Source organism: Ruminococcus sp. RTP21359st1_H3_RTP21359_211015 (assembly GCF_040909065.1).
In the GTDB taxonomy this organism is placed as follows: Bacteria; Bacillota; Clostridia; order Oscillospirales; family Ruminococcaceae; genus Hominimerdicola; species Hominimerdicola aceti.
Genome location: NZ_JBDGDD010000004.1, coordinates 57,672 through 115,342 on the forward strand (window position 1 = coordinate 57,672; position 57,671 = coordinate 115,342).

The 57,671-nt window shown below is 44.4% G+C and carries 47 protein-coding genes, 3 tRNA genes, 1 riboswitch and 1 other annotated feature (2 of these 52 cut by a window edge); of the genes, 11 read left to right on the top strand and 39 right to left on the bottom strand.

The annotated features are described in order from the left end of the window. The 3 genes from AB5Z01_RS02750 to AB5Z01_RS02760 all read right to left on the bottom strand — a co-directional run. Nucleotides 1–197 carry the 5' end (the start) of a hypothetical protein gene (locus tag AB5Z01_RS02750; RefSeq protein WP_022287400.1) on the bottom strand. 208 nt of this gene lie to the left of the window's left edge, so the window shows 197 of its 405 coding nt (coding positions 1–197); it begins with the start codon at nt 195–197; its stop codon lies beyond the left edge, outside the window. Between the two features lie 96 nt (nt 198–293). Then, nucleotides 294–1,625 (bottom strand): glucose-6-phosphate isomerase, encoded by a 1,332-nt coding sequence (locus tag AB5Z01_RS02755; RefSeq protein ID WP_195220134.1) that lies wholly within the window; start codon nt 1,623–1,625, stop codon nt 294–296. 154 nt (nt 1,626–1,779) lie between these two features. Beyond that, a complete protein-coding gene (locus AB5Z01_RS02760; RefSeq protein ID WP_287215691.1) occupies nt 1,780–2,988 on the bottom strand; it encodes a D-alanyl-D-alanine carboxypeptidase family protein in 1,209 nt (402 codons plus the stop codon). A 220-nt stretch (nt 2,989–3,208) separates the two neighbouring features. Between AB5Z01_RS02760 and AB5Z01_RS02765 the strand changes: the two genes are divergently transcribed. Beyond that, complete coding sequence (locus AB5Z01_RS02765; RefSeq protein WP_117903725.1) at nt 3,209–4,927, top strand: phospho-sugar mutase; 1,719 nt, start codon at nt 3,209–3,211, stop codon at nt 4,925–4,927. A 666-nt stretch (nt 4,928–5,593) separates the two neighbouring features. Here the strand turns inward: AB5Z01_RS02765 and AB5Z01_RS02770 are convergent. After that, nucleotides 5,594–6,409, bottom strand: a complete 816-nt coding sequence (locus AB5Z01_RS02770) for an Mrp/NBP35 family ATP-binding protein (protein WP_041337156.1) — start codon at nt 6,407–6,409, stop codon at nt 5,594–5,596. Between the two features lie 249 nt (nt 6,410–6,658). On the opposite strand from AB5Z01_RS02770, the gene AB5Z01_RS02775 reads away from it, so the two are divergent. Further along, nucleotides 6,659–7,006 (top strand): type II toxin-antitoxin system PemK/MazF family toxin, encoded by a 348-nt coding sequence (locus AB5Z01_RS02775; protein WP_022287405.1) that lies wholly within the window; start codon nt 6,659–6,661, stop codon nt 7,004–7,006. Between the two features lie 180 nt (nt 7,007–7,186). Here AB5Z01_RS02775 and AB5Z01_RS02780 read toward each other — a convergent pair whose 3' ends face one another. Together AB5Z01_RS02780 and AB5Z01_RS02785 are read right to left on the bottom strand one after the other, a co-directional pair. Next, entirely contained in the window at nt 7,187–7,936 is a 750-nt protein-coding gene (locus AB5Z01_RS02780) for a putative ABC transporter permease (RefSeq protein WP_051706846.1), read from the bottom strand. Next, a complete protein-coding gene (locus AB5Z01_RS02785; protein ID WP_368365316.1) occupies nt 7,936–9,189 on the bottom strand; it encodes a DUF975 family protein in 1,254 nt (417 codons plus the stop codon). The genes AB5Z01_RS02780 and AB5Z01_RS02785 overlap by 1 nt, the downstream gene beginning before the upstream one ends. Before the next feature lie 255 nt (nt 9,190–9,444). Here AB5Z01_RS02785 and AB5Z01_RS02790 point away from each other — a divergent pair, with 255 nt between their 5' ends. From AB5Z01_RS02790 to AB5Z01_RS02800, 3 genes are all read left to right on the top strand, one after another. Further along, on the top strand, nt 9,445–10,461 hold the full coding sequence (locus tag AB5Z01_RS02790) for a stage V sporulation protein AD (protein WP_041337155.1): 1,017 nt from the start codon (nt 9,445–9,447) through the stop codon (nt 10,459–10,461). Beyond that, nucleotides 10,461–10,817, top strand: a complete 357-nt coding sequence (gene spoVAE / locus AB5Z01_RS02795) for a stage V sporulation protein AE (protein ID WP_041337154.1) — start codon at nt 10,461–10,463, stop codon at nt 10,815–10,817. Before AB5Z01_RS02790 ends, spoVAE begins: the two co-directional genes overlap by 1 nt. A gap of 65 nt (nt 10,818–10,882) precedes the next feature. Further along, complete coding sequence (locus AB5Z01_RS02800) at nt 10,883–11,701, top strand: AraC family transcriptional regulator (protein WP_051706839.1); 819 nt, start codon at nt 10,883–10,885, stop codon at nt 11,699–11,701. A 254-nt stretch (nt 11,702–11,955) separates the two neighbouring features. On the opposite strand, the gene AB5Z01_RS02805 is transcribed toward AB5Z01_RS02800, so the two are convergent. The 16 genes from AB5Z01_RS02805 to AB5Z01_RS02880 all read right to left on the bottom strand — a co-directional run bounded on the left by AB5Z01_RS02805 (nt 11,956) and on the right by AB5Z01_RS02880 (nt 31,845). Continuing rightward, nucleotides 11,956–13,161, bottom strand: a complete 1,206-nt coding sequence (locus tag AB5Z01_RS02805; protein ID WP_041337153.1) for an LL-diaminopimelate aminotransferase — start codon at nt 13,159–13,161, stop codon at nt 11,956–11,958. Between the two features lie 130 nt (nt 13,162–13,291). Beyond that, nucleotides 13,292–17,347 (bottom strand): carbamoyl-phosphate synthase large subunit, encoded by a 4,056-nt coding sequence (gene carB, locus AB5Z01_RS02810; protein ID WP_368365317.1) that lies wholly within the window; start codon nt 17,345–17,347, stop codon nt 13,292–13,294. Between the two features lie 321 nt (nt 17,348–17,668). Beyond that, a complete protein-coding gene (locus AB5Z01_RS02815) occupies nt 17,669–18,751 on the bottom strand; it encodes a carbamoyl phosphate synthase small subunit (RefSeq protein ID WP_287216192.1) in 1,083 nt (360 codons plus the stop codon). 145 nt (nt 18,752–18,896) lie between these two features. Further along, nucleotides 18,897–19,394 (bottom strand): DUF2798 domain-containing protein, encoded by a 498-nt coding sequence (locus AB5Z01_RS02820; RefSeq protein ID WP_287216186.1) that lies wholly within the window; start codon nt 19,392–19,394, stop codon nt 18,897–18,899. Between the two features lie 321 nt (nt 19,395–19,715). After that, nucleotides 19,716–20,459 (bottom strand): pyruvate formate-lyase-activating protein, encoded by a 744-nt coding sequence (gene pflA, locus AB5Z01_RS02825; protein WP_117878014.1) that lies wholly within the window; start codon nt 20,457–20,459, stop codon nt 19,716–19,718. Nucleotides 20,460–20,715: 256 nt separating this feature from the next. Beyond that, nucleotides 20,716–20,967 carry an autonomous glycyl radical cofactor GrcA3 gene (gene grcA3, locus AB5Z01_RS02830; protein WP_022287416.1) on the bottom strand — a complete coding sequence of 84 codons (252 nt, stop codon included), beginning with the start codon at nt 20,965–20,967 and terminating at the stop codon, nt 20,716–20,718. A gap of 75 nt (nt 20,968–21,042) precedes the next feature. Beyond that, nucleotides 21,043–21,270: a hypothetical protein gene (locus AB5Z01_RS02835; RefSeq protein ID WP_022287417.1), complete on the bottom strand. Its 228-nt coding sequence runs from the start codon at nt 21,268–21,270 to the stop codon at nt 21,043–21,045. After that, entirely contained in the window at nt 21,260–23,338 is a 2,079-nt protein-coding gene (gene pflB / locus AB5Z01_RS02840; RefSeq protein WP_041337148.1) for a formate C-acetyltransferase, read from the bottom strand. Before pflB ends, AB5Z01_RS02835 begins: the two co-directional genes overlap by 11 nt. Nucleotides 23,339–23,820: 482 nt before the next feature. Then, nucleotides 23,821–25,239, bottom strand: a complete 1,419-nt coding sequence (gene pyk / locus AB5Z01_RS02845) for a pyruvate kinase (protein ID WP_195388147.1) — start codon at nt 25,237–25,239, stop codon at nt 23,821–23,823. Nucleotides 25,240–25,439: 200 nt separating this feature from the next. After that, on the bottom strand, nt 25,440–26,081 hold the full coding sequence (gene thiE, locus AB5Z01_RS02850) for a thiamine phosphate synthase (protein WP_287216185.1): 642 nt from the start codon (nt 26,079–26,081) through the stop codon (nt 25,440–25,442). A 22-nt stretch (nt 26,082–26,103) separates the two neighbouring features. Beyond that, entirely contained in the window at nt 26,104–26,574 is a 471-nt protein-coding gene (locus tag AB5Z01_RS02855) for an N-acetyltransferase (RefSeq protein ID WP_041337144.1), read from the bottom strand. Nucleotides 26,575–26,714: 140 nt separating this feature from the next. Then, nucleotides 26,715–27,533, bottom strand: a complete 819-nt coding sequence (gene thiM / locus AB5Z01_RS02860) for a hydroxyethylthiazole kinase (protein WP_278340126.1) — start codon at nt 27,531–27,533, stop codon at nt 26,715–26,717. Beyond that, nucleotides 27,533–28,054, bottom strand: coding sequence for an energy coupling factor transporter S component ThiW (thiW, locus tag AB5Z01_RS02865; protein WP_117923019.1), 522 nt, complete (start codon nt 28,052–28,054; stop codon nt 27,533–27,535). The genes thiM and thiW overlap by 1 nt, the downstream gene beginning before the upstream one ends. A gap of 321 nt (nt 28,055–28,375) precedes the next feature. After that, complete coding sequence (gene thiC / locus AB5Z01_RS02870) at nt 28,376–29,689, bottom strand: phosphomethylpyrimidine synthase ThiC (protein ID WP_041337142.1); 1,314 nt, start codon at nt 29,687–29,689, stop codon at nt 28,376–28,378. Next, nucleotides 29,686–30,489 carry a bifunctional hydroxymethylpyrimidine kinase/phosphomethylpyrimidine kinase gene (gene thiD, locus AB5Z01_RS02875; protein WP_302511115.1) on the bottom strand — a complete coding sequence of 268 codons (804 nt, stop codon included), beginning with the start codon at nt 30,487–30,489 and terminating at the stop codon, nt 29,686–29,688. The genes thiC and thiD overlap by 4 nt, the downstream gene beginning before the upstream one ends. 60 nt (nt 30,490–30,549) lie before the next feature. Next, a riboswitch (TPP riboswitch) is annotated at nt 30,550–30,655 on the bottom strand. Between the two features lie 200 nt (nt 30,656–30,855). Continuing rightward, complete coding sequence (locus AB5Z01_RS02880; RefSeq protein ID WP_195220118.1) at nt 30,856–31,845, bottom strand: C40 family peptidase; 990 nt, start codon at nt 31,843–31,845, stop codon at nt 30,856–30,858. 649 nt (nt 31,846–32,494) lie between these two features. Here AB5Z01_RS02880 and AB5Z01_RS02885 point away from each other — a divergent pair. Further along, on the top strand, nt 32,495–33,658 hold the full coding sequence (locus AB5Z01_RS02885; protein WP_287215228.1) for a leucine-rich repeat domain-containing protein: 1,164 nt from the start codon (nt 32,495–32,497) through the stop codon (nt 33,656–33,658). 197 nt (nt 33,659–33,855) lie between these two features. Here AB5Z01_RS02885 and AB5Z01_RS02890 read toward each other — a convergent pair. The 9 genes from AB5Z01_RS02890 to AB5Z01_RS02930 all read right to left on the bottom strand — a co-directional run bounded on the left by AB5Z01_RS02890 (nt 33,856) and on the right by AB5Z01_RS02930 (nt 40,882). Beyond that, nucleotides 33,856–33,933 (bottom strand) — tRNA-His (locus AB5Z01_RS02890). 54 nt (nt 33,934–33,987) lie between these two features. Then, a tRNA-Arg gene (locus AB5Z01_RS02895) sits at nt 33,988–34,064 on the bottom strand. 49 nt (nt 34,065–34,113) lie between these two features. Beyond that, nucleotides 34,114–34,187: transfer RNA gene (locus AB5Z01_RS02900), tRNA-Gly, on the bottom strand. A gap of 139 nt (nt 34,188–34,326) precedes the next feature. After that, nucleotides 34,327–35,067, bottom strand: a complete 741-nt coding sequence (locus AB5Z01_RS02905) for a TVP38/TMEM64 family protein (RefSeq protein WP_287215227.1) — start codon at nt 35,065–35,067, stop codon at nt 34,327–34,329. Nucleotides 35,068–35,080: 13 nt separating this feature from the next. After that, nucleotides 35,081–35,623: a hypothetical protein gene (locus tag AB5Z01_RS02910; RefSeq protein ID WP_117856620.1), complete on the bottom strand. Its 543-nt coding sequence runs from the start codon at nt 35,621–35,623 to the stop codon at nt 35,081–35,083. Between the two features lie 6 nt (nt 35,624–35,629). Next, nucleotides 35,630–36,253: a DnaJ domain-containing protein gene (locus AB5Z01_RS02915; RefSeq protein WP_022287430.1), complete on the bottom strand. Its 624-nt coding sequence runs from the start codon at nt 36,251–36,253 to the stop codon at nt 35,630–35,632. Continuing rightward, nucleotides 36,250–37,149, bottom strand: a complete 900-nt coding sequence (locus AB5Z01_RS02920; protein ID WP_287215225.1) for a DUF5685 family protein — start codon at nt 37,147–37,149, stop codon at nt 36,250–36,252. Before AB5Z01_RS02920 ends, AB5Z01_RS02915 begins: the two co-directional genes overlap by 4 nt. 234 nt (nt 37,150–37,383) lie before the next feature. Further along, a complete protein-coding gene (locus tag AB5Z01_RS02925; protein WP_118053238.1) occupies nt 37,384–39,150 on the bottom strand; it encodes an ABC transporter ATP-binding protein in 1,767 nt (588 codons plus the stop codon). Further along, nucleotides 39,143–40,882 carry an ABC transporter ATP-binding protein gene (locus AB5Z01_RS02930; RefSeq protein ID WP_287215224.1) on the bottom strand — a complete coding sequence of 580 codons (1,740 nt, stop codon included), beginning with the start codon at nt 40,880–40,882 and terminating at the stop codon, nt 39,143–39,145. The genes AB5Z01_RS02925 and AB5Z01_RS02930 overlap by 8 nt, the downstream gene beginning before the upstream one ends. A gap of 286 nt (nt 40,883–41,168) precedes the next feature. Continuing rightward, nucleotides 41,169–41,407, top strand: a binding site (T-box leader). Between the two features lie 64 nt (nt 41,408–41,471). Here AB5Z01_RS02930 and tyrS point away from each other — a divergent pair. From tyrS to AB5Z01_RS02950, 4 genes are all read left to right on the top strand, one after another. Continuing rightward, nucleotides 41,472–42,689, top strand: coding sequence for a tyrosine--tRNA ligase (gene tyrS / locus AB5Z01_RS02935; RefSeq protein WP_117856625.1), 1,218 nt, complete (start codon nt 41,472–41,474; stop codon nt 42,687–42,689). Nucleotides 42,690–42,889: 200 nt separating this feature from the next. Further along, nucleotides 42,890–43,618, top strand: coding sequence for a polyphosphate polymerase domain-containing protein (locus AB5Z01_RS02940; protein WP_046439948.1), 729 nt, complete (start codon nt 42,890–42,892; stop codon nt 43,616–43,618). Beyond that, on the top strand, nt 43,611–44,315 hold the full coding sequence (locus AB5Z01_RS02945; protein ID WP_242994518.1) for a DUF4956 domain-containing protein: 705 nt from the start codon (nt 43,611–43,613) through the stop codon (nt 44,313–44,315). Before AB5Z01_RS02940 ends, AB5Z01_RS02945 begins: the two co-directional genes overlap by 8 nt. Before the next feature lie 98 nt (nt 44,316–44,413). Further along, nucleotides 44,414–46,345 (top strand): carbohydrate-binding domain-containing protein, encoded by a 1,932-nt coding sequence (locus AB5Z01_RS02950; protein ID WP_287215222.1) that lies wholly within the window; start codon nt 44,414–44,416, stop codon nt 46,343–46,345. A 332-nt stretch (nt 46,346–46,677) separates the two neighbouring features. Here the strand turns inward: AB5Z01_RS02950 and gap are convergent, their stop codons facing one another. Continuing rightward, nucleotides 46,678–47,715, bottom strand: a complete 1,038-nt coding sequence (gap, locus tag AB5Z01_RS02955; RefSeq protein WP_022287438.1) for a type I glyceraldehyde-3-phosphate dehydrogenase — start codon at nt 47,713–47,715, stop codon at nt 46,678–46,680. A 289-nt stretch (nt 47,716–48,004) separates the two neighbouring features. Here gap and AB5Z01_RS02960 point away from each other — a divergent pair, with 289 nt between their 5' ends. Next, complete coding sequence (locus AB5Z01_RS02960) at nt 48,005–49,087, top strand: HAMP domain-containing sensor histidine kinase (RefSeq protein WP_287215221.1); 1,083 nt, start codon at nt 48,005–48,007, stop codon at nt 49,085–49,087. Between the two features lie 91 nt (nt 49,088–49,178). On the opposite strand, the gene gpmI is transcribed toward AB5Z01_RS02960, so the two are convergent. The 7 genes from gpmI to AB5Z01_RS02995 all read right to left on the bottom strand — a co-directional run. Beyond that, nucleotides 49,179–50,702: a 2,3-bisphosphoglycerate-independent phosphoglycerate mutase gene (gene gpmI / locus AB5Z01_RS02965; RefSeq protein ID WP_022287440.1), complete on the bottom strand. Its 1,524-nt coding sequence runs from the start codon at nt 50,700–50,702 to the stop codon at nt 49,179–49,181. A gap of 116 nt (nt 50,703–50,818) precedes the next feature. Continuing rightward, complete coding sequence (gene tpiA, locus AB5Z01_RS02970; protein ID WP_278461590.1) at nt 50,819–51,595, bottom strand: triose-phosphate isomerase; 777 nt, start codon at nt 51,593–51,595, stop codon at nt 50,819–50,821. Nucleotides 51,596–51,725: 130 nt separating this feature from the next. Then, entirely contained in the window at nt 51,726–52,247 is a 522-nt protein-coding gene (locus AB5Z01_RS02975; protein ID WP_287215219.1) for a DUF3592 domain-containing protein, read from the bottom strand. A 78-nt stretch (nt 52,248–52,325) separates the two neighbouring features. Beyond that, nucleotides 52,326–53,549 carry a phosphoglycerate kinase gene (gene pgk / locus AB5Z01_RS02980; RefSeq protein WP_138338638.1) on the bottom strand — a complete coding sequence of 408 codons (1,224 nt, stop codon included), beginning with the start codon at nt 53,547–53,549 and terminating at the stop codon, nt 52,326–52,328. 138 nt (nt 53,550–53,687) lie between these two features. After that, nucleotides 53,688–55,955 carry an ATP-dependent Clp protease ATP-binding subunit gene (locus AB5Z01_RS02985; RefSeq protein ID WP_287215218.1) on the bottom strand — a complete coding sequence of 756 codons (2,268 nt, stop codon included), beginning with the start codon at nt 55,953–55,955 and terminating at the stop codon, nt 53,688–53,690. Nucleotides 55,956–55,995: 40 nt separating this feature from the next. Next, complete coding sequence (locus tag AB5Z01_RS02990; RefSeq protein WP_287215217.1) at nt 55,996–56,874, bottom strand: CvpA family protein; 879 nt, start codon at nt 56,872–56,874, stop codon at nt 55,996–55,998. A gap of 16 nt (nt 56,875–56,890) precedes the next feature. Continuing rightward, nucleotides 56,891–57,671, bottom strand: the end of a protein-coding gene (locus AB5Z01_RS02995) for a DUF5711 family protein (RefSeq protein ID WP_287215216.1). 860 nt of this gene lie beyond the right edge of the window; the window shows 781 of its 1,641 coding nt (coding positions 861–1,641); its start codon lies beyond the right edge, outside the window; its stop codon occupies nt 56,891–56,893.

Genomic DNA, 57,671 nt, shown 5'->3' on the forward strand with positions numbered 1-57,671 from the left:
TAGAAGCTGTCAAAGCTGTTGATACCGTATTCTTCAGCGTCAGCCAATCTTACATTATGAGGAAGGTCATAGGTAAGCTGCATACCTCTTTCGATGCAAACAACGTTGCCTGTAGCATTTTCAGCAGCCTTCTTGATAGAATCAACAAGTATCTTAGTCTTGCCTGTGCCCTTTTTACCTGGAATCAAATTAATCATATAAACTCTCCGTTCCGCTTATTAAAGCATTTATTTTAAGAGCAGACCCCCGAAGGGGAAACGCTCAAAATTTCCTTTTGTTCTGCCTTTAGGATATTAGCCCAGCTTAGCCTCGAGTTCAGCCTTCTGTGACTCATAACCCGGCTTGCCGAGAAGAGCGAACATATTCTTCTTGTAGCTCTCAACGCCCGGCTGATTGAATGGGTTTACACCAAGCATATAACCTGAGATAGCACAAGCCTTCTCAAAGAAGTAGATCATCTCGCCAAGGTTTTCCTCATCGAGCTTATCAACATCTATAACGATATTAGGAACGCCGCCCTCGGTGTGAGCAAGGATAGTACCCTGATATGCCTTTTCATTTACAACTGACATATTCTGATTTGTGAGGAAGTTAAGTCCGTCAAGATTATCCTTGTCAGGCTCCAAGAACAGGTCGCTCTTTGGTGTCTTGATGTGCATAACTGTCTCAAACATAAGTTTTGAGCCGTCCTGAATGAACTGACCAAGTGAGTGCAGGTCTGTAGAGAAAGTAGCGGCAGATGGGAATATACCCTTATCGTCCTTGCCCTCGCTCTCGCCGAACAACTGCTTGAACCACTCGCCCATCATTGTGAATGAAGGGTCATATGAAACGAGCATCTCAACGCTCTTGCCTTTTCTGTAGAGAATGTTTCTAAGTGCTGCATACTTATAGCAATCGTTGTTATCATCAGCAGAATACTTCTTCATACCCTCTCTTGCGCCAGCCATGAGCTTGTCGATATCACAGCCTGCTGCTGCGATAGGGAGAAGGCCAACTGCTGTGAGAACTGAAAATCTTCCGCCAACGTCATCAGGAACAACGAATGTCTCATAGCCCTCTTCGTCAGAAAGCTGCTTAAGAGTACCCTTAGCCTTGTCAGTTGTGGCGAAAATTCTTGTCTTAGCCTCTTCCTTGCCATACTTATCTTCAAGAAGCTTCTTGAAAATTCTGAAAGCAAGTGCAGGCTCAGTTGTTGTGCCCGACTTTGAAATTACGTTTACGCAGATATCTCTGTCCTCGCAAATTGAAAGCACCTCGTTGAGGTAAGCCGAGCTGATATTATTTCCGACAAAATAGATGTCAGGAGTATCCTTTTTAAGATTGTTGTAGAATGGCGACTTGAGCAGCTCGATTGCAGCTCTTGCACCAAGATAAGAACCGCCGATACCGATAACGATGAGAACATCGCACTTTTCCTTTATTCTTGCGGCAGCAGCCTTGATCCTTGCAAATTCTTCCTTATCATAATCCTCAGGGAGTGTTACCCAGCCGAGAAAATCATTTCCCAGACCGTTTCTGTTCACCAGAGTGTTATGAGCTGCAGTTACCTGCGCAGCCATACCCTCGTATTCATGTTCACTTACAAAACCCTCAAGATACTTTGTGTTAAGCTTTAATGACATTATCCTTCATTTCCTTTCCTTACCTATCGGAGAGCGTGATACCATAAAACACGTTCCTCCGCTAATACTAGATAAATTATACTATATTTTTGTGAACATTTCAAGAGTTTTATAAAGCGAAATCATCTTTTGTGCATTTTAAACAAATATAATATTACATACTCAGCAAATTGTACACAAGCTTTTTTATGCCGCAGATAAAATTCATTTTCTTCACCTCTTTGCAGGCGACTATCTTTCCCTCTAATATCACCTCGCCGCCCATGGTGTATCTTATTTTTCCCGCAGTTTCGCCATTTTTCACAGGTGCGTCAAGCTTCTCCTCTGCCGTAAAATCGCACTCCACCATACGATATGTTCCCCTCGGTATAACTATAGGATAAAGCCCCTTGGGAGCAAGCTCCACAGAAAGCTCCTCTCCTCCGCACACCACAGTTTCCTTTACCATATCCTCAGGAAGTTCAGGGGTGTATATCTCATATGTATCGAACGCCAGGTTCAGAAGTTTCTTCGCCTCAGCATTCATATCCTCCTGCGAATCACAGCCGTTAAGCACTACGCATACTGACATATCCCCTTTTTCAGCCGTTGCCGCAATACAGCTCCCAGCCTTTTCACTTCCCCACGCTTTCATGCCTGTTACGCCCTTGTAAGTACGCACTAGCCTATTAAGATTTACAAGCTCCGCCTTGCCGTCTCTCACAGTGTCAAGCCAGCAGGTAAGGTAAGGAGTGAGATTTTTGTATTTTGCAAGTTCCGAACAAAGCAAAGCCGTGTCCTTTGCTGTTGTAACATTGCCCTCTCCCATGCCGGTACAATCAGTGTAAACAGTACCATTCATGCCAAGCATTTTCGCACGGCTGTTCATAAGTTCCACCGCCTTGTCTGCCGAGCCTGCCACCTTTTCCGCAAGCGCTGCACAGCCGTCGTTTGCATTGCCTGCAGACACTGATTTTATAAGCTCCTCCACAGATATCTTCTCTCCCTTGTCAAGCCATATCTGACTGCCCTGCTGAGAGTTGGCATACTCCGACACCACTGACGTGTCGCTCATGGAAAGCTCACCGCTGTCTATCTTTTCTGCTGTGAGCAAAAGCACCATGAGCTTCGCATAGTGACCGCACTCACACTGCTCCTGCGGCTCTTTTTCAAAAAGCACCCTGCCTGTGGTCATCTCCGTCACCACTGCAGACCTAGCCGTTAGCCCCTCTATAATATCGCTCACCGCCACAGTGTCCGCAGGCACAAAGTCCTCCGCTGACAGCGCACCTGCTTTTTCTTTTCCCTCCGCCAACGAACACACCATAAACACTGCCACCGCTGCACATAACACTGCCGAGCATATTTTCCTTAATATTTTCACATTTTCCACCTCTCACATATACTATTTTTATATTTATATTCACCCTGTCCCGAAATTAGCATTATGCCCCGAAATGTTTCCGGAAACTCATTTGTAAATAGTTGCAGGAATTTGTTAAATAACTGTTACAACTCTTGAAATAAATATGGGAGTGTGCTATAATGTATTCCATAGAAATGTGTATTTTATAAGCGAAATATTTATATGAGGTGATTTAACAATGACAGAAATGGAACTTTACAAGCTTTGGTGTGAAAAGGCTGTTGACGATCCTGATCTCCAGACAGAGCTTAAATCTATCGAGGGCGACGAGGCTGCGATCCAGGACAGATTTTACAGAGATCTTGAATTTGGCACAGGCGGACTCAGAGGAGTTATCGGTGCAGGCGCATACAGACTTAATGTTTACACTATCAGACGTGCAACACAGGGTCTTGCAGACTATGTAAACGGCGCATTTGAAAACGGCAGCGTAGCTATCGCATATGACAGCCGTATCAAGTCTGACAAGTTCGCAAAGGAGGCTGCTGCGGTTCTGGCTGCAAACGGCATAAAGGTATACATCTATTCAGAGCTTATGCCGACTCCAATGCTTTCTTGGGCTGTAAGAGAGCTTAAATGTCAGGCAGGTATCGTTATAACTGCATCACACAATCCTGCGAAGTACAATGGTTACAAGGTTTACGGCGAGGACGGCTGTCAGATCACACTCGATGTTGCAAACACAGTTATCGGCAAGATCAACGCAGTTGAGATGTTCGGCGGCGCAAAGGTGATCGACTTTGAGGACGGTATCAAGTCAGGCAAAATCGAATATATCAAGCAGGAAGTTATCGACAAGTATCTTGACAAGGTAGCACAGCAGGGTGTACATACTGACCTCGTGGCAGACAGCGGACTCAAGGTTGTATACACACCGCTCAACGGTACAGGAAACAAGCCTGTAAGAGCTATCCTTAAGAAGATAGGCATAAAGGAAGTAACAGTAGTACCTGAGCAGGAAAATCCTGACGGAAACTTCCCTACCTGCCCATTCCCTAACCCTGAGATAAAGGAAGCCCTTGCAAAGGGACTTGAGCTTTGCAAGACAGTAAAGCCTGATCTTCTTCTTGCAACAGACCCAGACTGTGACAGAGTTGGTATCGCAGTACCTGACCCTGACGGAAACTATGTTCTGTTCAGCGGAAACGAAGTAGGTGCAATGCTTCTCAAATACATTTGTCAGGAAAGAACAGCTCTTGGCACAATGCCAAAGAACCCTGTAGCTGTTAAGACTATCGTAACAACAGACATCTGCAAGAAGATAGCAGCAGAGTACAATGTAGAGCTTAGAGAAGTTCTCACAGGCTTCAAGTTTATCGGCGAGCAGATCGGTTTCCTTGAGAAAGAGGGACAGGACGACAGATATATCTTCGGATTTGAAGAGAGCTATGGTTATCTTGCAGGCTCATATGTAAGAGATAAGGACGCAGTAGTAGGCTCAATGCTCATTTGTGAAATGGCAGCATTCTACAGAACAAAGGGCATCTCACTGCTTCAGGCAAGAGAAGATATGTACAAGAAGTACGGCAACTATCTCCACAGCCAGAAGTCATTCCAGTGCGAGGGTGCAAGCGGAATGGAGAGAATGAAGGAAATCATGACTGATCTAAGAGCTAATCCACCTAAGGCTATTGGCGGACTCAAGGTAGTAGACATAGCAGATTATCTTGCATCTGAGGAAACAAACCTTGAAACAGGCGCAAAGACAGTTCTTACACTTCCAAAGTCAGATGTTATCGCATTCAAGCTTGAGCAGGGTGCAAGTGTAATAATCAGACCTTCCGGCACAGAGCCAAAGATCAAGGCATACTACACAACTATCGGCGACACAAGAGCTGATGCAGAAGCACAGGAAGAGAAGCTTATTGAAGATTTCAAGGGCATTCTTGGTTTCTAATAATTACTGAATATAGCGAAAGCAGGCGAGTCAGTTTTCTGACTTGCCTGCTTTTTTATTTGCGATATCCACACAATGCTTTGCGTTTCACAAACCATGTAGGGGAGCAGCGCAATTTCTGCAAGCAGAAATGCGACGTCCCGCTTCTCGTTTGCCTGTCCAATTCTACGTTATCCGCACAACGTTCGGCATAATTTTTCAAAACACTGTACGGCACAACATTTCCGCACACGGCACGTCTACACAAATTCATGAATAATCAAACCTTACCGCTTCGAGCGGGCTGTCGAGGACGCCAGCCCCTACAGAGTTTCAGGCAAATTCGCTGTGCCGCAAAATCGCTACGCTCTTTGCGGATTTTACGTTGTGCTATTGGATAGAAAAAGCGGTGCAGAGTTTTTTTACTCCGACACCGCTTTGATTTTGCTTTTAGTTTGTTTTTCTTCTATTGCTTTTCTGCACCGCTTTTGTAGGCTTGCGCCTATTGAGGCTCTGCCTCAAACTCCGACAGGGCTTTGCCCTGTACCCACAATGGGTTTCACCCCTTGACCCTGACCAGGGGCGTGCCCCTGGACCTTTTGCTCGCTTCGCTCGGTGTTGACTTTTACTTTATGCTTGTGATTTACTCGGTTTGGCTATGCCATTCCTCACTCCTCACTCCTCACTTTAACCGAGAAGTTTATCCGCAATGGAATCCAGCCAGCCGCCCTCGACTTCTTCTATCTCACCGTTATCACAAGCTTTCGCAAACTTCGGGTCTATAGGCATTTTCGCCACAGCGTCGATACCAAACTTCACTGCCGCTTCGTCCACATGGCTCTCACCATAGATATTATGCTTCTTTCCACAATCAGGACACTCAAAATATGACATATTCTCCACTATTCCAAGCACCGGTACTTTCATCATATCCGCCATATGCACCGCTTTCTCGACTATCATGGAAACCAATTCCTGTGGCGATGTGACGATAACTATGCCGTCAACCTTAATGGATTGAAAAACTGTCAGCGGCACATCACCTGTTCCTGGTGGCATATCTATAAACATCACGTCAACGTCGTTCCATGCCACATCTGTCCAAAACTGCTTCACTGCGCCTGCAATAACAGGGCCACGCCATACAACAGGGTCAGTTTCATTTTCAAGAAGCAGATTAAGGCTCATTATCTCAATACCGGTCTTGCTCACCGCAGGGATAATGCCATACATATTGGTATTAGCTCTCTCGTGGATATTAAACGCTGTCGGTATAGACGGGCCTGTTATGTCAGCGTCCAGCACAGCGGTCTTAAAACCACGTCTTTGTGCCGTTACTGCAAGCATACTCGTTACCAAAGACTTGCCTACGCCACCCTTTCCACTCATTACTGCATATACCTTTTTCACAGAGCTCGCAGCATTAAGCTCCTCTTTCAAGCTCTTTTTATCAGAGCATTTTGAAGCACAGTTTTCGCAATCATGTGTGCAGCCTTCGCTCATAGAATCATTCCTTTCAAGGCATTTACGCCTTTATTTACTATGTTAAGTATATCACTTTGACCGTGAAAAGTCAACCAATACTGACTTTTCACCCAAAGCACTGCTGCCGCATAAAATAAAACAGCCCTGCACCTTGTAACAAAATAGATACTTTGGTATAATACCCCGATAATAAGGCAATAATAGGAACAAGCAGGAGCAAAAGCCTGCAAATCAAGGCGAAAGCCCATAGAATAGGAGTGTTTACAAGTGACTGTACACAGGGGCGATATATATTATGCAGATCTCAGCCCAGTGGTAGGCTCAGAGCAAGGCGGTATGCGACCGGTGCTGATAGTACAAAATGACATAGGCAATAAGCATTCACCCACAGTGATAGCAGCGGCAATAACGAGCCGCCTTGATAAAGCGAAACTGCCGACACATATAGAAGTTGGCGGCGGCACCTGCGGACTAGCGAAAGATTCCGTGGTATTGTTGGAACAGATCCGTACATTGGACAAGAAAAGGCTAAAGGAGAAAATGGGAACACTTGACGTAAGCTCCATGTCCGCAGTAAATTCGGCATTATCAATAAGCTTTGGATTAAAACTCTAATTAAATGAGGAATGAGGAGTGAGGACTGAGGAATGGCATAGCCAAACCGAGTAAATCACAAGCACTAAATAAAGAACAAAAGATAAAGCGGTGTCGGAGTGAAAACTCTGCACCGCTTTTCTATCCCCAAAAAATCCGTAGGGACGGTCAAAAACCGCCCTTCTAAAAATCATATCAAACCTATCCGAGAATATCAGAGTGTAGCAATAATAATTCCTCACTCCTAACTCCTAGCTCCTCACTAACCACGACCCTGTGAAAAGGCAGATTGTAAGCCGCATAATCAGTTATGCCCTTGCCCTGATTAGGATTAGCCTTTGAGTAAACAGCGTCACAACAGAATAATACAACAAGTATCACGCACGCCGCAAACCTTGCCTTGAATGGTATCTTCTTCAAAAGATCATCAAAAAACGGTGCCATGATGTATATTCCTGCACAGCCTGCAAAGCCAAATATCAACGCTCCCTCAAGACATATCCTGCCATTGATGTTGCAGAAATATCCCGTGTAATCCCAATATTTCATGTGCTTGAACGTTTCAAGATACCAGCTCGTTACGTATTCGACCACCGAGCATAACCCCACAACAAGGAAAAAAGTCGCCACATGGTGGTCTATGAACCGCTTCAGCAGTATGATACCGCACACACCGCCAAAACCATATATAGGAAGCCATGGACCAAACATGGTTCCTCGATTGACGAAAACTCCGTCCTCAACGATGTGTATGCCCACTTCCCATATCCAGCCTATAAATGCGAATATGAAAAACAGCAGTATATACGTCATTAGTGTATAGTTTCTGTGATAGTCACGGTGAACTATAGTCTTGTTGGCAAATCGGCTGAAATGCGCCTTTCTGTCTACCGCAAGACCGGGGTATTGCTCAAATTCCCGCAGATCGTCAAGCGTCAGCGTTCTCTCCATTATTCACCGCCCCCATTCTCATTATTTTCAGGCACTTTTACCGTGCATATCGGTATGCTTCTAACAATGTCAGGATTTTCGCCCTTTTGTGCAGCTTCCTCAGCCATAAGCTCTTCCAGAAGGTCAAGGTCAAGCAGCTTGTCATTAAGCTCCTCATAGCCCTCTATCTTGTTCTTGATAGCCTCACGCCTTAGCTGTAAATACACCTCTGCGTCTATCGCAGTTGTGTATGGGTTAGACCAGAATACTCCCACCGCACCGAACGATATGCTCGAAAGCAGTGTCCAGCCTATCATAGAAAGATCCACCTTGAAAAGCTGCCACTTGTATCCCCTAGTCATGGCAATAGAAAGCTTTATTGCCTTTCTCGTCTTGATGTTAGGGTTTTCCGCACATATGAACGGTACCATTGAATAGGCATAATGTTTTATAGGATATCCCACGATAGTAAACGCCCATAAGGTCTGATATATGCTGGTTACAAACATAGTCCTTGCGGGGTGAAGCGTTCTCTCGCGGAAAAGAAAGCCTAGTCTGCCTATCTTCGTTTTCTTGTATGTGTGATTTTCAAGGAAAAATCTTCTCTCACATACCCAAAGCACATTCACTATGAATATGGTGAACATCAACTGGAAAATAAAATACACAAATGAAACTATAGTATCCCATGTGGATTTTTTTCCTAAAACATTCATTATCGCCGTAAGCAATGAAAACTGATAGGAATTAGAGCTTGTTGCACTGTCAAAATAAACCGAAGCAGAGGCTGTAAAATTATTGAGCCTGTCATTAAGATAGGTCTGTGCCTTTTTCTTTGCATTTCGGCTAAAAGAAAAAGCGTCTGCCAGTGCTTCCAGATTAGAAGTGTCGTTTGATGAACCAAAGAACGTGACTTCCTTTGAATTTAGCCCGTCAACTCCGTATTTTTTATAAGCGTCCAACCACTTTTTTACAGCGTCAGGATTATCTATCTGCCACTTGTCACTGACCTGTTCTGCCGTAAGACCATTTTTAACCATATCCTCAATGATCTCTTCCTTATCTTCGGCGTCATATTTAAGATCAGCAACGTGAGAATTATCATAGCTTGACACATTCTGCGTGGTCGAGCCATATTCTCCTGCAATAAATACCATTATGAAGCACACTGCTATGCAGGCGATATAATTTCGCTTCACCCTGCCTTTAGCCGACTGCTTTATTTTTTTTCGGTCAAGCTTTATGACCACCGGCTTATCTTCATTTTTCTTCATCTAAAACTATGCCCCCGACGGGACATATCCTCCCTTCACACATACCACTTAACAAAACACTACATAATCAACAATAAATCGACTATTTAATTATATCTTTTTTTTGTGAATATGTCAACGATTTTGAGATCAAAACAAGTTTATTTTAAGATAGTTTTAAGTTTACGTTTAAAACGCCAAACTTTTTTTGCATATTTTCATCTGCAATGTAGAAAATAACATCAAATGACGATATTCATCAATAGGAGTGATAAAATGAAAGCCACTAAGCTTATGAAAACCTCACCCTCTGTCATCTCTTTCGCAGCCATAGGCGGCAAAAAAGAAAACGAAGGACCTTTGGGCGATTATTTTGACAAAATAAATGACGATCCCTATTTATCCACAGATAGCTTTGAAAAGGGCGAAAGTCAGCTTCAAAAGCAGGCAGTGCTTCACGCTTTGGATAAAGCCGCCCTCTCCCCCGAGGATATAGACGTGCTTTTCGGCGGTGATCTGCTAAATCAGTGTGTCGGCACTACCTATGGCGTAAGAGCCTTTGAAATGCCCTTTCTCGGCATTTACGGAGCCTGCTCCACCATGGCGGAGGGACTTCTCCTCGCCTCTCTTTTCGTTGACAACGACCTGGCAAAAAAAGCAATGGCGGTCACATCCTCCCACTTCTGCACCGCTGAAAGACAGTACCGCTTTCCCCTCAACTACGGTGGACAGCGTACTCCCACATCTCAGTGGACAGCCACAGCCTCAGGCTCATTGGTGGTTGCCCCCTCGGACAAGCCCCCCTACATCAGGGGCTGTACTATCGGAAAAATAGTTGACTTGGGCGTGAGCGACGCCAACAACATGGGTGCAGCCATGGCACCTGCAGCCTTTTCCACCATAAGCACATTTTTCACCGACACAGGCATGACCCCCTCCGACTTCGATTATATCGTCACAGGCGACCTTGGCAAAGTTGGAAGCCGTATTCTCTGTGAGCTTTTCGAGCGTGAAAATATAAATATCCGTGACAATCATAAAGATTGCGGTATGATGCTCTACGACTTTGACGAGCAGGATATCCACGCAGGGGGAAGCGGCTGCGGGTGTGCAGGAAGCGTTCTGTGCGGCTATTTTCTCCCGAAGCTCCGTGCAGGTGAAATAAAAAATATCCTCTTTGCTGCCACGGGTGCGCTAATGTCACCAACAGTAAATCAGCAAGGAGAATCTATCCCCTCTATCTCACATCTCGTGTGGTTGTCAGGGGAAAAAGATATGAAAGGAGCAAACTAATGGACTATCTATGGGCTTTTCTTATAGGAGGTCTTTTTTGTGCCATAGGACAGGTGCTTATGGACTTCACAAAACTGACCCCCGCACGAATACTGGTGGCATACGTCACAGGCGGCGTGCTTCTGGGTGCGCTGGGACTTTATAAGCCACTTATAGACCTCTCAGGCTGTGGCGCAACTGTACCTCTCACGGGCTTCGGCTATCTTCTCTATAACGGTGTCCGTGAACAGATAGATAAAATAGGCTTCCTAGGCATTTTCACAGGGGGACTTACCGCCTCCGCCGCAGGCATAACTGCAGCCATGACATTCGCCTTTATCTTTTCGCTTTTCTTTAAAAGCTCAGCAAAAGAATAGTTTTATCTTGACAAACCCCAAACCCAGTGGTATTATAAAGATATGTATATTGGGGGTGCAGAATAATGTATAAACAGATATATCCCGTCATAGGCGACGAAAAAAACCTGCCCTTTTATGTGGTAGGTCTGGGACTTGAAAGCTGGCAGTTTCCAATAAAACGTGCAGATGGCTATGAGTACCCACAAATATTTTTGTCACGCTCAGGGGAGGGCGAGGTCATAATAAACGGAGAAACCACAAAAATACCGCCCGATACTGTTTTCTATATCCCCCCATTCTGTCCACATGAGTATCATGCCCTAAGCGATGCGTGGTATCTGGATTGGATAGCCTTTTCCGGCTCACAGGTCATTCCCCTCTTGGAGCAGTGGAAGCTTAATAAGTTCACCGCCATTCAAGGGGTAGATATGGACAGATTACGCCGTATCATAACACGCATCTATTATACTCTGAAAAGTGATAAGCTTTATGGCAATCATTACGCTTCAGCACAGCTTTACGACTTTCTTATAGAATATCGTAAAATAGCTGATAACAGGCTTTCGTCATTTTATACCGCACAATCTGTTGCCTTGGCAGACGTATTGCAGTATATTGAAGAGCATTATCCGGAGCAAATAAAGCTTAACGAGCTTGCAAAAATCGCAGGAGTATCCGAGCAGCACTTATGCAGACTTTTTAAGAAAAATTTTCAGCTCAGACCTATGGAGTATCTTGCGCAAGTAAGGGTACAGCACGCAAAGGATCTGCTTGTGTATTCCAACAAGACCATAGGCGAGATATCAGATGAAACCGGCTTTCAGGACGGATCTTATTTCTCTGTGGTATTCAAGCGGTATGAAAATATGACTCCGGGAGAGTATCGGAGAATAAAGGTGTAGGCTAAGTGAGGAGTGAGGAATGGCATAGCCAAACCTAGCAAAGAGCCACTACCAAGTAGAAGAAACACAAACTAAAGCAAATAACAAAGCGGTGTCGGAGTAAAAAACTCTGCACCGCTTTTACTATCTCATTTTGCGGCGGTAGAATTTGCGAACAAAAAAGAGCGGTCAAAACCGCCCTTTTAAAATCATATAAAACCTATCCGAGAATATCAGAGTAAAAGCAAGAATAATTCCTCACTCCTCACTCCTCACTACTTAGAAAGCAGCTTCTTTATTCTCTCCATAGCCTCAACAGTTCTGTCCTTGTCACCAAAAGCAGTAAGTCTGAACCAGCCTTCGCCGTTCTTGCCAAAACCTGCGCCAGGTGTGCCAACAACATTTGCGTTCTCAAGAAGATAATCAAAGAACTCCCATGAGCCCATGTTGTTAGGGCATTTCAGCCAAATGTATGGCGAGTTCTTGCCGCCTGTGTACTTGATACCAAGCTCGTCAAGTGTGGAAGCCATTACCTTTGCGTTGTTCTGATAGTATTCAATGTTTGCTCTTGTCTGTTTCTGACCCTCCTCAGTGAATACAGCCGCAGCAGCACACTGAACAGGATATGATACACCATTGAACTTTGAGCCTTCACGTCTGCCCCAAAGCTGAGCGATAGATACTTCGCTGCCGTCAGATGCCTTAACAACAAGCTCGTGTGGGATAACTGTATATCCGCATCTCATACCGGTAAAGCCGGCAGTCTTTGAAAGTGAGCACATCTCGATAGCACATTCCTTTGCACCCTCAACAGCAAAAATACTTCTTGGTACGTCCTTTTCTGTAATGAATGCCTCGTATGCAGAATCGTAAATGATGATAGCGTTGTTCTTCTTTGCATAGTCTATCCAAACTTTAAGCTGCTCCTTAGTGTAAACAGAACCTGTTGGATTGTTAGGTGAGCAAAGATAAATAATGTCGCACTTTACGTTCTCGTCAGGCATAGCCGCAAAGTTGTTCTCCTCGTTTGAATCAGCATAAATTACCTTTCTGCCGTTCATAAGGTTTGTGTCAACATAAACAGGATATGCAGGGTCTGTGATAAGCACTACATTGTCGTCACCGAAAATGTCAACAATGTTTCCGCAGTCAGACTTTGCACCGTCGTTTATCCTGATGTCGTCAGCAGGAATGTCAACACCGAAGCTCTTGTAGTAGCCTGCAACAGCCTCTTTCAGGAAGTCATATCCTGCACCGCTGTCCTCATAGCCCTTGAATGTTTCCTTGACGCCCATTTCGTCAGCGCCCTTTTTCATTGCCTCAACAACGCACTTTGCGATAGGCTGAGTAACGTCGCCGATACCCATTCTGATGATGTCAGCCTCAGGGTGTGCCTCAGTGAAGGCCTTTACCTTCTTGGCAATGTTTATAAAAAGATAGTTCTTTTCCAGCTTGAGAAAATTTTCGTTGATACTTGGCATAATTCCAACTCCTTTTCATTTTTGCGACCCGAAGTTTCACGGGTCAAACTTATAAAACGCACACAGCCGCAAAGCACATTCAAAACGCTCTGCGGCTGCCGCTTTTTTAACGCAGTGTCCGCTGCGAAATTTACATTACGATGTGACCTGAGAATACTGTTACAGCGTCGCCTGTAAGATATACAGCCTCGTCTGTGTATCTTATCTTAAGAGTGCCTCCCTTAAGTATAACAGATATTTCCTCGTCCTTTTTGCAGAATCCGTTAAGAACAGCCGCAACTGCTGCTGCACAAGCACCGGTGCCGCAAGCCCAAGTTTCGCCGGAGCCTCTCTCCCATACTCTCATCTTGAGTGTGTGGTCATCGATCACCTTGATGAACTCAGCGTTCACTCTCTCAGGGAATATCTTGTCATGCTCGAACTCAGGACCTACCTTGTCAATGTCAAGGCTGTCAACATTGTTCATGAATACAACAGCGTGTGGGTTGCCCATTGAAACGCAGGTGATGTTGTAGTCATTTCCTGCAATGTTCACCTTTCTGTCAACTACCCTGCCGTTCTCGTCAGGCTCAAGGTCAACAGGAACAAGGTGAGGAGCAAGAATAGCCTTGCCCATGTTTACAGTCGCACCGCTAACCTCACCGTAGTGACGGATAAGTGAAACTGTCATGATTCCCGAAAGTGTTTCGATAGTCATTTCGTCCTTGTCAACAATGCCGTTATCTCTCATGAACTTAGCAACGCATCTGATACCGTTTCCGCACATCTTGCCCTCAGAACCGTCAAGATTGAACATTCTCATCTTAGCGTCTGCGACCTTTGAACGGCAGATAAGGATAACACCGTCGCCGCCGATACCGAAGTGTCTGTCAGACAGATTGAGTGCCAGACCCTCAGGATTGTCTATTCTCTGGTCAAAGCAGTTGAAGTAGATGTAGTCATTGCCGCAGCCCTGCATCTTTGTGAACTCAAATGTCTGCTTTTCAGTTCTCATGTTGTTGATATCAACTATCTCAGTAGTTGACTCAGTGTATTTACTTCTGATAGATGCCGCAATAGCGTTTGCAGTGTCGATAGAAGTCAGACAAGGAATGTTCCACTCAACTGTCTTTCTTCTTATCTTAACAGAATCTCTTGTAGGTATTCTTCCCTTTGAAGAAGTGGAGATAACATAAGCTATCTTTCCGCTCTCGATAAGTGTAAGAGTGTTGTTGTCCTCGTTCTCGTGTATCTTTGCCACTACCTCAGCGTCAATGCCGTGCTCGTGAAGCACCTTAGCAGTGCCGTTTGTAGCGTATATCTTAAATCCAAGATCAGCGAACATCTTAGCCGTCTGTGGTATCTCGCCCTTGTCAGAATCTCTGACAGTGATGAATACTCCGCCCTTCTTGCCAAGCTTGTAGCCAGCAGCAGTAAGGCCCTTATACAGTGACTCTTCAAGAGAATTAGAAACTGCAAGTACCTCACCTGTTGACTTCATCTCAGGTCCAAGGTGGTTGTCAACGCCGATAAGCTTCTCGAATGAGAATACAGGAACTTTAACGGCAACATATGGTGAATTTCTGTAAAGACCAGTGCCGTAGCCCATGTCTTTCAGCTTCTCGCCAAGCATACACTTAGTTGCAAGGTCTACCATAGGAACGCCCGTTACCTTAGAGATATAAGGGATAGTTCTTGAAGAACGTGGGTTTACCTCGATAACATATATCTCGTCATGGTATGCAATATACTGAATGTTTACAAGACCCTTTGTGTTAAGAGCGATAGCAAGCTTCTTTGAGCACTCGATAATTCTGTTTATCAGGCTATCAGAAACGTTCCATGCAGGATAAACCGCAATAGAGTCGCCTGAGTGGATACCTGTTCTCTCGATATGCTCCATGATACCAGGGATAAGGATATCCTCGCCGTCACAGATAGCGTCTATCTCAAGCTCAGTACCCATAAGGTACTTGTCTATAAGTACAGGGTTCTCTATTCCCTGGTCGAGAATGATAGCCATGTATTCCTTGATATCGTCATCGTTGAATGCGATTATCATGTTCTGTCCGCCGAGAACGTAAGACGGTCTCATAAGAACAGGATAGTGTATCTTATTTGCAACTTCAAGAGCCTCGTCACAAGTCATGACAGTGAAGCCCTGCGGTCTTTTTATCTTAAGCTGTTCAAGCAGTTCGTCAAATCTCTCTCTGTCCTCAGCAGCGTCGATAGCGTCAGGAGGAGTACCCAGAATGTTTACACCATGTTCAGCCATGTGCTTTGTGAGCTTGATAGCAGTCTGTCCGCCGAATGCCACAACAACGCCAACAGGCTTTTCAACTCTGATGATGTTCATAACGTCCTCGTCAGTAAGAGGCTCGAAATAAAGTCTGTCAGCAGTATCAAAGTCAGTTGAAACAGTTTCAGGGTTGTTGTTTACGATAACAACGTCATAGCCCTTTTCTTTCAAAGCCCATACGCAGTGAACTGACGCATAGTCGAACTCGATACCCTGACCTATTCTGATAGGACCTGAACCGAATACTATAACAGTCTTTCTGTCATGACCCCTGTTTGCAATGAACTCGCTTGCCTCGTCCTCGTTGTCATATGTTGAGTAGAAGTAAGGTGTCATAGCCGCAAACTCAGCCGCACAGGTATCAACCATTTTAAATACAGCATGAACAGGCTTTTCTATCTTCTTGCCTGTTATCTTCTCGATGACCTTATCAGTATAGCCTATCTTCTTAGCTTCAAGATAAGTTTCCTCATTGAAGTCATTCTTGAGCGTCTTTTCCATGTCGATAAGCTTGCAAAGCTTGTAGAGGAACCACTCGTCTATCTTAGTGATGCTGTGTATCTCATCAACAGAAACTCCACGTCTGAGAGCCTCGTATACAACGAAAAGTCTTTCGTCTGTGCAGTCAGAAAGTCTGTCATGGATAGTCTTGTCATCAAGGTCAAGCATCTTAGGTGAGATAAGGCAGTCATGACCTATCTCAGCTCCTCTTACAGCCTTCATTATAGCCTGCTCAAAAGTAGAGCCGATAGCCATAACTTCACCTGTAGCCTTCATCTGTGTACCAAGCTCACGCTTAGCATAAACGAACTTGTCGAAAGGCCACTTAGGGAGCTTAACAACAACATAGTCAAGGGCAGGCTCAAAGCAAGCATAGGTCTTGCCTGTTACAGCATTCTTTATCTCGTCAAGAGTATATCCGATAGCTATCTGAGCTGCGACCTTAGCGATAGGATAACCTGTCGCCTTAGAAGCAAGTGCGGAAGAACGTGAAACTCTAGGGTTTACCTCGATAACAGCATACTCGAAGCTATCAGGGTTAAGAGCGAACTGACAGTTACAGCCACCCTCTACTTTAAGAGTATCGATTATCTTCAAAGCTGCGGAACGGAGCATCTGATATTCCTTATCAGCCAGCGTAACAGCAGGAGCGATAACGATAGAGTCGCCTGTGTGAACACCAACAGGATCAAAGTTCTCCATTGAGCAAACAGTGATAACGTTGCCCTTAGCATCTCTCATTACCTCGAACTCGATCTCTTTCCAGCCTGCGATACATTTCTCAACAAGCACCTGAGTGATAGGTGAAAGATAAAGACCGTTTCTTGTGATCTCTTTCAGTTCTTCTTCATCATTAACTATACCGCCGCCTGTACCGCCAAGTGTAAAAGCAGGTCTGATGATAAGAGGATAACCGATACCAGGCTGATTAGCGAAGTCTACAGCGTCCTCAACAGTATTAACGACCTTAGACGGGATACATGGCTGACCGATAGACTCCATAGTGTCCTTGAACATCTGTCTGTCCTCAGCCTTGTCGATAGTTTCAGGGTTAGCACCAAGAAGCTTTACATTATACTTGTCAAGGAATCCCTCCTTAGCAAGCTGCATAGAAAGCGTAAGACCCGTCTGACCGCCAAGGGTAGAAAGCAGGCTGTCAGGGCGTTCTTTTTTGATAACTCTCTTAACAGTTTCAAGATTAAGCGGCTCAATGTATATCTTGTCAGCCATAGCATTGTCCGTCATGATAGTAGCAGGGTTAGAGTTTATAAGAATAACCTCCAGACCCTCCTGCTTGAGCGCACGGCAAGCCTGTGTACCTGCATAGTCAAACTCAGCAGCCTGACCTATAACGATAGGACCCGAGCCGATAACGAGAACTCGTTTTATATCTTTATTTAAAGGCACTTAAATTCAATCCTTTCTGAAAAGTTTAGAGAAACGCTGAAAGTGAGGAGTGAGGAGTGAGGAGTTATCCCTTCTCACACTCTCGAAAACCGCACCCAGCAGCCCTCTGTGTTAAAGCTTAACGACCTCAGTAAAACATAATGTAGGGGCGAACAGCGTTCGCCCGTTCACTATCACGACCGCCCCATATAAAAGCCGCTCGAATAATGAACACTACAATAGTCATATCAAACACATTCCGTCAGCCACGGGCGAACACTGTTCGCCCCTACTGTTGCAGAAACTGAGATCAATAATTTCTATACTTCAAAAAATCAGAGCTTATTTCTTGTTAGTGTCAATGAGCGCAATAAACTCATCAAACAAGAAATCAGTATCATGCGGACCACCACAAGCCTCTGGGTGGAACTGTACAGAAAATGCAGGCTCGTTGAGATATCTGATACCCTCACAAGTGCCGTCATTGGCATTTACATAAAGCGCCTTTGCTTCACCCTCAGGGAGCGAATCGTTCTCTACTGCATATCCATGGTTCTGTGATGTTATGTAAACTCTGCCTGTTTCAGTGTTCTCAGCAGGCTGGTTCGCACCTCTGTGACCATACTTCAGCTTGTGTGTCATCGCACCATGTGCAAGTGCCAAAAGCTGATGGCCCAAACAAATTCCAAAAGTAGGTATCTTCATCTCAGAAAGCTTTTTAAGCTCCTCGATTATCTCCACATTCTCCGCAGGATCTCCAGGTCCATTTGAAAGCATTATGCCGTCAGGTGCAAGCTCCTTTATCCTCTCTGCCTTTGTGTATGCAGGAACAACAGTTACCTCGCAGCCTCTCTTGACAAGCTCTCTTCCAATGTTGTGCTTTGCACCAAAATCGTAAAGCACTACCTTTCTCTTGACCTCGCCCTCAGGCTCGAATGTTTTCTCCTCCGAGCAGGTCGTGTTCTTTACAGCCTCAACTATCGTGTAGTTCTTCAGATCTGTCAGTCCGAAACTTGAACCCTCAGGAACGATCTTTCCGTTCATAACACCCGACTCACGAACTATCTTTGTGAGCTGACGAGTGTCGATACCGTAAAGACCTACGATGTTATGCTGCTTTAAAAAAGTGTCAAGATCACCCTCACAACGGAAGTTGCTAGGCTCTTGACACCAATCTCTAACAATATAAGCTTTAACATGAGGACATTCACTTTCAAAATCCTCAGGAATAACGCCATAGTTACCAATTAACGGAAATGTCTGAACAACTATCTGTCCGTAGTAACTAGGGTCAGTAAGTGTTTCGAGATAGCCTGTCATAGCCGTAGTAAAAACAATTTCGCCAATAGCTTCGCCAGCTGCGCCGAAACTTTTACCCTCGAAAATAGTACCGTTCTCCAAAATCAGATACGCCTTCTGCACTATAAGCTCCTCCTTTTTCACGCAAATTTTTACGATTACTATTATAACACAACCGCCTGCCTTTGTAAAGGCTTTTAACACTTTTTTTAGTTTTTATTTTTCAGTGTAAAATAAAAAACGAGCAGACTGAAGTCCACTCGTAAAAACCTTATTCCGCAGCTGCAGATACAGCCCCGCTTCTCTGTTCACGTTCTCTGAAAATAAGTCCGAAGACGAATCTAACTATCGGACCTGCAAAGAAAAGCTGCCAGCAAAGAGCCATAGGAAAGTTCATAGCCGTTGTTTCTAACCATACCGCAATAACTTCCCTGCCTGCGTCCTTAAAAAGCAGCGTAGCCGCAAGGCTCATGAGTGGGCACATAAAAATAACAGAGATAACAGATATGGCAAGCACAAGATGAAAAGGATTATCCTTTCTCACATCAACAATGCTGAAAGCCTTTTTCTTTGCTATCTTTCCCACAGCAAAAAAGTCAAGAACAAAAGCTATCGGAGCCATTATCACAAGCTCGTGAAACGCCTTGAGAAATACGGCATTTGACATTCCGCCCATGTTGAGTGCAATGTTGTAGCATATCATGGCATATACCATCACAAACACCATCAGCACCGTAAAAACTATCTCCTGAAACAAATTCTTTGGCATAAAAAAATCCTCCTTATGATATCAAACCTACAGCCCTTTCGCAGACGCTGTGTTGTTCGTTATCATTCAGAGAATGTGCGTTTCCAATATAAACCTGTCCTGACAATATTCTATTGCTGTATTTCTTACTCATTCATTTTACCATATTTTAAGCCTGCCGTCAATTATCCAAATATGCAGAATATTTTCAAAAACTTGTCGAGAAAAATATATACTTTTACACAAAAAAACAGGCAGACCAAAGCCTGCCCGTATTAAAATGACCCAATATAATCTGTAGGGGCGAACAGCGTTCGCCCGCTTTTACGGCTTATGCAAAGCCTATTTTCTCTTTTTCAACGCCGCTTTAAGCCCTCTCATGATAACATCTCTCGCCTTAACAGCGTCCTCCTTGTCAAGAGGCGGCGTGTCACCAAGAGGATAATCTATACCGAGCTGCTCATACTTTACCTTGCCCATAGTGTGGTAAGGCAGAACGTCAAGCGCTTTCAAAGTCTTGAGCTGTGAGATAAACTCGCCCAGCCTGAAAAGGTATTCTTCCTTGTCCGTGATACCCGGCACAACAACATGACGTATCCATATAGGCACACCATGCTCCGACAAAAACTTCGCAAACGCAAGAATGTTGTCATTGTAATGCCCAGTAAGCTTCTTGTGTTCCTCACGGTCAATATGCTTGATATCCAGCATAACAAGGTCAGTGCATTTGCAAAGCCTTTCAAACTTTTCCGTGCTGTCAGGCGTAAAAGTGATGCCCGAGCTGTCAAGACAAGTGTGTATCCCCTTTTCCTTAGCCTTTTCAAAAAGCTCCGTCACAAAGTCTATTTGTACCAGAGGCTCACCGCCCGTGCAGGTAATTCCGCCGTTTTTCATGAACTCTTTTACCGAGTCATATTCCGCCAGCAGACTTTCAACCGTCCTCTTTGTACCAGTGCCTATCTTCCAAGTATCAGGATTGTGGCAGTAAAGACATCTCATAGGACAACCCTGAAAGAAAATAACAAACCTTATCCCCGGTCCGTCCACCGTACCAAAGCTTTCCGTAGAATGTATAAATCCCTCCATGGGATATCCCTCCTTTTTTATTTCGCATGAACGCACGCCCGTTCAGCCTGCACAAACCATTCTGTAGGGGACGGCGCCCTCGACGTCCCGTTTCTGCTCGCTCACAAATTTATATCACCGCACACCTATCCACAAAAAGTAACAAACGAGCGGCAGCTCCCCTCCACATAAAACAAGAAGTTCCATGTAAGACGACGCCGACCGCCCGTGTGCATATTATCCGCAAAGAAACTCATTCTATGCGGCAAAGCTCAAATTAAAGGCTCTTGTGGAACGTTCTTGAAATAACGTCGTCCTGCTGCTCCTTAGTAAGCTTTACGAAGTTTACAGCGTAGCCTGAAACTCTGATAGTGAGCTGTGGATACTTCTCAGGGTGAGCCTGAGCGTCCAGAAGAGTTTCTCTGTTAAGTACATTTACATTAAGGTGATGACCGCCTTTTTCAGCATATCCGTCAAGAAGTCCGATAAGGTTGTCTACCTGTGCCTCTGTTGGTTCAAAGTTTGCCATAGTATTACATTCCTTTCTTAGTATTTATGGAAAACAAGCGGAAAACGAACCTCCGCCGTTTTCTAAAATAGGGAGTTAATCTTCATCTCTGTCAACAGCGTCCTCTTCTGTAGGCTGACAGCAAGCCGTCTTGCCGTCACCGCCACAATCGGAAGTGCTGTAAGTTTTAACGTTCAGACCTTCTTCAGTTTCGTCAATGTCTATCGTAAGATGACCCTGACCGCCCATCATAAGTCTGTCAATGACGTCAACAAGCTCGTTTACCTGAGCCTCGTCCTCGTCCTTTTTAACATTAAACCCCATCTTCGTTAAGCTCCTTAGCTATGCTTTCGATATCAAGGTCGCCCATGAATACCTTGTCGTCCTTGCCAAGAGCGTCAGGAATGATAGAGAATGTGTTTGAGATACCGTCCTGAGCGTGTCTGAATGGCAGCTTAGCAACAGAAGAAAGTGATGCAGATGCGCCGTGAGTATCTCTGCCGTGCATTGGGTTAGCACCAGGAGCAAGAGGCACACCGATCTTTCTTCCGTCAGGTGTAGAACCAGTCTTCTTACCATAAACAACGTTAGATGTGATAGTAAGGATAGACATTGTAGGAACACCATCTCTGTATGTGTGGTGCTTTCTGATCTTGTCCATGAATGTTCTAACGAGGTCAACTGCGATCTTGTCAACTCTCTCGTCATTGTTGCCATACTTAGGAAAATCGCCCTCAACTTCGTAGTCAGTTACGATTCCGTCCTCATCTCTGATGCACTTTACCTTAGCGTACTTGATAGCAGAAAGTGAGTCAGCAACAACTGACAGACCTGCGATACCAGTAGCGAAGTATCTCTTAACATCTCTGTCATGAAGAGCCATCTGAACTCTCTCATAAGAATACTTATCGTGCATATAGTGGATAACGTTCAATGTATTTACATACAGACCAGCCAGCCACTCCATCATATCGTCATACTTAGCCATTACATCATCATAATCGAGGTAATCGCCTGTAACAGGACGATACTTAGGACCTACCTGTATCTTAAGTCTTTCGTCAACACCGCCGTTGATAGCATAAAGCAAGCACTTAGCAAGGTTAGCTCTTGCACCGAAGAACTGCATTTCCTTACCGATCCTCATTGAAGATACACAGCAAGCGATAGCGTAGTCGTCACCGTGTGTAACTCTCATAAGGTCGTCGTTCTCGTACTGGATAGCAGAAGTCTTGATAGAAGTCTTAGCACAGAACTTCTTGAAGTTTAAAGGAAGCTTTGTGCTCCACAGAACTGTCATGTTTGGCTCTGGTGCAGGACCAAGGTTCTCAAGTGTGTGGAGATATCTGAATGAAGTCTTTGTTACCATTGGAACGCCGTCGATAGAAACGCCGCCGATAGACTCTGTTACCCAAGTTGGGTCGCCTGAGAACAGTGAGTTATACTCAGGTGTTCTTGCGAACTTAACAAGTCTGAGCTTCATGATGAAGTGGTCAACAAGCTCCTGAGCCTCCTGCTCTGTGAGGATACCTCTGTCCATATCTCTCTTGATGTATATATCAATAAATGTAGAAGTTCTGCCAAGTGACATTGCAGCACCATTCTGCTCCTTAACAGCAGCAAGATAGCCGAAGTACAGCCACTGGATAGCTTCCTTAGCGTTCTTAGCAGGACGTGATATATCGTAGCCGTAGATCTCGCCAAGCTTCTTGAGTTCGCCAAGGGCTCTGATCTGCTCAGAAAGCTCTTCTCTGAGTCTTATGTTCTTAGAAGTCATTCTTACCAGTGAAGTAGCAAGCTGATCCTTCTTGTCCTCAACGAGATAGTCTATACCATAAAGAGCAACTCTTCTGTAGTCGCCTATGATTCTTCCTCTGCCGTAAGCGTCTGGAAGACCTGTGATGATAGCAGCGTGTCTGGCAAGCTTCATCTCAGGTGTGTAAGCGTCAAAAACGCCCTGATTGTGAGTTTTTCTATATTCAGTAAAGATCTTTACAACTTCAGGATCAACTGTGTAGCCGTTCTGCTCGCAAGCATTCATAGCCATTCTGATACCGCCGAAAGGCTGAAGAGAACGCTTGAAAGGCTTGTCAGTCTGGAAACCAACGATCTTTTCAAGATCCTTGTTAAGGTAACCAGGGCCGTGTGAGGTGATAGTAGAAACGATCTTAGTGTCCATATCGAGAACACCGCCGGCTTCTCTCTCCTTCTTTGAAAGCTCCATTACCTGTTCCCAGAGCTTAGTAGTTGCTTCTGTAGGGCCTGTAAGGAAGCTGTCGTCACCGTCATATGGTGTGAAGTTCTTCTGGATAAAATCACGAAGATTGATAGAAGTGTTTGACCATCTGCCGGGCTTAAAGCCTTCCCATTCGTCATAAAACTGTCTTTCCATTTTATACTCTCCTGACATAAGATTTCGGGCAGCACATATTACCTCAATATTCAGTATTGCATACCTATTAATAATACTACCGCTCGTATGTTAAAATAATAACATACTTCAAAATCAAAGTCAAGTCACATTCAGAAATATTACTCTTACGCCATACTTCTTTCATATGTTAGAATTGGTTACCCAATTCACGGAAAATTATTTGAATAAAAAAAGTGATCGCCTCCAAAAAGCTCAAACATTTTTCGCAACAAAAGCGGTGCAGAGCATTCCGCTCCGACACCGCTTTGTAATTGATTTTTTTGCAATTGTTCTATTGCTTTTCTGCACCGCTTAGTAGGCTTGTTCCTATTAAGGCTCTGCCTCAAGCTCCGACAGAGCTTTGCCCTGTACCTTTTGCTCGCTTCACTCGTGTGTGCTTTTACTTTGTGTTGGTGATTTGCTCGGTATGGCGCTGCCATTCCTCACTCCTCACTTAAAAACTACGCTCTCTCGACTTTGAGCAGATTTGTCGTTCCGCTCATTCCAAGCGGTACTCCTGCTGTAATAACGACAAGGTCGCCCTTCTTCAGATAGCCAAGCTCCACAGAACGCTCCAGAGCGTGTCTGATGAGTTCGTCAGTGTTTGTTTTCTCTTCGATAACGCCTGCTCTGATACCCCATGAAAGGCTGAGCTGATGATATGTTGTATCGTCAGTTGTAAGTGCGATTATAGGACAGTTCGGACGGAATTTTGAAAGCGTTCTTGCTGTTGTTCCGCCCTTTGTTACTGTCAGGATCGCTACAGCATTAAGGTCATGGGCAGTTGTAACAGTAGCGTGTGAGATAGCGTCAGTGATAGATGAATTTCTCTCGTCTACTCTTTTCTTGAAACGTGAGATATAGTCGATATCCTTTTCGGTCGTTTCTGCGATAAGGCTCATGGTCTTGACAGCCTCAACAGGATATTTACCTGCGGCAGTTTCCCCTGAAAGCATTATAGCAGACGAGCCGTCATAAATAGCGTTTGCAACGTCGGTTATCTCGGCTCTTGTAGGACGTGCGTTTGTTATCATAGACTCCAGCATCTGAGTTGCTGTGATAACGTTCTTGCCTGCGTTGTAGGCTTTTCTGATAAGCTCTTTCTGGATAGCAGGTATCTGCTCGAAAGGTATCTCAACGCCCATATCTCCTCTTGCTACCATTATTCCGTCAGCAGCGTCAAGGATCTCGTCAATATTGGCAACACCCTGAGCGTTTTCTATCTTAGCGATAATTCTAGGATTGAACCAGCCAAGGCTCTGGGTAAATTTTCTAAGATAAATAACGTCAGCGCCTGTTCTTACGAATGAAGCTGCGATATAGTCAAATCCCATTTTTGCGCCAAATTCAAGGTCAGACATATCAGCGTCAGAGATATAAGGCATAGAAAGGTTTACGTCAGGTACGTTGATACCCTTGTGGTCGGAAACAACTCCGCCGTGGATAACTTCGCAGACGATATCGGTGCTGTCAACTCTCAGTGCTTTCAGCTCGATGTTTCCGTCATTGATAAGTATTCTAGTGCCTACAGAAACGTCCTTTGGAAGCTGTGGGAATGTGATAGAGCAGATAGTTTCGTCACCCTCCACTTCTCTTGTGGTAAGTGTGAATGTATCGCCGTCCTTGATTGTAACAGGCTTGTGATCCTTAAAGTTTTTAAGTCTTACCTCAGGTCCTTTTGTATCAAGAAGAGTTGCAATATTAACGCCAAGTTCTTCCCTTAGCTTGCATACAGTTTCAAAACGAGCCTTATGAACACTGTGGTCAGAGTGTGAGAAATTGAATCTCGCAACGTCCATGCCGTTTTTCATAAGCTCACGCATAATGTTTTCGTCATCTGTGGAAGGTCCGATAGTGCATACGATCTTAGTTTTTTTCATTTTTACTCTCCTAACATACATTACTATTTCAACGCATTAGCGTTTTAATCCAAAAAAACAAAGCTTTTTCATTTATTATAACCGATTTTAACTTAATCGTCAATAGCACAATGTATAATTTGTGTAAAATCGAAAAACAAAATCATACATTTTTCAAAACAAAAAAAACGGACGGTCTTAATAACCGCCCGTTCAACATCTTATCTTCCGAAACAATCCTCGCAAAGCTCACGAAGATCCTTTGCCGCCTTTTCAATATCAGGCTGAGAAACCACCGCAGAAACTACCGCAGCGCCGTCAATACCCATACCCTTAAAGTTCGGCACAGTTTTTTGATTAACTCCGCCTATTATTACGATAGGGATATCCACAGCGGCTCTTATCTCCGCAAGTTGTTCCTTTGTGACAGCTCTTGCGTCTGTCTTTGTGTTGGTGGCATACATTGCACCAACGCCAAGGTAATCTGCACCGTCTGCCTGTGCTTTTTTAGCTTCTTCAAGAGTTGCCGCAGAAATACCTATTATCTTGTCCTCACCAAGGATTTTTCTTGCAACTGCACATGGCATATCGCCCTGTCCCAGATGAACGCCTGCACAATCAACAGCCTGTGCAATATCAAGTCTGTCGTTGATGATAAGCGGCACATTGTATTTGTCCGTTATCTTTCTTACTCTAACTGCAAGCTCATAGAACTCTCTTGAAGTGCAGTCCTTTTCTCTTAGCTGGATAACTGTACAGCCGCCTTTTACGCCCTCCTCTACCGACTGCTCGATAGTCTCGCATGACATAAGTCCACGGTCAGTGCAGAGATAAAGCGTGTAGTCAATTTTCGATTTATCCATTTTTTTACCCTCTTATCTTTTATCATAAAATAACTTCCATACCTGTCTTGTATGGCTTCAGCCCTGCTTTTTCGTAAAATTTTCTTGCCGATGGATTACACTCCCACACGTTGAGCGTAACATTATAACAGCCCTGCTCCTTAGCGAATTTCTTCACTGCCTCGTAAAGTACCGAGCCGATATGCTGACCTCTGCAATTTTCATCAACGCACAGATCGTCGATATACAAAGTCTTTATATCCGTGAGAACATTGTCGCCCTTATGCTCCTGAAACACACAAAAAGCGTAGCCCTTCATCACATCATTTTCATCAACTGCGGCAAATATAGGCTTAGTTTTATCCTTGAGCATATCTTTAAGCTCGTTATCAGTATACTTTTTTGCACCCTCTTTAAAAAGGTCAGGTCTGCCCTGCTGATGAACTCTCTCTACCTGATAGAGCAAGCTGTTCATTTGCGGTATATCCTTTTCACAAGCAAATCTTACGGTCATTTTTCATTCTCCTTTGTATGAAAAAGTATAATATGCAATGCAAACGGACGAACACTGTTCGCCCCCGCAAGCAACATCACCACATAAAATTTAGTGGCATCACATTGATATGATACCACTAAATCTGAAATATTGCAATACTAAACTTCTTCTATCTTAGCCTTAGCCGCAAATACCTGACTATTCATTTTGCTGATTGCGTCAATGATAGAAATATGGAAGCTTCCTGAGCCCATCTCTCCAGCATTTTCATATGCGAACTCGCCTGCTATGCCCATGCTTGCAATGCCTGTTACAGCGGCGGTATACATATCGTCGCAAGCACCTGCGAATGAGCCTACAAGTCCTGTTGTCATACAGCCTGTGCCTGTTACCTTTGAAAGATATGGGTGACCGTTTGATATCCTTGCGACTCTTTTTCCGTCTGTTATAGTATCCACCGCACCTGTGATAGCTGCAACGCAGTTATACTTTGCGGCTGTTTTTTTCGCAACGGAAACAGGGTCGTTTTTCTCGTCAGCTTCCGAGGTGTCAACACCCTTTGTGGAAACTTCTAGTCCTGCAAGATATGACATTTCAGAAAGATTTCCTCTGAGTATGCTTATTTTCACATTTTCAAGTATACGCTTTGCAGTTTCATTTCTGAAATTTGATGCGCCTGCTCCAACCGGGTCAAAAACCACAGGAACGCCAAGCTCGTTGGCTTTCTTTCCAGCAGCTACCATTGACTCGACCGTTCTTGCATTGAGAGTACCCATGTTTATAACGAGAGCCTTTGAGATAGAAGTTATATCTGCTGCTTCTGCAATATCGTCTGCCATGATAGGTGAAGCGCCAATGGCGAGAATGCAGTTTGCAACGTCATTTACAGTAACATAATTTGTGATACAATGCACCAAAGGGCATATATCTCTTACCTTGTCTGCTGCTTTCGCACAGCTTTCAATTATAGAGCCCATTATGCTCTTACCTCCTTTGAGAAGCCAAGGAAATTATCAAATACTTTCGCCTTTTTAAGAGCTGTAACGATAACGATAGCAAGAACTGTACCGCCTGCACAGCTTACAAAGAAAGGCAGGATATAAACTGTTATTGCTGCGGCTGGTGCGCCAACGAGAAATCTTGCAACAGGGTATGCAAGGAGTCCGCCGAGGACTGACGTGCCGAAAAGCTCGCCGACATAAGCGGCAGGGAGCTTCTTTATGTACTTATAGAGCATACCTGCAACGAATGCGCCAACCATTGAGCCTGGGAACGCAAGGAGAGAGCCAAGTTCTAGAAGATTTCTGAGAAGTGCGGCTGTGAAGCCAACGCCCACTGCCCATGCAGGTCCAAGGAAAACTGCACCGATTATGTTTACAAGGTGCTGAACAGGTGCGCACTTTGAAGCGCCGATAGGGAACGAAACAAGCGAACCTACCACTGCAAGGGCTACCAATACTGCTGCGAATACCAATTTGTGAATGTTTGTCTTTTTCATTTTTATTCCTCCATATCGTATCGCACCGCCGAACGAAAAAGAGCAAGTTATCCAGCGGCGCACAGACCGTGGCTATGCTATCCGCTCACGATCTGACGTAAATTATTTTCGGTCGGTGCTCCATTGCACCCTCTCACCCCGAAACACGGGTTCCCTCGCTGAATACTTTTTATGAAAAAGTTCGCAAGACGCTCCTCTTGCACATTACATTCTTTTTATATCTGCTCTCATGTAATTGTCCGATTTTTCGTACAATTGTCGAGCTGACATTCAATTTTTATATCATGCGGGCGAACGCCGTTCGCCCCTACATCGAGTTTTCTACTTCTCTGAGCAGAATTTCACTTCTTTGCCCTCGAGTATCATGTTTGTTGTTCTAACGGCACACATCTTGCCGCACATTGAGCAGGTATGTCTGTCGGCAGGTGGGGTCTGCTCAAAGAATCTTCTTGCCTTTTCACCGTCAAGTGCTATCTCGAACATTTCGTCCCAATCCATTTTGTGACGTGCCGCTGCCATTTTATCGTCGATATCTCTTGCACCCTTTACGCCCTTTGCGATATCTGCGGCATGGGCTGCTATCTTGCTGGCGATAATGCCCTCCTTAACGTCGTCAACGTCAGGAAGTCTGAGATGCTCGGCAGGGGTAACATAGCAGAGGAAGTCTGCACCGCTTGCTGCGGCGATAGCTCCGCCGATAGCTGATGTGATATGGTCATAGCCAGGGGCGATATCTGTTACCAGAGGTCCAAGTACATAGAAAGGTGCGCCGTGGCATATCTTCTTTTCCATTATCATATTGGCGGCGATCTCGTTCATTGCCATATGACCCGGACCCTCTACCATTACCTGAACGTCCTTTTCCCACGCTCTCTTTGTGAGGTTGCCAAGCTCGATAAGCTCGGAGATCTGAGCGGCATCGGAAGCGTCTGCAAGACATCCCGGACGGAGTGCGTCGCCAAGTGAGATAGTTACGTCATACTCTCTGAGTATTTCAAGGACCTCGTCATAATACTCAAAGAATGGGTTTTCATTGCCTGTCATCATCATCCATGCGAAGAGCAGTGAACCGCCACGGGAAACGATATTCATTTTTCTTCCCTCACGTCTGAAAGCTTCGATTGCACGTCTGTTGATACCTGCGTGGATAGTCATAAAGTCAACGCCCTCTTCTGCATGGGCTTTTACTACCTTAAGAAAGTCCTGAGCTGATATCTCAAGGAGGTCTTTATCGAGGTAGCCGATAGCGTCATACATAGGAACAGTGCCTATCATGGCAGGCGACTTTGCTACTAGCTCTTTTCTGAAAGTATTGGTCTTGCCGTAGTTTGACAGATCCATGATAGCTTCAGCGCCGAACTTGATAGCCATATCCACTTTCTGCATCTCAATGTCATAATTCTTAGCGTCCCCTGAGATACCGAGATTTACGTTTATCTTAGTTTTAAGACCTTTACCGATACCCTCGGCAGAGAGAGCAGTATGGTTTACGTTGGCAGGGATAGCCACCTGACCTGCTGCAACAAGAGCCATAAGCTCGTTTACGTCCATATTTTCTTTCTTAGCCACTGTTTCCATTTCAGGGGTAACGATACCCTTTTTAGCGGCTTCCATTTGAGTTTTATAATTTCTCATAGAACAGTTCCTTTCAAATCGTAATAGTCATAAAAGTGATTAACGGGGCTATGTCCTTTGCCCACTGTGAATGATTTTTCTATTGCCTCGGTGATATAGTTTTTCGCCTTTGTTACAGCGGAGAGCATATCCATACCGTGGGCAAGGTTTGCAGTTATGGCAGATGACAGAGTACAGCCAGTGCCATGGGTATTAGGCGAATCAACACGCTTGCAGGCAAGCTTATGAATGCCCTCTGGGGTACAGAGATAATCCACAGCGTCGCCGGTGAGATGACCGCCTTTGACGAGGACGTTTTTTACGCCCATATCCATTATTATCCTTGCGGCTTTTTCCATATGGTTTTCATTCTTTATCTCCAAGCCTGAGATAGCTTCGGCTTCGGGGATATTCGGTGTAAGGAGCGTAACTATAGGAAAGAGCTTTTCCCTCATGGTGGAAACAGTTCCGCCCTCAGAGAGAGCATCGCCGCTTGTAGCGACCATGACGGGATCGCAGACGATAATACTTGGTTTATACTCATTAAGCTTATCCGCAACTGCTGAAATAATTTCGGCAGTTGGGAGCATACCGAGTTTTACGGCATCGACGTGGATATCCTCAAACACAGCGTCTATCTGTTTTTGTATCTCCTCAACGGGTACGTTGAAAACAGACAGCACACGGGTAGTATTTTCAGCGACGACAGAGGTAATAACGCTCATGCCGAAAGTTTCATTAGCGCTGAAGGCTTTAAGGTCGGCTTGTATACCTGCGCCACCGGAGCAATCCGAGCCTGCCACTGACAAACATTTTAACATACTTTATTCCTTTCTTATGGAAAAGGGGAAACAAAAAAACCTCCTGACAATGCAGGAGGTAAATTTACACAAATTGCTTCCTACACTGGTCTTGACCAACAGGTTCAAAGGGTCAGGTTTTACCTTCTCAACCCAGCTTTTTGCTTGGGTCCCCCTGCAAACTTTATTCGATTTTTTCGCAGTTTTTCTGCTTTTTTTTATTATAACACTGGTCAGCGAGATTGTCAAGGAAAAATTGTGCAGATATCGCAAGTATTATCGAGCAAACAAAATCGGGCTGTCGAGGGCGCCAGCCCCTACATTTACATTTGAAAATTTGCCGATACAGTTATTCGACAGTTTGTTATGCCGCAAGATTGCTTTGCTTTACAGTATTCTCCTGATAGTGTTTATCTTTCCGCAATACTTGATATTTGCAAGAGGCTGTATTCTGATCCCATAATATGTACTCATGGCATGGACTATTTTCCCACCGCCTATATACATTGCTACATGGCCATAGTTATTACAGATTATCAGGTCGCCTGCTTCTATATTCTTCAAAGACACTGCTTTTCCCATTTTCGCCTGCGAATATACGCTGTTATACATATTCACACCGGCTTTTCTATAGGCTTGCATTGTCAATCCACAGCAGTCCGTTGCCTTATACTTTGTTCCTCCCCAGACATATCTTCCGCCGTTCATGCTTGCGGCATAATCAACGGCTGTTTTTATTCTTGCTTTTCTCTCAGGTGTACGCCTCACACCTTTTCCTACCTTGACGTACTTACCCTTATGATCACCTTCATTGATAAGGACATAATCTGCTCCGCCGATATTCTTGCTCTGACCTGCCACACGCTTATTTTTATCGGTAGTGAGAGTACCCGACACAGCCACAGAGGCTTTTGTATTTGAGGATTTCTTGAACTTACCGTTTTTAAAGCTATAAAGCTGAACGTTTTTATCTATATGATAGTATGTTTTTGCTGCCGTCTTTACGTTGAGGACCGATGACTCTGACTTGGCACTGCCGTTTACCGCTTTGACGGTGACTTTATATTTTGTGGAAGCTTTAAGATAAAGCTTGCCGTCATCGGTTATATTTATATAGTTATCCTTTTTAAGTGCCTGCCATGTATATTTTCTTACATAGCGTCCGTTTACATAGACCTCAAATGTAGTCTTTGATGAAAAGCTGGTGAGATTTTTTACTCCTGCTTCTATTTTGTTTGAATACGCTTGTCTTTTTATCAAAACAGGTTTTGTCATCAAGTCAGCGGCAGAAGCTGTTATAACATTCACATAAGTCTTAGCGGATTCCTGTGGTGCAAATGCCACAAAGCTTATCATTATAACTGATGAAATTATCACTGCTGTTATTTTTCTTATTATGTTGATAACGGATCAGTCCTTTCCAGTTTTTTGTATCCATGTACTTATACGATTTCATTTATATTATTATACACCATCAATTATTACAATCTGTAATAATTAAGTTTCTATTTTGTAAACCTTTATGATAGCATTATACATTTTTGCCTATTGTTAGTATGATAATCTCCTATTTTAATGCAATTGTTGGTGTTTTCTTGTATTATAATGAACGGTATATCATTCTTTATTAATATTATATAAACATAATTTATGACAATCTTACAAATATAAGAAAAACAACATCTTATGGTTTGGTCGATTTAATCAAGAAAATTCTATAAATTGGTATCAGTCTTTTGTATCACTTGCGAAAACGTTTGCTGCTATAAAATTACAGTATCCTCAAAGATTGAGAACGATATGTGAAAACTAAAATTATTTTGCGTAAATTAATTGTGAAAAGTGACAAAAAAGCCGTTCATAATCAGTGAAAAAGTTCTGAAAATTAATTTTTTATAAATAAAATATTGCGAATACCATTGACAAACATAGTTTACTGTAGTATAATTTCATTAGAAAATACAGAAAACGTTTAAGTTCAGTTACGAGGTATATATTTATAGTGGGTATAATGGAGGTCACGCTGATGAAAAGCATTAATTTTATGGGCGACAATGGTTTCAAAAAAGCACTTGAGAGCGTTGGTGTAACTGCAAGCAGCAGTATCAGCAGCGAGAAGATCTCGGGCTGTTTTAAATATGTTACAGCTGACGATATGTGTATTATCACTGGATACTGCGGTGACAGCCATATCGAAGTGCTGGAGCTCCCTTTTGAGCTTCGCGGCAAAAAGGTCATAGCTGTTGCAGGCGGTGCTTTCGCACATCTTTACGACCTTAAATGTGCTGTTATCTCAAAGGACGTTGTTATCATCGGAAGAAAGGCATTTTACAAATGTTGTTCACTGGTGAATGTGACTATACCTGAGAGCGTAAGGTTTATTGGTGAGATGGCATTCTGCGGTTGTGAATCTCTGAGATTTGCGACTATACCTGACGGTGTGGAAAGGATACTGCCATTCACATTCTACAATTGCGACAGTTTGGAGAGAGCTGACCTGCCTGAGAGCGTAAGAGAGATCGGTGAGTCTGCATTCGGTTTCTGCTCTTCAATGAAAGAAATTTGTCTTAATGAAAATATAGTTTCCATAGGAAACGGAGCTTTCCAGAACTGCATTTCTCTGAGAGAGCTTGAGATACCGACAGCTATGATCGAGATCGCAGAGAATGCTTTCACATTCTGCTCAGGTTTGGAAGCGATCTCTATACCATTTGGAATCGAAGCTGTTGGCGACTACGCATTCTTCGGCTGCTCTGCTCTGAAAAAGGTTGAGTTCGCAGGATCTGTAAGAAAGATAGGCGAGTGTGCATTTGCACTTTGTGAGAGGCTCGAGAGCGTTTATCTTCCTGATTCCGTTAGCAGAATAGGCAAGAGAGCGTTTGCTCAGAATACTGTAGTTAAGACGGTGAGGATGTCAGGCAAGATCGCTTGTGTTGGAAGCGAAGCTTTCCGTGGCTGTAAGGCTTTGAGAGAAGTTGTTATCCCATCATCTGTGAAGAAGCTTGGTGCAAAGGCTTTCGTGGATTGCTCTGAGTTAAGAAGCGTTGTTATTCAGCATGGTGCCGATGGCATTGCGGAGGACGCTTTTGAGAGAGGCGCCGCCTTGATAACTGCTGACGCTGTTCCTGCACTTGATGACGAGACATTCAGGATAGCTGAGGCTGTTTACAACAAAAATTTCGCTTTATAAAATATATAACCTCTGGATCTGGGCGGCAGCTTTTAAGTTGCCGCCTTTTTTCTGTCTATTTGCAGGTGGGATAGAATAATCCAAGTCGGTAGGATACGGGTCATTGTCGGTGGTACATAAAAAAACGAGCGACCAAAGGTCGCCCTGCGATATGTAAACAAAAAAAATACGCTCTGCTTAACGCAGAACGTATTCAGTGGGGTGGGTAGTGAGATTCGAACTCACGGTCTTCAGTGCCACAAACTGACGCGTTAGGCCAGCTACGCTATACCCACCATACATATTAGAAGAAAATACTCGCAGCAGATTTTCATCTGGAACGAGTTTAATGGTACGCCATACTGGATTCGAACCAGTGACCTACCGCTTAGAAGGCGGTTGCTCTATCCAACTGAGCTAATGACGCATACTGTACTCATTGATATCTCAAACTCGGATAAAAGTTTAAGATATATTGGAGCGGGTGATGGGAATCGAACCCACATGACCAGCTTGGAAGGCTGGAGTTCTACCACTGAACTACACCCGCATACTGCCTGACCAGGCGTTTTTGGTGGTCTTTCAAGCTTACCGCTCAATCAACGATATTTATTATACCACTACAAGAGCCTTTTGTCAAGCACTTTTTTATATTTTTTTCATCTAAACTCAACTTTGTGCAATTTCACTTATTTGTTCTTTTTATGTTGTTTCATTTTATTCACTATAACATCTTTGAACAAAAAGCCAACGATACCTGCTACGAGAGCTACTCCAAGCACCACAAGTGCAACTGTGAAGTTGCCGCTTTTTACATTGCTCCCCAAAATCGTGGAGAGCATTATTGCCGGAAGTCTGCAAGGCATGACATAAAAGAAAAAATCCTTCTTGCTTATGGGAGTCAGGGGGACGATATATGAGATAACGTCCTTGGGTATTCCCGGTATGAGATAGAGGATTATAAGGATAACGGTTAGCTTTTTCTCATTTTGCAGGAATTTGAATTTTTTTAGCTGTTTCTCGTCAACAAAGGCTTCCACTATTGGTCTGCCAAATTTTTTCACAAGCACGAATATTGCCATTGTGCCAAGGAGCGTACCTAAGAATGATAGCAACCCGCCCCAGAACCAGCCGAACAGCACTCCACCCACCACTTGTACAGGCGGTATGACCGCTATGACCACTTGAAGAGCTTGTATGAAAGTAAAGATAAGCACTCCCACAATGCCACTGTAGTTATCAAGCTTACGCTCCAAGGCTGCAATGCCTGCCTTGCTGTGAAGTGCTTTTATAAGAGGTATACACGCCACTGTAGCCATTGCTATGACCGCTATTATTGCAACAAGGCTTATTATCTGTATTTTTTTCTTGTGCCTTGCAGTTTGTATTTTCGCCTCGTTTAATATTTCTTTCTCTTGTTCTTCGTTCATAAAAACGTCACCGTCATTTTCTTCTGAGTATTTTTTTTCTGAACCAATTTATGTACATATCTGTCAACTGTGTGAGGGCATAGTCATAAATAAAGAAAAACAGGTTTGCCGCCGCCCACAGAACAAGCACGGCATACTTGCCAAACATCTCCATGCCCTCGAGCATATCCACCGAAGTAAAGATATACTGAAAAGCCAAAAAGAATATGACTATCGCCACATTGAACACTGCAAGCTTTATTGCCCACACCAACAGGCTGTTTTTCTTTTGGTCGAGATAATATTTAAGTATTGGATAATACCCCATGAACAATATGAAAAGCAGAGTCGCTTCATAATTTGGGGTCACGAAAATGCTCAGCAGGCTCACTGCGCAATAGGTGGCTATCGCCCAGTTTTTATCCACCTCCACTATCATCACAACCATCATAAAGCCGGCGAAGGTAGGGATAGTATAATCGAGCATGGGCAAAAAGCTGCTTGAAAACATCAAAAGCAGGCAGACAGCGGAGCATATGCCGCCAAGTGCCACTCGAAAAGCTATTTTATTTCTCATGGGTCTTTAGCAGCAAGGTATAAGGTCGCCGCCCATCATTTCACAGCAGCAGTCTGCACAGCAAAGGGAGGAACAGCAGTCAGGGCCGCTCATGCCGCCTGCTTGGTAGCCCTGAGTTGGGTTGCCGCTCATATAGCCGCTTCGCTGTCTGTTCATCTGGGCTAACACGCTTTGATACTCCATGTTATTAGGGTCGAGCTGGACGGCTCTTGTGAAGTTGTTATAAGCCTCATTGAGCCAGCCTCTGCGGTGGCAGATAGTGCCTTTAAGGAAATACCACTCGGCATTTCTTTCCGAGGAGGACACATTATCAAGTATCTGATCTGCCTGAGTATAGCTTCCGCTTTGGATAAGGCTTCTGATATAGCCTGAGTCAAAGCCCTGCGAAGAGGCATAGCCGTCATAGCCGCTTTCTGCGGACTGGTATCCTCCCCCACGTCTTGAAGTCATGATCTGATCGTAGGCGGCGTTTATCTCGGACATTTTCTCCTCAGCTACGTCAGCTAGGGGGTTATCCTGATACTGGTCGGGGTGATATTTTTTCACAAGCTCTTTATAAGCTGATTTTATTTCAGCGTCTGAAGCTGTTGGGGATACACCTAAAATTTTGTAAGGGTCTTTGGAGATCATTGATCGTTATTTCCTTTCCTGTTATTGCGGAATTTTCCGCTTCTTATTTGAGTATAGACATTTTTAAGTCCAAGATACACGATATTATCAAGTATATCACGATATCTTTTAAGATCGAGCTTCACATAGATATCTGCCATTTCACCAAGGGTGAAGTTTATGCTGTCGTCACAAAAGGCGTGGACTTTTTTCAGATAGTCCGCATTTATGCCCTCGGTGGGCGGAAATTTTGTGAGGAGCGGATTGTAGCTTTCACTCTCGTGGTCGTCGGGCAGGTCGTCCAGAGCATCACAGATATAGATAAATCTGCCGAGGAGGTAGCCGAATCGTTCAAGGAGCGGTCGGCGTTCGTCCTGCCTGGTGCAAAGGTTGCCTGCAACGGCTTGCATCATAAGTGCGGTAGGCTCGCAGGCAAGGTCTATGCCTGCTGTTTTTTCACGCTCTATTTTATTTTGCAGTTCCATTGCGTTTTCAACGGCAGGGGCAAGATCCGGATAAAGGCGAGCCGCTTTCTTATAGGGCTTTTTGAAAAAAGGCAGAAGTGCAAATGCGGCAAGCTTGCCTTTTAGCCCTTTATCGGCTATATCATCACGGAGCTTATGATAGGTAAGTATCACGGCGGCTGAGGACGTATATTTAAGGTCGCAGGTACACTTTGCACACATGGTCTTTTTAAAAGGGTGTGCGATACAGCGCTGTTTTTCTGCGTCAAGCTTCACTCCCCTTACAGAGAGATCCATAAGGGAGAGAAATGCGAAATCGTAGCTTAGGGTAAAGCGTGTCACAAATCCGAAGCGTCTGCCCATATCCTTACAGAGTCCGCAATAGACAGCCTTATAGATATCATATTCAAACATTCGCATATATGGTTTGAAAGGGCGGACATAACCGAACATAGGCACTCCTTAGATTTTCGTTACTATACATTATAAAACACGATTGTGTATATCCCGTGAAATATATAACATTATACAACAATTTTAAGATAAAAGTCAATAATTTTTATGATAAAAATAAGGGTGGGGTAATGGAGGGATCGAAAAGACAGACGGGATAAAAAATAGTGCAAAATACAAAAGGGCGACCAAAGGCCGCCCCTACATCAGTTTTTTTATAAACAAACGCTGGGATCACGTCACAGCAAACTGTGAGTTATAGAGATCGGCATAGAAGCCGTTCTTTGCCATAAGCTCATCATGACTTCCCTGCTCTACTATGTGTCCCGAATCCATTACTATGATCGTATCTGCGTTCTTGATAGTAGAAAGTCTATGGGCGATTATAAAGCTCGTTCTGCCCTGCATCATTTTCTCAAAGGCACGCTGTACCAATATCTCCGTACGGGTATCTATAGACGATGTAGCTTCGTCCAGAATGAGCATTGGCGGCAGCGAGAGCATTACTCGTGCGATACAGAGAAGCTGTTTCTGTCCTGCGGAGATAGTGCTGTAGCTGTCTGAAATAACGGTATCATAGCCCTTTGGCAGACGCTTTATAAAGCCGTGACAATGGGCTGACTTGGCGGCGGCTATCATTTCTTCCTCGGTGGCGTCAGGCTTGCCGTAGCAGAGGTTCTCTCTTATGGTGCCTGTTTTCAGCCACGTTTCCTGCAAGACCATGCCGTACATACTTCTCATGGAGTCACGGGTACAATCCTTTATAGGCTCGCCGCTTATGCGTATCTCGCCGCTGTCGGTGTCGTAAAATCTCATAAGGAGGTTTATCATGGTGGTCTTGCCGCAGCCTGTTGGTCCTACGATAGCTGTACGCTGACCGCTCTTTACATGGAGGTTAAAATTCTCGATAAGCTTCACATCAGGCACATAGCTGAAGGACACGTTGTCAACGTCTAATGTGCCGTCAACGGAGGTAAGGACAGTAGCGTTAGAGCTGTCAGGTATCTCCTCTGTTTCGTCTATGACCTCAAAGACACGCTTTGCAGAAGCGAATGCACTTTGAAGCTCGGTGATAACGCCTGATATTTCGTTGAAAGGCTTTGTATACTGATTTGCATAGGTGAGGAAACAGCTGAGATTACCAACTGTGAAGCCCACGCCTTTTATTACAGAGAGTGCGCCCACGATACCGACAGCCATATAGACGAGGTTGTTTACAAAACGTGTGCATGGGTTGGTGAGTGAGGAGAAGAATGTGGCGTTAAGTCCAACTTTCTGGAGTTTCAGGTTCACTTCTTCAAACTGCTCCTCAGCTTCTTCCTGATAGCCGAATGCTGTTACTACCTTCTGATTGCCTGTCATTTCCTCAACAAGGCTGGTCATATCGCCTCTTGCAACTGATTGCTGGTGGAAAAGCTTGAATGTGTTCTTGGCAATAAATCTTGCGACAAATAGGGAAAGCGGAGTGAGGATAACCACGATAAGAGTTATTTTCACATTGATAGAGAGCATGAAGCCAAGTGTACCAAAAATTGTACATACGCCTGTGAAAAGCTGTGAAAAGCCCATGAGAAGTCCGTCTGACACCTGCTCCAAGTCGGAGATTATACGGCTGATTATATCACCGTGAGGGTGGGAGTCGATATAAGAAAGGGGTAGCTTTTGGAGCTTTGCGAAAGCATCGTTTCGGATATCTCTTACCACGCAATAGGTTATCTTATTTGTACAAAGTGACATGAGCCACTGGGCAATGCCTGTTACAGTGACTGTTACGCCAAGCTTGATGATGATATTGATAATTCCGTCAAAATCTACAAGTCCCTTGGCTATGATAAGGTCAACAGCGTTGCCGACGAGAATAGGAGCATAAAGGGTGGTGGCAACTGCTATGACCGCAAAGACCATGGACAGTATGAACAGCCACATATGCGGTTTTGCGTATTTGAGAAGCGGTCTGAGAGCTGAGGTATCAAGCTTGTTTTTTGTGCTTTGCTTAGCCATTTGCCTGCGCCTCCTTTTCTGAAAGCTGTGAAAGGCATATTTCTTTATATACCTCGCAGCCGTTATAAAGCTCTGAATGAGTGCCGATACCTGCTATTTTGCCATCGTCAAGAACGATTATCTTATCGGCACTTTTTATAGATGAGATTCTCTGTGAAACTATGAAGACGGTCATGCCGCTTGTTTTTTCGTGGATAGCTTTTCTTAGTCTTGCATCTGTGGCAAGGTCAAGGGCGGAGGCTGAGTCATCGAGAATGAGTATCTCAGGATCACCGACCAATGCTCTTGCAATGGTAAGTCTTTGACGTTGACCGCCTGAGAGGTTTTTGCCCTCCTGCAAGATCATTTCGTCAAGCTTATCAGGCTTTTTCTCAACAAAATCTTTCGCCTGAGCGATATCAAGAGCGTTCCAGATATCCTCGTCCGTGGCGTTTTTATCACGCCACTGCATATTATGTCTTATAGTACCCTTAAAGAGGACGGCTTTCTGAGGAACAATGCCTATCATACCTCTGAGCTGTGAGAATGGGTACTCTTTTACGTCAACGCCGTCAACAAGGACTTCGCCCTGACGGACGTCATAGAACCTTGGGATAAGGTTGATAAGAGAGGTCTTACCTGAGCCTGTACCGCCGATTATACCGATAGTTTCGCCTTTCATGGCTTTGAAGCTGATATCCGAAAGGGAGTCGGCTTCGGCTGATGCGTACGAGAAGAAACAGTTTCTAAACTCTACGCATGGGGCATTACCGTCAGTTGCGACAGGCTTATTATCCTTATCGGATACACTTGGCTCCACATCGAAAACGTCATTTATTCTGATAGCGGAAGCCTGCATTTTGGTGATATTTGTAACAAGTATCGCCATAGCAAGGAGTGCTAAGAGTATCTGGTTCATATAGTTTACAAGGGCTATCACTTCGCCCTGTGAGATAAAGCCTGTATAAACCGTTTTGCCGCCGAACCATATGATAGCCATTATTGCAAAGTTTACGATGACATATGTGGCAGGGTTCATAAGGGCGGAAATTCTTCCTGCAATTATCTGCTGACGCCTAAGTTCTTCGGTATTATCAGCGAACTCTTTCTCCTCGTCTTTCTGACGGGAAAATGCTCTGATAACTCTTGCACCTGTGAGAGTTTCGCTTGTCATAAGGTTAGTTTTATCCAGCTTTTTCTGGATATTCTTATACTGCGGGATAGTGATGTGCATTATAAGGTAGATGACATAGGCAAGGCATGGGGCGATTATCAGGAAGATAAGAGTAAGCTTCACTGAGATAGAGAATGCCATTATGATTGAGCCTAAAACGATAAAAGGCGAACGAAGAAACAGACGAAGGAGGATATTCACGCCCTGCTGAGCGGTATTGATATCCGCTGTCATTCTTGTGACGAGGGTATGGCTTCCAACGCTGTCTATCTCGGCATAGGACAGTGAATTGATATGCTTGAAAAGGTCACGTCGGAGGGCTGTTCCAAAGCCTAGGGAAGCTTTTGCGGCGAAATACTGAGCAGTCAGCGCACAAGCCAGACCACAGAAGGCGAGGAGAACAAGCACGCCACCCATTTTATAGATATAGGGCTTATCTTGATTTTTTATACCCACGTCAATGATATTAGCCATAACGAGTGGCACTGCAAGCTCGAAGCAGGCTTCGATAAGCTTAAACAGCGGACCGATTATGCTTTCTTTTTTATAGTTTTTCAGATACCTAAAAAGCTTCAGCATTTTTCTTTCTCCCAACTAAATAAAATCATATAAATTTTATTATATCATATGTTTTTGTACATTTGTAGACGAATAAGTTAATTCTTTAAAAAAGTGGGGGATAATGCAGGGGCAAAAAGTTCGCCCCTACAATAAATAATCATCGCCGCAGGCGATACCTTCATTCCTCATTTCTCACTCCTCATTCCTCACTTCTTATTCCTCACTCCTCACTCCTCATTCCTAACTCCTAACAAAAAGGGGGTTGACAAAAGGGTGAAAGTGTGCTATAGTCATATCAATAGGTTTAAATGCTATGACGGAAATAAGTAGCCTTTTGCGAAATTTCAGAGAGCTTTCGGTCGGTGCGAGAAAGCATTTCTACAAAGTGTGAATACATTCCTGAGCTGTTCGCCGAGAAAGCTTTTGCGTAAGGCGAAACGGTTTGCACACGTTACAGTGCTATGGCTTCGCTTTCTGCTGAGCCTGTAAGGTCGGGAGTTTTCCCGATAAACTGAGGTGGTACCACGATGATTCGTCCTCTGACAGATACTCTGTCAGGGGATTTTTTTATTTATGTACCGCAAAAAATAATACGGAGGTATGAAAAATGACAGTATTTGAAGAACTGAAAAGAAGAGGTCTTCTCGCTCAGCTTACTGATGAGGAGGAAATAAAGGAGCTTATCAACGCTGGCAAGGCTACTTTCTACATCGGCTTTGACCCGACCGCTGATTCACTCCACGTTGGTCACTTTATGGCACTTTGCCTTATGAAGCGTTTGCAAATGGCTGGCAATAAGCCTATCGTTCTTATCGGAGGCGGTACGGCTATGATAGGCGACCCGTCAGGCAAAACAGATATGAGAAAAATGATGACAAAGGAAACTATCAACCACAATGTTGAATGTTTCAAAAAGCAGATGTCACACTTCATTGATTTTTCTGATGACAAGGCTATTATCGTAAACAATGGCGATTGGCTTCTCGACCTTAATTATGTTGATGTGCTTCGTGACGTTGGCGCTTGCTTCTCTGTAAACAAGATGCTTACATTTGAGTGCTACAAGCAGAGAATGGAAAGGGGTCTTACTTTCCTTGAGTTCAACTACATGATAATGCAGTCCTACGATTTCTACAGACTTTTCCAGGATTACGGCTGTAATATGCAGTTCGGCGGTGACGATCAGTGGGCTAATATGCTGGGCGGTACTGAGCTTATTAGAAAGAAGCTTGGCAAGGACGCTTATGCAATGACTATCACTCTGCTTCTTAACTCTGAGGGCAAGAAAATGGGCAAGACAGAAAAGGGCGCTGTATGGCTCGACCCTGAAAAAACTTCTCCATACGAGTTCTATCAATACTGGAGAAACGTTGGCGACGCTGATGTTATCAAGTGCCTGAAGATGCTCACATTCGTTCCTATCGAGGAGATAGAGGAAATGGAGAAACACATGGAGGGTGCTGAATACAACAAGGCTAAGGAGCTTTTGGCTTACGAGCTGACAAAGCTTGTTCACGGCAAAGAAGAGGCTGACAAGGCTGACGCTGCGGCAAAGGCTATTTTTGCAGGCGGTGGAAACAGCGACGATATGCCTAGCACGACTATTGCGGCGGCTGATCTTACTGACGGCAAGATAGGTATTCTTACGCTTCTTGTTAAGTGCGGACTTTGTCCTTCAAATGGCGAGGCTAGACGTCTTGTTACTCAGAACGGCATTGCGGTGAATGGCGAGAAATTCACTGACCCTAAGGGTCTTGTTGATCTCTCTGAGCCTGTTGTTATCAAGAAGGGCAAGAAGGTTTTCCACAAGGCTATTGCGGAATAATATAGTACAAAATAATTTCCACGGGTGGACAGAAGTTCACCCGTTTTTTGTATATAAATATAAGGTATTTTGCAATATTCATAAACATTCACACAAAATACATATAAGGTTTAGCTATATTTAAAGTTATTCATATATACTTTTAATCAAAGGAAAGTTTACACGAAGCATACGAAAAAATCACGAAAAGAGGCGTGGATATGAATGGCAATCAGGAAGTGTTCAGACGGATAGAGAAAAAATATATCGTTGATGAACCAACTTATGAAAAGCTTATAAAAAAGCTCGATGGGCATTTTGTCAAAGACAGATATTACAAAAGCACTATCTGCAACATATATTATGACACACCAAGTCATCAGCTTGTGAGAAACTCCATTGAAAAGCCTGTTTACAAGGAAAAGCTGAGAGTAAGGAGCTACGGCGTACCTAATGATGAAGACATGGTCTTTGTGGAGCTTAAAAAGAAATACAAGGGTGTGGTCTACAAGAGGCGTATTGAAATGACCCTTGCACAGACCCGTGATTTCTTTGCAGGCAAAGATGTACCTCATGATAATCCGCAGATAGAGAACGAGCTGAAATATTTTCTCAAATTCTATGAGGGCATTGCTCCTGCTATGTATCTTAGCTATGACAGGCTTGCTTACTGCGGTGCGGAAGACCCGTCCCTTAGGCTGACCTTTGACACGCACATTCTTTACCGTGAGGAGCAAAAGGAGCTTGACAATGGCATTTGGGGCAAAGAGCTTCTGCCTGCTGGCATGAGGGTAATGGAGATAAAGATACCGAACGCTATGCCACTTTGGTTATCGGCTATACTTGATGAACTGGAGATATATCCTGCGTCATTCTCAAAATACGGAACTGCGTATCTTAACGAATTTTCTGAAAAAATACATAAAGGTAAGGTGATAAGCTGTGCTTAATTCAACTACTCTTGCGGCTACTACTGTGACCACCACTGAAACGACCGTGGCGGCGATAACTACAAACGAATTTGTTTTCTGCACTGCGGCTTCGTTGGTGCTTGGTCTTATAATAGCGTTTGCATTCAACTTCAAGCAGAAAAAGACAAAGAGCTTTATGATGACGCTTGCTTTGCTGCCTGTGATAGTACAGGTAGTGATAATGCTTGTAAACGGAAACATCGGTACCGGTGTGGCTGTTATGGGTGCATTCAGCTTGGTAAGATTCCGTTCTGTACCGGGAAGTGCCATGGACATTTGTGCTATATTCCTTTCAATGGCTGTCGGTCTTGCGACGGGCACGAACCACCTTGCGTTGGCTCTTATGCTTGCTGTGTGCGTGAGCCTGCTGAACATTATTTACACGCTTCTGCCTATTGGCAAAAAGAAGTCGGGTCACAAGGATCTTAGTATCACTATCCCTGAAAGCCTTGATTACACCGAGGTATTTGACGATATATTTGAAAAGTATCTTTCAGAATGTGAGCTTGTTTCGGTAAAGACCACAAATATGGGAAGTCTTTTCAAGCTGAAATATCGCATAGAGCTAAAGGGTGATGCTAATGAAAAGAAGCTTATTGACGAACTTAGATGCAGAAACGGCAACCTTGAGATAATGTGTGCAGTGGCAGCAGACATTGAGGAACAATCATTCTGACAAACTAACAAAAGTATCCATAAGCAAAACCGCACAAGGCTAAAGCGGTCTTGTGCGGCTTTTTTCAACCTTTTTTACCATACAAGGGGGTATTTTTCATGAAAATTTCGGACACTAAAAAGCTGGCAGCTATCACAGCGGCGTTTTTTATCACGGTAGCGGCTTTTTCAGGCTGTTCAGAGAGTGCAAATTCTTCACAGACCACAAGCAGTGTTTCTCAGGCGGCAAAGTCTGACATTGACGCAAGCATTGCGGCAGAGGACATTGACGTTGGATATGACGAGGAAAGCTCAGTAGGGATTACATTTGCTGATGGCAGTGCGGCTATAGACGGTGAGGGTGCGACCTCAGAAGGGGAAACTGTTACCATTTCGCAGACAGGCACTTACATTCTTTCAGGCACGGCGACCAACGGCAGGATAATCGTTTCAGCGGACAAGACGGCTGAAATAAAGCTTATTTTCAATGGAGTTGACATAACTTGTGCTGACAACGCTCCCCTGCTTGTGAGCAAAGCTAAAAAAGTTTATATCGTGCTGGAGGACGGCACAGAGAACGTTTTGACGGACAGTGCAAGCTACTCTTTAGGAGAAGATGACAGCAACACAGACGGTGCTATTTTCTCCAAAGCCGACCTTACTATAAACGGCAGCGGTACACTTACGGTGAATGCAAACTACAAGCACGGTATAGTTTCAAAGGACGATCTTGTTATCACTGACGGCAATATCAATGTGACCTCGGCTTCAACCGCTATGGAGGGCAAGGACAGCGTTAAGATATCTGGCGGAACATTCAACATTTCCGCAGGCACGAACGGCATAAAATCCACTAACACAGAGGCTTCTGACAAAGGCTTTATAAGCGTGACAGGGGGAAGCTTCACAGTAGTCGCAAACAATGACGCATTCGAGGCGGAAACTGTGCTTTCTATCGAGGGCGGAAGCTTTGACATCACCACAGGAGGTGGAAGTGCAAACGCTTCTATGAAGTCTGACGGCACGCCAAACAGAAATTGGCAGAACAACATGGACAACGGTGGTGGTGGTCCGAACGGAATGGGCAGACCTGACGATAACGGAAACGGCATGGGAGGCGACCCGCCTACGATGCCTACGGCTGACGACACGGGGCTGACAATCGAGGCTACGGCTAACGCCGCTACAGACAGCGACAGCACATCAACATCTGCAAAGGCGTTAAAAGCAGGCAGCGAGGTGAACATAAGCGGCGGTGAGTTCAAGATAGATTCGGCAGACGATTCAGTACACAGCAATGGAAATATTGTGGTAACAGGAGGAAATATTTCTGCGGCGTCAGGTGACAACGGAATGCACGCTAACGGAAATCTGACCATATCCGACGGCACTGTAGACATCACAAAGAGCTACGAGGGTATCGAGGGATCTATCGTGACAATAGACGGTGGCACCATATCAGTGGTAGCAAGCGATGACGGAATAAACTGCGCAGGCGGAAGCGACACAGGGTCAACAGGCAGAATGGGTGCTGACCAATTCTCGTCACAGGACGGCGTTGAACTTAACATCAACGAAGGAACTGTAACCATTGACGCTGACGGCGACGGACTTGACTCAAATGGCAACTTCACAATGGCAGGCGGTACAGTTTACGTTTGCGGACCTACTAACGGTGGCAATGGTGCACTTGACTACAACGGCACTGCAACTGTAACAGGGGGAACGCTCATCGCCTGTGGTGCGGTTGGAATGGAAGAAGGCTTTGGTGACAGCTCCACACAATACAGTGTTCTGCACGATCTTGGTTCGACAGTTTCAGCAAACGAAAAACTGACTATCACTAACAGTGACGGCAAGGAGATCTTAAGCTTTACCCCTACAAAGACTTGGCAGAGCGTTGTATTCACAAGCGCTGACCTGAAGGAATGCGAAACTTACACCATTACGGCAGGATTGCAGTCGGAAACCGTGACTATTGACGGCATTGTTACTTCTAATTCCAAGGGAAAAAACTTTGGCGGTGGTCATGGCGGAAGACGTGGTTTCTGATATGAACGACAAAAGGGACTGTAAAAAAAGTCCCCAAGAAAAAAGGCTGCGATCTTGCAAAAAAGCAAGACAGCAGTCTTTTTTGTGGTATAATTAAAGTATCATGAATAACCAACCACAAGAATATTATACACCATATTAATTAAAATTTCAATAGAAATTAAAAAAAAAATTGAAACAACTGACCCGGTATATACATTTTGTGTAATTATGATCAACGGACAAACACTGTTCGCCCGTTGATTACCCACCATTGCTATAAACTAATACAAAAAAAGACCGCCTCATGATGAAGCGGTCTTTAGTAAGCAATTTAGTCTTGGCTGTGCAGATTATGCAAGCTCAGCAAAGTACTTGATTGTTCTTACCATCTGTGATGTGTAAGAGTTCTCGTTGTCGTACCAAGAAACTACCTGTACCTCATAGAGGTCATCAGCGATCTTAGATACCATTGTCTGAGTAGCATCGAAGAGTGAACCAAATCTCATGCCGATAACGTCAGAAGAAACGATTGGATCCTCGTTGTAGCCAAATGACTCAGAAGATGCAGCCTTCATAGCAGCGTTGATGCCTTCAACTGTTACGTCAGCACCCTTTACAACTGCTGTAAGGATTGTTGTTGAACCAGTTGGAACTGGAACTCTCTGTGCAGAACCGATGAGCTTGCCGTTAAGCTCTGGGATTACAAGGCCGATAGCCTTTGCAGCACCTGTTGAGTTAGGAACGATGTTTGCAGCACCAGCTCTTGCTCTTCTCAGGTCACCCTTTCTGTGAGGACCATCGAGGATCATCTGGTCGCCTGTGTAAGCATGGATAGTGCTCATGATACCGCTCTGGATAGGAGCATACTTGTTAAGAGCATTAGCCATAGGAGCAAGACAGTTTGTTGTGCAAGATGCAGCTGAAATGATTGTATCGTCAGCTGTAAGTGTCTTCTCGTTTACTGAGTAAACGATAGTCTTGAGGTCGTTACCAGCAGGAGCTGAGATAACTACCTTCTTAGCACCAGCATCGAGGTGAGCCTGGCTCTTAGCCTTTGATGTATAGAAGCCTGTGCACTCGAGAACTACGTCTACACCAAGCTTGCCCCAAGGACAATCCTTAGCGTCCTTTTCTGCATAAATCTGAAGAGTCTTGCCGTCAACAGTGATAGTATTAGCCTCATCATCAGCTGATACTGTGTGGAGATTCTCACCGATCTTACCACAGTAACCGCCCTGAGCTGTATCATACTTAAGAAGATCAGCGAGCATTGAAGGCTTTGTCAGGTCGTTGATTGCAACTACCTCGTAGCCCTCTGCGCCAAACATCTGTCTGAATGCAAGACGTCCAATACGTCCAAAACCATTAATTGCGACTTTAACTGCCATAATTAATTTACCTCCTAAAAATTTTTCTGTACTTATTATACTACATTTTTCTATACATTGCAAGTGTTTTTACAAAAAACTTAGAACTTTTTTTCTTTAAGGCAATACCGCACAATCTTTGTGCGGTATTGCCTTAAAACTTCACCCCAAAGCCATCTGAGTCTTGATCCGTCAAAGCACTGCTAAATTCTTTAAAATATGATCAAATATTGATGATTTTTTATTGACTACCCCGACAGTTTAGGTTATAATATTTACATGAGATCTTTATGAAAGGCAGGCTAACAAAGTGGAACTGACATCTTCTGTGAAAGAGATATACGCTCAGTCTGAGGAAAACATTATCCTCACTGACGCTGAGCTTAATGTCATTTGGAAAAATCATGGTGATCTGCCTGATGTTATAGATATTTCTGCTTTATGCGATACTCCGGAAAACACTTTCATTCTGCCTGTTGAAAAGACAGCTACCTTTGAATATAAGGGCAGGTTTGCAGACTCGGCGGCAATGCGTTTTGAACCACTGAGAGATAATGGCATTATAACGAATTATCTCATACACTATTACTCCTGCATGGACATAGAACGTCTTTCGGACAAGTCTGGATATTTACGCTTCAAATCGAATTTTCTCGGCAACATAAGGATGGAGCTTTCTAAAATGTTAGCGATGCTTGACAGCCAAAAGAATTCCTTCTCTTCAAAAGCCGGCACTGAATATGAGCATTTTGACCATGAGGCAAGGCTTCGTATACTGAAGACATTTTCCGCAACGGTGAACATGACAGAACTTGCAAAATATTTCAGCGGCAATTTCACAACTGAATATCAGAGCCTATCAGACATATGCGGTGAGGTATGCGACGAAGAAGGCAATTTGCTGGAGGAGGACGGCTGTATTTTCAGATACTCCATTGACCCGTGCATTTATTTTGAAACAAACAAAAGCCTTATTAAAAATGTGCTTGTAAATCTGCTTGTGAACGCATATATGTACAATGGCAAGGAACAGCGGCAGGTGGAGCTTATCCTAAAAACTGAGGACGACAGGATAATACTGTCAGTAAATGATAATGGCAACGGCATGACAGATGATGTATGGCAGGCGGCTATCACGCCCTTTGGCACATTCCAGAAATACAGTAGCAGCGAGGCGTTGGGGCTTGCACTGGCAAAATGCTTTTGCGACCGTTTTGACGGTGAACTAAGTTATCGCAGCGAGATCGGCAAAGGCACTTGTGTGACCATGAGTTTCCCATGTGACAGCCGTGGTTTGCCGAAAGAGTTCCATGTGAGCAGAATGCCACCCATACCGAACCCATACGGCAGTACCTACTGCATAATGGCTAAAGGGCTTGACCCGCTGAAATAGGGTTTGGGCAATATACAGAGCAAGTGAATAGATGGGATACAAAAAAGGCAGTGCCGATTTTCTCGGTACTGCCTTGATTATTTTATGAAAATTAGTCCTTGATGATAGACTTACCTGTCATTTCCTTTGGCTGCTCCAGACCCATGAGTTTGAGCATTGTTGGTGAAAGGTCAGCAAGAACGCCGCCCTCTCTGATAAGAACATTGCCTGCGCCTGCGATAATAAGAGGTACAAGGTTGGTTGTGTGGGCTGTGAATGGAGAGCCGTCCTCTTCCATCATCTTATCTGCGTTGCCATGGTCTGCTGTGATAAGTGCTATACCGCCCTTTGCAAGAACTGCGTCAACCGTTTTGCCTACGCACTCGTCAACTGCTTCTACTGCTGCTACGGCTGCGTCGAACACGCCTGTGTGACCTACCATATCGCAGTTTGCATAGTTGAGGATAATTGCGTCATACTTGTCAGACTCTATTCTCTTGAGAACTTCGTCGCAAACAAGATATGCGCTCATTTCAGGCTGGAGGTCATAAGTTGCTACCTTTGGTGAATTGATGAGGGCTCTGTCCTCGTTCTCAAAAGGAGCTTCTACACCGCCGTTGAAGAAGAATGTAACGTGTGCATACTTCTCTGTTTCGGCAATTCTAAGCTGTGAAAGACCCTTCTTTGCGATATACTCGCCGAAAGTATTTTCAAGGCTTGCTGGCTTGAATGCAACGTCAACGTTTGGCATTGTTGCGTCATACTGTGTCATGCAGACATAGTAAAGTGGGAATCTGCCGTTTCTTCTCTCAAAGCCTGTGAAATCATCGTCAACGAGAGTTCTTGTTATCTCTCTTGCTCTGTCAGGACGGAAGTTGAAGAAGATAACGCTGTCGTTTGCGGATATCTTGCCGTTCTCATCGATAACTGTAGGAACAACGAACTCGTCTGTAACGTCAGCGGCATAGGAAGCCTTGATAGCGTCAACTGCGTTATCAGCCTTATTGCCCTCGCCGTACACCATTGCGTCATAAGCCTTGCCTACACGCTCCCAACGGTTATCTCTGTCCATTGCATAGTAACGTCCCATTACTGTTGCTATCTTGCCGACACCAATTTCCTTGAGCTTTTCTTCAAGCTCAGCTACGAAGTCAACACCACTTGTAGGAGGAACATCTCTGCCGTCCATGAAGCAATGAACGTATACCTTTGTAAGACCTGCTTTCTTAGCAAGCTCCAAAAGGCCATAGAGGTGTGAATTATGTGAATGAACGCCGCCGTTTGAAAGAAGTCCGAACAGGTGGAGTGCGCTGTCATTCTTCTTGCAGTTCTCAACGGCTGCTGTGAAAGCTTCATTTGAGAAGAATTCGCCGTCCTTGATAGACTTTGTAATTCTTGTAAGCTCCTGATAAACTATTCTTCCTGCACCGATATTTGTATGGCCTACCTCTGAGTTACCCATCTGTCCCTCAGGAAGTCCAACGTCCATGCCGCTTGCGCCGATAAGAGTGTGCGGATAGTTGGCAAGAAGTCTGTCGATATTAGGTGTTTTGGCAGCTCTGATAGCGTTGCCGTAATCCTTGTGATTATAGCCGAAGCCGTCCATAATGATAAGTGCTATGGGTTTCTTTGACATATTTCTTAGTCCTTTCAAAAAAATCGCAGGGGCAGCCGCAGCCGTCCCCTGCGGAACTTTTTATTTGTTTGTTCTTGTGACGAATGATATTTTACCCCTAGATATCCGTCTGTTAATTAGCCCTCAACAGCTGCCTGAACGATAGTGTTGAAGTCAGCAGCCTTCAGTGAAGCACCGCCGATAAGACCGCCGTCTACGTTCTCCTTAGAAAGAAGCTCTGCGCAGTTCTTAGCGTTCATTGAGCCGCCGTACTGAATTGTAACTGCCTCTGCTGTAGCCTCGTCATAGATCTTAGCAAGTGTTGATCTGATGAATGCGCAAACTTCCTCTGCCTGATCTGCTGTAGCTGTCTTGCCTGTGCCGATAGCCCAAACTGGCTCGTAAGCGATAACAGACTTCTTAACGTCCTCTGCTGATACGCCGAAGAAATCAAGCTTTACCTGTCTTGCAATAACTTCCTCTGTGATGTTGCACTCACGCTCCCAGAGTAGCTCGCCAACGCAAACGATAGGCTTAAGACCAGCTGCAAGAGCTGCCTTTGTTCTCTTGTTTACTGTTTCGTCTGTTTCACCGAAATACTGTCTTCTCTCAGAGTGACCGATAACAACGTACTCAACGCCAAGCTCAACGAGCATATCTGCTGAGATCTCGCCTGTGAAAGCACCGCTCTTCTCAAAGTGAACGTTCTCTGCACCGATCTTTACGTTTGAGCCTGCTGTTGCGTTGATAGCAGTTTCAAGGTTTGTGAAAGGTACGCAAGCGATAACTTCTACCTTGCCCTCAGCGTTTGCAACAAGTGGCTTGATAGCTTCGAGAAGCTCCTTAGCCTCAGGTCTTGTCTTGTTCATTTTCCAGTTTCCTGCAATAATTGCTTTTCTTACAGCTTTTTTCATGATAAAAAACTCCTTTATTTTTTATAGGGAACAGAAAAACTGCTCCTGCTAGTTTTCCAAGTTTATTATACAACATTCACTCGTATTTGTCAACTAATTAACAAAGGCTTGGACTTATTTTATCTGTTTTTTACAGCTTGTCTATAAGCATAACGACACCGAAAACGCCAAGCAGGACTCCAATAGCGATAGCCGCATAGCCGAAAGGCGTTTTCTCCTCTTTTTCCTCGGCTTCCTTTTCCTCCTCAGTGACTTCTACCTTTGATTTTTCATCGTCAAGGTAAAATTCCTGTGGGTTTGCGGGGTTATACTTTATGTCTATCATGTCGCCCTTTTCATAGCCGTTGTCTGTAACTATTTGTGTATATTTCTCGCCGTCAATGGTATAGCCGATTTTCCACTCGGTAAAAACTCTGTCCTCGCCGCCGTTGAAGTCAGGCATTGTGGTCTTGACTTTCTGCAAGGCTTTTGCCTGAGTTGGTTCGTAGTGATCCTCCTCAGGGATATTATATTCCTGCTCAGGAAAAAAGCGATAACCCTGCAAAACTTTGATACCGAAATAGATAAGTCCAATGCCTGTGAGCAGAAGAATTGTTCCGCCTATGCCCTGCCAGCCTAATCCGCTTTTTGCAAGTAGTGTTATTTCATTCATTTTTACTACCTCGATTTCTGCATAAAAAAGGGACAGGCAAAACTTGCCTGCCCCTAGCTTATAGCCTAGTAAGATATATTACTTGTCAGCGATTACGTCGATACCTGGGAGGACCTTGCCCTCGAGGTATTCAAGTGAAGCTCCGCCGCCTGTTGAGATGTGTGACATCTTATCAGCAAAGCCAAGCTGGATAACTGCTGCTGCTGAGTCGCCGCCGCCGATGATAGTTGTAGCGTCTGTTTCAGCAAGTGCCTTTGCAACTGCGATAGTACCCTTTGCAAGTGTTGGGTTCTCGAACACGCCCATAGGACCGTTCCAAACAACTGTCTTTGCAGACTTAACAGCCTCGCCGAAGAGAGCCTGTGTCTTTGTGCCGATATCAAGGCCTTCCTTGTCAGCTGGGATCTTGTCAGAATCAACAACTTCTACGTCGATAGGAGCGTCGATTGGATCAGGGAAACCTGCTGCAACTGTTGTGTCGATAGGGAGAAGAAGCTTCTTGCCGAGCTTTTCAGCCTTTGCCATCATTTCCTTGCAGTAGTCGATCTTTGTATCGTCAACGAGGGAAAGACCAACTTCCTTGCCCTGTGCCTTAAGGAATGTATATGCCATACCGCCACCGATGATAAGTGTATCGCACTTCTCGAGGAGGTTTGAGATAACGTTGAGCTTATCTGCTACCTTTGCGCCGCCGAGAATAGCAACGAATGGTCTAACAGGTGTTTCAACTGCATTTCCGAGATAGTTGATCTCCTTCTGCATGAGATAACCAACTGCTGTTTCCTTAACAAACTTTGTAACGCCTGCTGTAGAAGCATGAGCTCTGTGTGCAGAACCGAAAGCGTCCATTACGAATACTTCGTCGTCAACGAGGTCAGCAAGTTCCTTAGCGAAGCCTTCGCCGTTCTTTGTTTCCTCTGCGCCTCTGAATCTTGTGTTCTCAAGAACAACGATATCACCGTCAGCCATTTCAGCAACTGCCTTCTTAGCGTTGTCGCCAACTACTGTATCGTCAGCAGCGAATGTTACCTTTGTTTCAGGAAGAAGCTCTGCAAGTCTTGCAGCAGCAGGAGCAAGTGAGAACTTAGCCTCTGGGCCGTTCTTTGGCTTGCCAAGATGTGAACACAGAACTACCTTGCCGCCGTCAGCTACCAGCTTCTTGATAGTTGGGAGAGCAGCTGTTATTCTGTTATCGTTTGTAATAACGCCGTCCTTAAGAGGAACGTTAAAGTCAACTCTTACGAGTACCTTTTTGCCCTTTACATTAATGTCATCAACAGTAACTTTGTTTAAACCTGCCATTTTAAAGACACCTCTCAATTTAATTTTTTAATTCACGTTGTTAAAAAACTAACAACCTTACCTTTATTATATAACATACCGTCATAAAAATCAAGTATTTTTTTATAATTTTTACCCTGATTTTATAACTTTAGGCTTTTAAAGTGCGTCCACCTTTATCTCTCCGTTGTCAGCGGATATTGCCACGGCGGACACTGCTCCCTCGCCCTTGTCTATAAGCAGTTCGGCTATCTTATCCTCCACCTCGTTTCTTATGACACGGCGGATATCTCTTGCACCAAGCTTCTGACCGTATGCCTTATGTGCAATAGTTTTCAGAGCTTCATCTGTATATCTCAGGCTGATATGTTTCTCCTCCAGCGGCGACTTCATCTCGTCAAGCATAAGACCTGCTATGCCTGCGTAATTCTCCTCTGTGAGCGGATTGAACACAACTATCTCGTCTATTCTTCCAAGAAACTCAGGTCTCAGGAAATCTCTCAGTGCTTTCATTGCTTTATCCTTGGCGATATCGCTGTCAGTCTTATTGAAACCCACACCTGTATCTCTATCAGTCGAACCTGCGTTTGATGTCATGACGATAACTGTGTTCTCAAATGAAACGCTTCTGCCCTGTGAATCGTTGATACGTCCCTCGTCAAGTATCTGGAGAAGTATGTTCATAACGTCAGGGTGAGCCTTTTCTATCTCGTCAAAAAGTACCACTGAATATGGTCTGCGGCGCACCTTTTCGGTAAGCTGACCTGCTTCATCAAAGCCTACATATCCCGGAGGTGAGCCGATAAGCTTTGATACTGAGTGCTTCTCCATATACTCGGTCATGTCAACTCTGATAAGCGGCTCGGTGGCGTCAAAAAGCTCTTCTCCAAGGACTTTCACAAGCTCGGTCTTTCCTACACCTGTTGGGCCGACGAAAATAAATGAAGCCGGTCTGCGACGTTTTGAAAGCTGAACCCTTGTACGCTTTATTGCCTTTGCGACCTTATCAACGGCTTCGTCCTGGCCGATAACACGCTTTGAAAGGGCTTCTTTAAGATGCTTTATCTTATCATACTCGGTCTGAGCTATCTTATTGGCAGGGATACCTGTCCAAAGCTCTATTACCTTTGATATATCTTCTTCTGTGACCTGAACGTTTTTAAGAGTTTCTTCCACTTCTTTGAGTCTGTTCTGTATCCTGAGTATCTCGCCCTTTTCCTTTGCGATTATCTCATAGTCAGGGTCTGACTTCTGCTCGTAATCCTCAACGAGCTTTTCATGCTTTTTAAGTTCCTCGTTAAGTGCGTCGAACTCCTCTATCTCAGGTGTTCTGATACTTGTGCAGGCGCAGGCTTCATCAAGAAGATCTATCGCCTTGTCAGGGAGAAATCTGTCGTTGATATATCTTTCAGAAAGCACTGCACACTCTCTGAGCATATCGTCTGATATCTTTACTCTATGGAAATTCTCGTAATACTGCTTTATGCCTTTGAGGACTGTGATTGTGTCCTCAACTGTCGGCTCGGAAACTGTTACAGGCTGGAAACGTCTTTCAAGTGCAGAGTCCTTTTCGATATACTTTCTGTACTCCTTGAAAGTCGTTGCGCCTATTACCTGTATCTCGCCTCTTGAAAGGGACGGTTTCAGGATATTAGCTGCGTTCATCGTTCCCTCGTTATCGCCTGTGCCAACAAGGGTATGCACCTCGTCTATAAAGAGGATAACATTGCCCTGCTCTTTTACTTCCTCTACAAGTCCTTTGCAACGGCTCTCGAACTGTCCTCTGAACTGAGTGCCTGCAACAAGTGCGGTAAGGTCGAGGAGGTAAAGCTCCTTATCCTTGATATGAAACGGCACATCTCCGCCAACTATCCTCTGTGCGATACCCTCGGCAATGGCTGTTTTACCAACGCCAGGTTCGCCTATAAGGCATGGGTTGTTCTTCTGACGTCTTGACAGGATATGGATAACTCTTGATATTTCCTTATCTCTGCCCACAACGTTATCAAGCTTGCCCTCTCTTGCTTTCTGAGTAAGATTTGTGCAATAGTTGTTGAGAAATTTTAGCTTTTTCTTTTTATCCTTTGGATTTTTATCTCCGCCCTCATCGGTGGCTTTAGGCATACCTCCTGCGAGGTTGCTGAAAAGATTGGCTGCGTCACCGCCGAAAAGATTGCTCAGGAAGTTCGTTCCGCCCGGCTCAAAATCGTCCCCATCGGAAGCCTCCATAAGCTGATTTGACATTGCTTCAAGGTCATCGTCTGAGATGCCCATTGCCTTCATATAATCGTCCACCTGCGAAATGCCAAGCTCCTTGGCACAAACAAGGCAAAGTCCCTCGTTCTTCTTGTGCTGAGGGTCTTTGGCGTTCATCTGTGAGATGAACACCACAGCAGGACGCTTTTTACATCTTGAACACATTAACATTTTTATTTGCTCCTTTCCTTACTGATACACCTTACGGTAATCATTTATACAGAATATCAAAGAAGTAACTGAACAGATAGGTATTTTCAAAAACAGCGCTGTTGAACTTTGGAAGCTTGTTCTCGGTGGCATTTATCACAGTGCAGACCATAAAGGCTATCAACACCAGATACAGACCGCCTTTACAAAGACCAAGCGCCATGCCTGCGAAACGGTTTGCCGCTGTCAGACCTGCCATTCGGGTAAAAACTCCCGACAGACGCAGGATAAGCCTTATGACTATCTCCATAAGCACATACACCGTCATGAACACGCAAAGCCTTATAAAAGTCAGGGCGATCGGTCGGAAAATGTTCTTTTCCAGATACTCAGCACCAGTTCTGCCACCCTCAGAGAGAGCCTTGACGGCTTCGTCTATCTGCTCGGAAGTGAACTTCACCGCCTTAGACAGACTTTTTCCAAGCTTATTACCCTCCAGCTTTTCGCTGAGCTTTTGGGGCATAACGCTGTGGATATACTCTGAAAGCTCCTCGCCCTTTTGCTGAGCAGTATCAAGGTCTGTTCCCTTTGAAACAAGTAGCTTTTCGGTATTCTCCGCAAGAGTGCCCGCCCCTGACAGGACGTTTTTTATCTCCTCATCTGAAAGGTCGATATCAACGCCCTCGTTTTTCAGTTCATTGCTCACAAGCTTTGAAAGATCCGTCTGTTCAGCAGCGTTTTCAAGGCTCGTTATAAGCTGTGTTTTGAAATATTTGTTATATACATTTTCAGCCGACATATTGGCTATAAGAAAAGCCACAAGAACGGCTGCCACTGTTCCGAGCATTGTGATGACATATCTCACAAAGCCCTTACAGTATCCTGTCAGAGCGGTCACGATAAGGATCATTATAACTGCTCCGTCAAAAAAATATGCCATATTTTCCTGCCTTTCGTCAGGTCTCGAAAGCTATTTTGTTTATCTCATGCAGACCTAGGAAATAAACGCTATCGTTGAGGTAAACAAAGTCAAGATACTCAGAGGACACTGCCGCTGTTGCAAGTAGATTTCCTGCACTGTCATAGGCTTCTATATTATCCTCGCCGAGAAGGATCACCTTCTTGTTCTCTGCGGTCATTTTCTTAGGCTTGCCACTTTGAGTATAAACAACGCTATCAGGCTTATCTCCGTCAGAGTCCGAACGGAACACTGCAAGAGTTCCTGTTTTACGCTGTATGCCGTCAAATGCTACTGCGGCAGTGGTATCTGTCAGGGCATAGTCTGAAAGCTCCTCAGGATATTCATACTGCATAAGTATTTTACCATTGCTGTCAAGCTTGTAGAAGCAGGTATCGCCCACTACCCAATAATCGCCGTTATCGTTTCGCTGGACGGCAACTGCGAGAGTTTCAAGCTGTTCGCTCTTCATCTTCTCCTCTGTGCTGTCAAAGGTCACATAATAGATGACCGAGCGTAACGCTCCGCCACTGCTGGAAAATGTTGAGATACAACAGCCGCTTCCGTCCTTATCAAAGCTTATATCAAGTATTCTTCGTGAGCTTGACCACTGATATATCTCCGCTCCCGAGGAGTCATAAACTGTCAGCACTGCGGCATATTTCTCAGTCTGGGTGACCACTGCAACTGTGCTGTCAGGGGCTATCTCCGCCAAAAGTATAGACTGGTCTATATCCTTTGAGAGCAGCTCGCCCTTTTTATTCAGCACTCTGAAAGAA

Bases quoted from the DNA above. Each gene is read 5' to 3' on its own strand.
- AB5Z01_RS02925 (WP_118053238.1), bottom strand. From the start codon at position 39,150: ATGGCTAAGCAAAGCACAAAAAACAAGCTTGATACCTCAGCTCTCAGA.
- AB5Z01_RS02990 (WP_287215217.1), bottom strand. From the start codon at position 56,874: ATGGCATATTTTTTTGACGGAGCAGTTATAATGATCCTTATCGTGACC.
- tyrS (WP_117856625.1), top strand. From the start codon at position 41,472: ATGACAGTATTTGAAGAACTGAAAAGAAGAGGTCTTCTCGCTCAGCTT.
- tpiA (WP_278461590.1), bottom strand. From the start codon at position 51,595: ATGAAAAAAGCTGTAAGAAAAGCAATTATTGCAGGAAACTGGAAAATG.
- thiE (WP_287216185.1), bottom strand. From the start codon at position 26,081: ATGGATAAATCGAAAATTGACTACACGCTTTATCTCTGCACTGACCGT.
- AB5Z01_RS02985 (WP_287215218.1), bottom strand. From the start codon at position 55,955: ATGTTAATGTGTTCAAGATGTAAAAAGCGTCCTGCTGTGGTGTTCATC.
- AB5Z01_RS02765 (WP_117903725.1), top strand. From the start codon at position 3,209: ATGACAGAAATGGAACTTTACAAGCTTTGGTGTGAAAAGGCTGTTGAC.
- AB5Z01_RS02820 (WP_287216186.1), bottom strand. From the start codon at position 19,394: ATGCCAAAGAATTTGTTTCAGGAGATAGTTTTTACGGTGCTGATGGTG.
- AB5Z01_RS02940 (WP_046439948.1), top strand. From the start codon at position 42,890: ATGAATGGCAATCAGGAAGTGTTCAGACGGATAGAGAAAAAATATATC.
- gap (WP_022287438.1), bottom strand. From the start codon at position 47,715: ATGGCAGTTAAAGTCGCAATTAATGGTTTTGGACGTATTGGACGTCTT.
- AB5Z01_RS02910 (WP_117856620.1), bottom strand. From the start codon at position 35,623: ATGAGAAATAAAATAGCTTTTCGAGTGGCACTTGGCGGCATATGCTCC.
- AB5Z01_RS02855 (WP_041337144.1), bottom strand. From the start codon at position 26,574: ATGACCGTAAGATTTGCTTGTGAAAAGGATATACCGCAAATGAACAGC.
- spoVAE (WP_041337154.1), top strand. From the start codon at position 10,461: ATGGACTATCTATGGGCTTTTCTTATAGGAGGTCTTTTTTGTGCCATA.
- AB5Z01_RS02790 (WP_041337155.1), top strand. From the start codon at position 9,445: ATGAAAGCCACTAAGCTTATGAAAACCTCACCCTCTGTCATCTCTTTC.
- grcA3 (WP_022287416.1), bottom strand. From the start codon at position 20,967: ATGGCAAACTTTGAACCAACAGAGGCACAGGTAGACAACCTTATCGGA.
- thiD (WP_302511115.1), bottom strand. From the start codon at position 30,489: ATGTTAAAATGTTTGTCAGTGGCAGGCTCGGATTGCTCCGGTGGCGCA.
- AB5Z01_RS02915 (WP_022287430.1), bottom strand. From the start codon at position 36,253: ATGATCTCCAAAGACCCTTACAAAATTTTAGGTGTATCCCCAACAGCT.
- AB5Z01_RS02785 (WP_368365316.1), bottom strand. From the start codon at position 9,189: ATGAAGAAAAATGAAGATAAGCCGGTGGTCATAAAGCTTGACCGAAAA.
- pflA (WP_117878014.1), bottom strand. From the start codon at position 20,459: ATGGAGGGATTTATACATTCTACGGAAAGCTTTGGTACGGTGGACGGA.
- thiC (WP_041337142.1), bottom strand. From the start codon at position 29,689: ATGAGAAATTATAAAACTCAAATGGAAGCCGCTAAAAAGGGTATCGTT.
- AB5Z01_RS02780 (WP_051706846.1), bottom strand. From the start codon at position 7,936: ATGGAGAGAACGCTGACGCTTGACGATCTGCGGGAATTTGAGCAATAC.
- AB5Z01_RS02770 (WP_041337156.1), bottom strand. From the start codon at position 6,409: ATGAGCGAAGGCTGCACACATGATTGCGAAAACTGTGCTTCAAAATGC.
- AB5Z01_RS02800 (WP_051706839.1), top strand. From the start codon at position 10,883: ATGTATAAACAGATATATCCCGTCATAGGCGACGAAAAAAACCTGCCC.
- AB5Z01_RS02930 (WP_287215224.1), bottom strand. From the start codon at position 40,882: ATGCTGAAGCTTTTTAGGTATCTGAAAAACTATAAAAAAGAAAGCATA.
- AB5Z01_RS02950 (WP_287215222.1), top strand. From the start codon at position 44,414: ATGAAAATTTCGGACACTAAAAAGCTGGCAGCTATCACAGCGGCGTTT.
- AB5Z01_RS02975 (WP_287215219.1), bottom strand. From the start codon at position 52,247: ATGAATGAAATAACACTACTTGCAAAAAGCGGATTAGGCTGGCAGGGC.
- thiM (WP_278340126.1), bottom strand. From the start codon at position 27,533: ATGGGCTCTATAATTGAAAGCTGTGCGAAAGCAGCAGACAAGGTAAGA.
- AB5Z01_RS02920 (WP_287215225.1), bottom strand. From the start codon at position 37,149: ATGTTCGGTTATGTCCGCCCTTTCAAACCATATATGCGAATGTTTGAA.
- thiW (WP_117923019.1), bottom strand. From the start codon at position 28,054: ATGAAAAAGACAAACATTCACAAATTGGTATTCGCAGCAGTATTGGTA.
- pflB (WP_041337148.1), bottom strand. From the start codon at position 23,338: ATGGAAAGACAGTTTTATGACGAATGGGAAGGCTTTAAGCCCGGCAGA.
- AB5Z01_RS02755 (WP_195220134.1), bottom strand. From the start codon at position 1,625: ATGTCATTAAAGCTTAACACAAAGTATCTTGAGGGTTTTGTAAGTGAA.
- pgk (WP_138338638.1), bottom strand. From the start codon at position 53,549: ATGGCAGGTTTAAACAAAGTTACTGTTGATGACATTAATGTAAAGGGC.
- AB5Z01_RS02885 (WP_287215228.1), top strand. From the start codon at position 32,495: ATGAAAAGCATTAATTTTATGGGCGACAATGGTTTCAAAAAAGCACTT.
- AB5Z01_RS02835 (WP_022287417.1), bottom strand. From the start codon at position 21,270: ATGGGGTTTAATGTTAAAAAGGACGAGGACGAGGCTCAGGTAAACGAG.
- AB5Z01_RS02805 (WP_041337153.1), bottom strand. From the start codon at position 13,161: ATGCCAAGTATCAACGAAAATTTTCTCAAGCTGGAAAAGAACTATCTT.
- gpmI (WP_022287440.1), bottom strand. From the start codon at position 50,702: ATGTCAAAGAAACCCATAGCACTTATCATTATGGACGGCTTCGGCTAT.
- AB5Z01_RS02905 (WP_287215227.1), bottom strand. From the start codon at position 35,067: ATGAACGAAGAACAAGAGAAAGAAATATTAAACGAGGCGAAAATACAA.
- pyk (WP_195388147.1), bottom strand. From the start codon at position 25,239: ATGAAAAAAACTAAGATCGTATGCACTATCGGACCTTCCACAGATGAC.